Genomic DNA, 57671 nt, shown 5'->3' with positions numbered 1-57671 from the left:
ATTATCGAATTTACAAAAACCTTTCGTATCCATTAGATCAAATAATTGCAGCATTTCTACTACCTCTTGTCTCGTTCCTTTAATTTGTACACACGCCATATTTATTTCCTCCTTCATTTTGACAAATTGTTTTTTAAAAATAGGATTATGATTACGAAATGAAAAATATGAATGTTATTTTTAGACAGCGCTATTTTTGTTATTTTCCCCCTTTTTCAGCAAAAGTCGTTATATATTCCCGGATTTATAAAATCGGACGTCCGTTTATTGAATACAATAGATTCGTATCAATTGATGAAAATCCTTCTTTTAAACAAATATTTTTTTAGGGGAAATTGGTGAAAAAAATTTTTTGATTTTTTGTAAACGTTAACAATGTTGTTAAATCAATATAAGTAAAGAAGTACGTACGATTAAAAATTATAAATTTTCTAAAAATTCACTTGATTTATTTAGAAAGGAGAGTAAACTAGGAAACAATAAAAAATTCATAGAACATAGGAGGCGCTTCTAGTGAATGAGCAATGGATTTTCTTAAATGGAGAATTTGTTCCAAAAGATGAAGCAAAAGTTTCAGTATATGATCATGGCTATTTATATGGCGATGGAGTATTTGAAGGAATTAGAGTTTATAGCGGTAATGTTTTCCGTTTGAGAGAGCATCTTGTCCGGTTGTATGAATCAGCAAAATCAATCCTTTTAGAAATTCCATATTCATTAGATGAAGTAACAAATATTGTTGTTGAGACGATTCGACAAAATAAATTATCTAATGGATACATTCGCCTTGTTGTATCAAGAGGAGCAGGAAATCTTGGATTGGATCCCGATTCATGTAAGAAGCCGAATGTAGTAGTAATTGCAGAACAATTATCTTTATTCCCGCAAGAATATTATGAGAAAGGAATTCCAGTTGTAACAGTTGCAACGCGCCGAAATCGTCCCGATGTTTTATCCCCTCAAGTAAAATCTTTAAATTACTTAAACAATATTTTAGTTCGTATTGAAGCGAAATTAGCTGGAGTACAAGAAGCACTTATGTTAAATGATCAAGGATATGTAGCTGAAGGATCAGGAGATAACGTGTTTATTGTTAAAGGAAATAAATTAATTACACCACCAAGTTCTGCTGGAGCGTTAGAAGGTATTACACGAAACGCCATTTTAGAAATCGGCGAAAAACTTGGGTATGACGTAAGAGAAGAGCTATTTACAAGACATGATGTATATGTAGCTGATGAAGTGTTTTTAACAGGAACAGCTGCTGAAGTTATTGCTGTTACGACAGTAGATGGTAGAACGATTGGTTTAGGGCAAACAGGTCCACATACGAACCGTTTATTAGAAGAGTTTCGTAAGTTAGTTGTAGAAGATGGAGAGAAAATTTACGCAGAAAATAAAGTTGTATAACAATTCTTTTTAACATAAAAAAAGCGTTGATAGGGAGGAGTAGTTGATTGTGAAGCCTCACAGAGAGTCGGTGGTTGCTGAAAACCGATGGTTCACGTCGACGAACATCGCCCTTGAGTGCTAAGCTAAAGCATTTGTCTAGGCTTAGACGGTAGCTCCGTTATTAGCTAGATCCATTTATGGATCACTGAGGCAAGAGTATTCTTGCAAAGAAGGGTGGTACCGCGAAATCTTTCGTCCCTTCAGCACATAGCTGGAGTGTGGACGTAGGATTTTTTTATTGTATAAAAGTTTGAAAAAGGGGGCTTATAAGAACAATGTCTTCAAAAACGGAAGAGAAACTGGCAACTGGTGCACAGCTATTGTTAGAAGCGCTAGAAAAGGAAGGCGTAGAAGTAATTTTCGGATATCCGGGTGGTGCCGTTTTACCTCTCTATGATGCACTGTATGATTGTGAAATTCCGCATATTTTAACAAGGCATGAGCAAGGGGCAATTCACGCTGCTGAAGGGTATGCCAGAATTACAGGGAATCCAGGGGTTGTAATTGCAACGAGTGGACCAGGTGCTACAAATGTAATTACGGGTCTAGCGGACGCGATGATCGATTCATTGCCACTTGTAGTATTTACAGGCCAAGTAGCAACAACGTTAATTGGGAGCGATGCTTTTCAAGAGGCGGATATTATGGGACTTACGATGCCAGTGACAAAACATAACTATCAAGTGCGAAAGGCCTCAGATTTACCTCGAATTATTAAAGAAGCATTTCATATTGCTAAAACAGGAAGACCAGGACCAGTCGTTATTGACCTTCCGAAAGATATGGTAGTCGAGAAAGGTGAGCGATGTAGCAATGTACAAATGGATTTACCAGGATATAACCCTAATTATGAACCGAATCTACTTCAAATAAACAAATTACTACAAGCAATTGAAACCGCAAAAAAACCGTTAATTTTAGCTGGAGCAGGTATACTGCATGCGAAAGCTTCGAAAGAATTGACAAGTTTTGCCCGTAAATATGAAATCCCTGTTGTGCATACGTTACTTGGACTTGGTGGTTTTCCGCCAGATGATGGGCTATTTCTAAGGATGGGGGGAATGCACGGTTCTTACACAGCCAATATGGCGTTATATGAATGCGACTTACTCATTAATATAGGTGCAAGATTTGACGATCGTCTTACTGGGAATTTAGCTTATTTTGCTAAAGGGGCGACTGTCGCACATATCGATATTGATCCAGCAGAAATCGGGAAAAATGTGCCGACTGAAATTCCTATTGTTGCAAGTGCTAAGCAGGCGTTAGAAGTATTGCTTCAATCAGAAGGAAAGAAAGAAAATCATCATGAATGGCTCTCTTTATTAAAGAGTAGAAAAGAAAAGTATCCATTCTCTTATAAACGAAATTCTGAAAGTATTAAACCTCAATACGCGATTGATATGCTATATGAAATCACGAAAGGAGAAGCGATTGTAACAACAGACGTTGGGCAACATCAAATGTGGGCAGCACAATACTATCCGCTGAAAAATCCAGATAAATGGGTAACTTCTGGAGGATTAGGGACGATGGGATTTGGATTTCCGGCAGCAATTGGTGCACAAATTGCAAAACCAGATGAACTAGTCATTGCAATTGTCGGTGACGCTGGGTTTCAAATGACTCTGCAAGAATTAAGTGTATTAAAAGAACATTCTTTACCTGTTAAAGTATTTATTTTAAATAATGAAGCTTTAGGGATGGTAAGGCAATGGCAAGACGAATTTTATAATCAAAGATATTCACATTCTTTATTGTCGTGTCAACCAGATTTCGTCGCTCTTGCGAATGCGTATGGTATAAAAGGTGTTCGTATTGATGACCCACTTCTTGCAAAGAAGCAATTGAAGCATGCGATCGAATTAAAAGAACCAGTCTTAATTGATTGCCGTGTACTTCAATCTGAGAAAGTTATGCCGATGGTTGCGCCCGGGAAAGGTGTTCACCAAATGGAAGGAGTGGAAAAAAGGTGAAGAGAATTGTTACAGCGACAGTTCGTAATCAGAGCGGTGTGTTAAATAGAATTACAGGTGTTATGACCCGAAGGCATTTTAATATTGAAAGTATTTCAGTGGGGCATACGGAATCATCGGATATTTCACGGATGACGATAGTTGTGCATGTGGAAAGTGAACAGCAAGTTGAGCAGTTAATTAAACAACTGCATAAGCAAATCGATGTTCTGAAAGTATCAGATATTACAGAAGAAGCAATGATTGCTAGAGAGCTTGCTCTTATTAAAGTAGCAACTTCTGTAGCAAGGGCGGAATTATATAGTTTAATTGAACCGTTTCGAGCCGCTGTAATAGATGTTGGGAAGGATTCCATAGTTGTGCAAGTAACAGGTACACAAGATAAAGTGGAAGCGTTAATTGAATTACTTAGACCATACGGTTTGAAAGAAATTGCGAGAACAGGTGTAACAGCATTTACACGTAGTATGAAAAAACAAGATAAGCAAGTTATGTTAATTCAATAATCATTTAAATATAGGGGGAAATGAAAATGGCAAAAGTTTATTATGAGAAAGATGTAACGGTAAATGTATTAAAGGAAAAGAAAGTAGCAATCATCGGATATGGTTCGCAAGGTCATGCGCATGCGCAAAATTTACGTGATAACGGATTTGATGTAGTAGTAGGTTTAAGAAAAGGTAAGTCTTGGGATAAGGCGAAAGAAGATGGATTTTCTGTATATACAGTAGCAGAAGCGGCGGAAAAAGCTGATGTAGTAATGATTCTATTACCTGATGAATTACAACCAGAAGTATATGAAGCTGAAATTGCACCAAACTTACAGGCCGGAAACTCTCTCGTGTTCGCACATGGATTTAATGTTCATTTTGATCAAGTAAAACCACCAGCTAATGTAGATGTATTTCTAGTAGCTCCAAAAGGACCGGGGCATCTCGTACGCCGTACGTTCGCCGAGGGCGGGGCTGTTCCTGCATTATTTGCAGTATATCAAGATGCAACAGGAGTTGCGACTGAAAAAGCACTTTCTTATGCTGACGGAATTGGAGCAACGAGAGCTGGTGTATTAGAAACGACGTTTAAAGAAGAAACAGAAACAGATTTATTTGGAGAGCAAGCTGTACTCTGCGGCGGAGTGACTGCACTTGTAAAAGCAGGGTTTGAAACGTTAGTTGATGCGGGATACCAGCCTGAACTTGCATATTTTGAATGTTTACATGAACTGAAGCTTATCGTTGACCTTATGTATGAAGGTGGACTTGAAAATATGAGATATTCAGTTTCAGATACAGCGCAGTGGGGAGACTTCGTATCAGGACCACGCGTTGTTACTGAAGATACGAAGAAAGCGATGGGGGCAGTACTAGCAGAAATTCAAGATGGTACATTTGCAAAAGGCTGGATTGCAGAGCATAAAGCAGGAAGACCAAATTTCCACGCGACAAATGAGAAAGAGAATGAACATGAAATCGAAGTAGTTGGACGTAAATTACGTGAAATGATGCCTTTCGTACAGCCGCGAGTAAAGGTAGGGATTAAATAATATGAAGCAGATTTTGTTCATGGATACAACGCTTCGTGATGGCGAACAATCACCAGGAGTAAATTTAAATGAACAAGAGAAATTACAAATTGCTAGGCAATTAGAGAGGCTTGGTATTCATGTAATGGAAGCTGGATTCGCGGCAGCTTCCGAAGGTGATTTCCAATCAGTAAAACGCATCGCGAATACAATTCAAAATGCTACGGTTATGAGTTTAGCTAGAGCGAAAGAAAGTGACATTCGAAGAGCATATGAAGCTTTGAAAGGTGCTGTATCTCCTCGTCTACACGTATTTCTAGCTACAAGTGATATTCATATGAAATATAAACTTTGTATGTCAAAAGAAGACGTGTTAAATAGTATTCATCGTTCGGTTACGCTTGGAAAATCATTATTTCCGACAGTACAATTTTCTGCAGAAGATGCGACAAGAACATCGAGAGCATTTTTAGCTGAAGCAGTAGAAACTGCGATTCGCGCAGGAGCGAATGTAATTAATATTCCGGATACAGTTGGATATACGAATCCGGAAGAATATTATTCTCTTTTTAAATACTTACAAGAATCCGTTCCATCATATGAAAAAGCGATTTTTTCTTGTCATTGTCACGATGATCTTGGTATGGCAGTAGCAAATTCGTTAGCTGCGGTTGAAGGCGGAGCATTGCAAGTAGAAGGAACGATTAATGGCATTGGAGAAAGAGCAGGGAATGCAGCGTTAGAAGAAGTTGCGGTTGCTCTTCATATTAGAAAAGATTTTTATAAAGCAGAACCTTCGATGACGTTAAAAGAGATTAAGGCAACGAGTACATTAGTAAGCAGGTTAACGGGTATGGTTGTACCGAAAAATAAAGCAATCGTTGGAGCGAATGCTTTTGCTCATGAATCAGGCATCCACCAAGATGGGGTTCTAAAAGAAGTAACAACTTATGAAATTATCGAACCGGCGCTTATAGGGGAATCTCAAAATCTCTTTGTACTTGGGAAACATTCTGGCCGTCATGCGTTTACGGAAAAGATGAAAGAGCTTGGTTATGAATTTACAAATGAAGAGCGAGATGCGGTATTCGAAGCGTTTAAAAAATTGGCTGATCGTAAAAAGGAAATTACTGAGGAAGATTTACGCGCACTTATGCTTGGTGAAGCAGCATTTGCAGCCCAGCAATATAACATTACGCAATTACAAGTGCATTTCGTATCAAATAGTACACAATGCGCAACAGTTGTGCTGAAGGATGAGGAAGGAAATGTGTATGAAGATGCAGCCACTGGTTCTGGTAGTATTGAAGCGATATACAATGCGATTCAAAGAATTTTAGGACTAGAATGTGAATTGGCAGATTATCGCATACAATCTATTACACAAGGTCAAGATGCACTTGCTCACGTTCACGTTGAATTAAAAGAAGGTAGTCACCAAATATCAGGTTTCGGAGTTGCGCAAGACGTATTGGAAGCGTCGGCGAGAGCTTATGTCCATGCAGCAGGGAAATTAAAATCTCTTATAGCGCTTGTGAAATAAATATTTGATAGGTGAGAGAAGTTTTCCTCACCTATCAAATTAAAGTTCTGAAAATTCAGTTAAAGGAGTGTTGAAAATGGAAAAACGTATCGTTTGTTTAACTGGTGATGGTGTCGGTCCAGAAGTTATGGAAAGTGCGAAGGAAGTATTGCATATGGTAGAAAGGCTATATGGACATCATTTTCATTTGCAAGATGAGTACTTTGGTGGTGTTGCTATCGATTTAACTGGGAAACCATTACCACAGCGAACACTTGCCGCCTGTTTAGCGAGTGATGCGGTTTTACTTGGAGCAGTAGGTGGACCAAGGTGGGATAGTGCGAAAGAAAGGCCTGAGAAAGGATTATTAGCATTAAGAAAAGGACTCGGTGTATTTGCGAATGTTCGCCCTGTAACGGTAGAAAGTGCAACTGCACATTTATCACCATTAAAAAATGCTGATGAAATTGATTTTGTTGTCGTTCGTGAATTAACAGGCGGAATTTATTTTTCTTATCCGAAAGAGCGAACGGAAGAAGTGGCGACAGATACACTTACGTATCATCGCCATGAAATTGAACGTATCGTTTCGTATGCTTTTCAATTAGCGAATAAGCGGAAGAAAAAAGTAACATCTATTGATAAAGCGAATGTTTTAGAGTCTAGTAAACTATGGAGAACTGTGACAGAAGAAGTAGCACTTCGCTATCCAAATGTGGAAGTAGAACACATTTTAGTAGATGCAGCGGCTATGGAATTAATTCGAAATCCAGGAAGATTTGACGTTATTGTAACGGAAAATTTATTTGGTGATATTTTAAGTGATGAGGCTTCAGTATTAGCTGGATCATTAGGAATGCTGCCATCAGCAAGTCACGCTGAAAAGGGGCCTTCATTATACGAGCCTATTCACGGATCAGCACCGGATATTGCGGGGAAAAATAAGGCAAATCCAATTGCGATGATGCGTTCTGTTGCAATGATGCTTGGGCAATCGTTCGGATTAACGAGAGAAGGATATGCAATTGAAGAAGCAGTTTCTGCAGTCCTTAAATCAGGAAAATGTACAGCAGATATCGGAGGGACTGAAACGACAACTTCATTTACAAAGGCAGTCATTCAAGAAATGGAAGAGCAAGCGTTAGTAGGGAGAGGAAAATAATGGGGAAAAGGTTACTAGATAAGCTTTGGGAAAGACATGTAGTTGCGACAAATGAAAATGGATTGGATTTATTATATATCGATCTACATCTTGTTCATGAAGTAACGTCACCGCAAGCCTTTGAAGGCTTGCGGCTTACAAATCGAACAGTCCGCAGACCAGATTTAACATTTGCAACGATGGATCATAATATTCCAACGAAAGATGTTTGGAATATTACCGATCGCATTGCGAAGCAGCAACTAGATACACTTCGGGAAAACTGTAAACAATTTCAGGTGCCATTAGCGGATATCGGAGATGAAGAGCAAGGGATCGTTCATGTTATAGGACCAGAACTTGGGCTCACACAGCCAGGAAAAACGATTGTTTGTGGTGATAGTCATACAGCGACACACGGTGCTTTTGGCGCACTAGCGTTTGGGATTGGTACGAGTGAAGTGGAACATGTATTGGCAACGCAAACGTTATGGCAACGAAAGCCGAAAGCGATGGGCATTGAGTTAAAAGGAAGGTTACCGCAAGGTGTTTATGCGAAAGATATTATTTTACATCTCCTTTCAAAGTACGGAGTAGCAGTTGGAACAGGTTACGTAATGGAATTTTACGGAGAGGCCATTCATGCTCTGGATATGGAAGAGAGGATGACGCTTTGTAATATGGCAATTGAAGGGGGAGCGAAGGCTGGCATTATTGCACCAGATGAAAAAACGGTTGCTTACGTAAAAGGACGTAAATATGCACCGAAAGACTATGAATCTATTAAGAAAAAATGGTCGGAACTTTATACAGATTTAGATGCAGTTTATGATTTACATATTATAGTAGATGTTACGGATTTAGCGCCGTACGTTACGTGGGGAACAAATCCTAGTATGGGTGTTCGGATTGATGAGAAATTGCCAGAAAAGCATGATGCAAATGACGAAAGGGCGTTTTCTTATATGGGGTTGAGTCCCGGCCAAAGTACGTATGACATTCCAGTTCAACATGTTTTCATTGGATCTTGTACAAATTCCAGGCTTTCTGATTTAGAAATTGCTGCATCTGTCGTGAAAGGTAAAAAAGTAAAAGAAGGTGTGCGAGCACTTGTTGTACCTGGATCTCAAAGGGTAAGAGAAGCAGCGATGCATAAAGGATTACATCGCATATTTGAAGAAGCTGGATTTGAATGGAGAGAGCCCGGATGTTCAATGTGTCTAGGTATGAATCCAGATCAAGTGCCTGAAGGAGAACATTGTGCCTCTACGTCAAATCGCAATTTTGAAGGAAGACAAGGAAAGGGAGCACGAACGCACTTAGTTAGTCCGGCAATGGCGGCAGCGGCTGCGTTATATGGTCATTTTGTTGATATTAGAAAGGAGAGTTATGATGGAGCCATTTCGTATTCATAAAGGTACTGCCGCAGTACTGATGAATGATAACATTGATACAGATCAAATTATTCCGAAGCAATATTTAAAGAGAATTGAAAGAACCGGGTTTGGAAAGTTTTTATTTGATGAGTGGCGATATGATAATAATCGCCAAGAAAACCCTAATTTCCCACTTAATGCACAAGAAAGAAAAGGAGCCAATATATTAATTACAGGTGATAATTTTGGATGTGGCTCGTCAAGAGAACATGCTCCGTGGTCACTTGCTGATTATGGTTTCCGCGTTATTATCGCTGGAGGATTTGCCGATATCTTTTATATGAATTGTATGAAGAATGGCATGTTACCGATTGTAATGGATAAAGATATACGTGAACAACTTGCTAAAACAGATGCGAGGGAACAAATCAAAGTAGATTTAGAAAATGAAGTAATTACAACGAATACGCACAGATTCCATTTTACAATTGAGAAAATGTGGAAAGAGAAGTTATTAAATGGTTTAGATGAAATTAGTATTACAATGCAATATGAAAAAGAAATAAAAGAGTATGAAAGAAAAGTAGCTTTACATTAAAAAAGTGACGGAATATTAAAAATGTATTTACATTCAAAATTAACTGTTATATACTATGTGAAAATCAGAGGAGAAAGGGAGTAAGTATTATGAATATCGTGCGATCTATTACAATGCTTACACAACTACATCATCATACATGAAACCCTTGAACCTAGCGTGAAAACGTGTAGGTACAAGGGTTATTCCCGTTGTACCTACACTCTACTGAAGAGCCTTGTAGGTATTTTGTCTACAAGGCTCTTTTTATTTTCGGCTTAGGTGAATGAAATAGGCATACATTAGAAGAGGAAAGGTGTGAAAATTCAGATGACAAAATGGAGACGGGCAAACCCGAATGGAACGAGAGATTATTTATTCGAAGAATGTACGTTAATTGAAGAAGTGGAGCAAAAATTAAGGCTTACTTTTTTAGAGAGAGGTTATGAGGAAATAAGAACACCTACAATTGAATTTTATGATGTTTTTGCATTTCAAAATAGACCGATAGATGAAGAGAAGATGTATAAATTTTTTGATGAAAAGGGAAGGATTATCGTTTTACGTCCAGATATGACAATTCCTTTAGCGAGAGTTATTGGAACACAGAGATGGGATACGCCACTTAAATTGACGTATAGCGGGAATGTATTTCGAGCGAATGAATCCCATTCTGGAAAATATAATGAAATCGTACAAAGTGGTATTGAAGTTATCGGGATTGATAATGTAAGAGCTGAAATTGAATGTGTAATAAGTGTCATTCAAGCACTTCAAAAGTTGAAGGTGCAATCTTTTACAATTGAGATTGGGCAAGTACAGTTATATAAATGTATTGTAAAAAAACTCTCCATCCATGATGAAGAAGAAAGAGTACTTAGAACGTATATAGAAAGTAAAAATTATGCTGCCCTCTCAAATTTTATCGGAGAAAAGAAATTAGATCGATGCGATGAGACAGTAAGATTACTTGAGAAATTGCCAAGGCTATTTGGAAATTTAGAAGTTATTGAGGAAGCAGAAAAGCTTGCTTCAAGTAATGAAATGAAAATGGCAATTGCAAGAGTAAAAGAAATGTATGAAACAATTGAAACGTTAGGATATGGTTCTTACATATCAATTGATTTAGGTATGATTCAACACTTAGATTACTATACGGGTGTTATTTTCAAAGGATATATATATGAAATTGGGGAAGAAATCGTTAGTGGCGGAAGATACGATGAGCTAATTGGGAATTTTGGAGAAATGCTGCCGGCTGTTGGACTCGCGGTGCAAGTAAATCAAATTGTGAAGGCGCTGCAAGAGCAGCAAGAACCATATGAACGAAATCAAATTGATATTGTGATTCATTATGAGTTAAATAGATTAGCAGAAGCAGAAAGGTTACGAAATTTACTTCGAAAGGACGGTAAGAATGCCTGGTTATCTTTATTTTCTAATTTAAATGATACCTTTCAATTTGCAAGAAAAAATAAAATAGGAACAGTCGTTGAGGCAAAGAATGAATACTTAGTGGAATATGTATGGAATGAAAAATGGGTAGTCCAGAAAGAAGGAGAGACTTCATGCGTAACATTCAAATTGCGTTAACGAAAGGAAGATTAGAAAAACATGTAATTCCACTTTTTGAGCAGATTGGAATTGATTGTTCCGAGCTCAAAAATAAAGGTCGGAAGCTTGTATTTCAAAGTAAAAATACAAATGTTTCATTTATTTTAGTAAAGGCGGTTGATGTTGCCACTTATGTAGAACATGGGGTAGCTGATATTGGGATCGTTGGAAAAGATATTTTAATGGAAAACGAGAAAGATATTTATGAAATGCTGGATTTAGGAGTGGGGATTTGTAAGTTTTGTGTTGCTTCTATTCCTACGTATAACCCGAAGAGTTATCGGAAGAAAAGGATTGCTACGAAATACCCACATATTACTTCTACTTATTTTCATGATAAGGGAGAGGATGTAGAAATTATTAAAATAGAAGGTTCTGTAGAAATCGCTCCTCTTCTTGGATTGGCAGATGCGATTGTAGATATTGTTGAAACAGGAAAAACATTACAAGAGAACGGACTTATTGTATTTGAGGAAATGCACTTTATATCGGCTCGGATGATTGTAAATAAGGCAGCCTTAAAAACTAAAAAAGACGAAATATTCAGTATTATAAATATGATGGAGCAAGAAATCTTATCAGGGAAATAGGAGGACTTAAAATGGAAATCATTTATGAAGACTTTAAGGAGGCATTATCTAAAATAAAAGTGCTAAGAGAAAACGCTAATATAATAGAAGAAACTGTTCAAAGAAGTGTAAGAGAAATCATTAGAAATGTAAGGGAAGGGAAAGATGAGGTTTTATCTTTCTATACAAAAAAGTTTGATGGTGTAGAGATGAAAGATTTTCGTGTAAGTGAAGAAGAAATACAGCAAGCGAGTATGTTTGTAGAGAATTCATTTTTAGAAGCTTTAAAAGAGGCGAAGAAAAACATTGTTTCGTATCACGAAAAGCAAAAGAAGCACTCAATATTCGATTGTGAAAGTAAAGGCATAATTAGAGGGCAGCTCATTCGGCCATTAGAAAATGTAGGTGTATATGTACCAGGCGGGACAGCCTCATATCCTTCTTCAGTATTAATGAATGTATTGCCAGCGAAACTCGCAGGTGTGAAAAAGATTGTAATGGTAACACCACCGAGGAAAGGAGGAATTGATCCTCATATATTAGCTGCTGCAAATCTTGCGGGAGTAGATGAAATTTATACGATAGGTGGCGCGCAAGCAATTGCTGCTTTAGCATACGGGACGGAATCGATTCCGAAAGTGGATAAAATAGTTGGACCGGGAAATTTGTACGTCGCTCTAGCGAAACGAGAAGTATACGGAATAGTAAACATCGATATGATTGCTGGCCCATCAGAAATTGTAGTTGTCGCGGATGAAACGGGTAATGCAAAGTATATCGCAGCGGATTTATTATCGCAAGCAGAGCATGACGAGAGAGCAACGGCGATTTGTATTACAACGAATATGGAACTAGCTAAAGAAGTAGAAAAAGAGGTAGAAAGACAGTTAGAAATGTTACCAAGAAGTGAAATTGCACGTGAATCGATAAAGAGAAATGGAGCTATCTTTATCATTCCTTCCTTAGATGAGGCACTAAAATTATCAAATGAAATTGCTCCAGAACATTTAGAGTTACATATAAAAGAACCGATGAATGCTCTAGATTATGTGAAACATGCAGGCTCTATTTTCCTTGGGGCATATGCACCTGAACCGCTCGGGGATTATTTGGCGGGACCGAATCATGTATTACCAACGAGCGGAACGGCAAGATTTTTTTCTCCGTTATCAGTCGATGATTTTGTGAAAAAATCAAGTTTTATTTCTTATACGGAGGAAGCATTAAAAAATGTACAGCATCATATTGTAGAGCTTGCAAATAAAGAAGGGTTACATGCACATGCGAGAGCAATCCAAATAAGGTTTGAGGAGGGAAAATAATGCGTCAGTCCAGTCAAGTACGTGAGACGACAGAAACAAAAATTAAATTAAGTTTGCAGCTTGATGAAAGTACGAATGTATCTATTCAAACGGGGGTTGGTTTTTTCGATCATATGCTGACTTTATTTGCTAGGCATGGAAGATTTGGATTGCAAGTTGAGGCAGAAGGTGATGTATTTGTCGATGCACATCACACCGTTGAAGATATTGGAATTGTACTCGGAAATTGCTTGAAAGAAGCATTGCAAAATAAAGAGAGAATTAATCGTTACGGTTCAGCGTATGTACCGATGGATGAATCTTTAGGATTTGTCGCAATTGATATAAGTGGACGCTCATATTGTGTATTTCAAGGGGAATTAACAAATCCGAAGCTCGGGGATTTTGATACAGAATTGACGGAAGAATTTTTTAGAGCAGTTGCACATGCTGCCAATATTACATTACATGCGCGCGTTCTATACGGAAGTAATACACATCACAAAATTGAAGCATTATTTAAAGCTTTTGGTAGAGCGCTTAGAGAAGCTGTCGAAAAAAATGCCAACATTACTGGTGTAAATTCAACGAAAGGGATGTTGTAATTGATTGCCATTATAGATTATGGAATGGGGAATATTCGTAGTGTAGAGCAAGCATTAACATATATTGGGGCAGAGCACATTGTAACGAGTGACAAAGAAGAGATATTGAGAAGCGATGGCGTGATTTTACCAGGAGTAGGTGCATTTCCGAAAGCGATGGAAGTATTAGAAGAAAGAGATTTAGTGTGTGTACTAAAAGAAGTTTGTGATATAGGAAAACCACTCCTCGGTATATGTTTGGGCATGCAGCTTTTATTTGACCGAAGTGAGGAACTAAAAGATTGTAGTGGGTTAGGTTTACTACCAGGGGAAATTCGTAAGTTAAAAGTTTCTTATAAAATTCCTCATATGGGATGGAATGAATTAAGGAAGGAAAGAGAATTTCCGCTTTGGAATGGATTAGTGGATGGTTCTTTCGTGTATTATGTTCACTCATATTACGCGGATTGTCCAGATGAAATTGTATGCGGAGTAAGTGATTATGGAATACAAGTACCAGGGTTTGTAGCGAAAGGAAATGTATTTGGTGCACAGTTTCATCCAGAAAAAAGTGGTGAAATTGGCATGCAAATATTAAAAAATTTTCAAGGGGTGGTAGAAACATGGAAGTCTTCCCAGCTATCGATTTAAAAGAAGGAAGATGCGTTAGACTTTATCAAGGAGAGTTTAGTAAAGAAACGGTGATGAATGAAGATCCGGTAGCGCAGGCAATCATATTTGAAAAGCTTGGAGCGGAAATACTACACATTGTTGATTTAGACGGTGCAATTGCTGGTGAGTCGTTAAATTTGCCTGTCATTGAAAAAATCTGTAAGGCGGTACGCATTCCTGTGCAAGTTGGAGGAGGAATTCGTTCACTTGTAGCGGTGGAGAAGTTATTGTCAGTAGGTGTAGAAAAAGTGATTTTAGGAACAGCAGCTCTTTATGATAAGTCATTTTTAGAGGAAGCAGTTCGTCTATATAAAGAGAAAATCATTGTTGGAATTGATGCGAAAAATGGTTTCGTAGCAACGAGAGGTTGGCTTGATCTGTCTGAAATTTCTTATATTAATTTAGCGAAACAAATGGAAAGTTTAGGTGTTCAAACGATTGTGTTTACAGACATTTCGAAAGACGGGACGCTTGCAGGGCCAAATTTTGAACAATTGGCGTTACTTCAAAAAAGTGTGGGTATTCGTCTCATTGCCTCTGGAGGAGTGGCATCTATTCAAGATGTGAAAAAGTTAAATGATATGAATATATATGGTGTCATAATTGGAAAGGCGCTTTACGAGAAAACGATTGATTTAGAAGAAGTGTTACAGGTAACGAAGTTATGTTAGCGAAACGAATTATTCCATGTTTAGATGTGAAAGAAGGGCGAGTCGTAAAGGGTGTAAATTTTATGGGATTACAAGATGTCGGTGATCCGGTTGAAATAGCTGAAGCATATAACGAGGCAGGGGCAGATGAAATCGTATTTTTAGATATTACGGCGACCCATGAAGGAAGAAAAACGATTATAGATGTTGTAGAAAAAACAGCAGCAAAAGTATTTATTCCTCTTACGGTTGGCGGGGGGATTTCAAGTGTGAAAGATATGTACAATTTACTAAGAGTTGGAGCAGACAAAGTTTCAATAAACTCAGCGGCAGTGCGAAACCCGAAGCTAATCGAAGAAGGGGTAGAACACTTTGGATCACAATGTATTGTCGTGGCAATTGACGCTAGAAAAGTAGCAGAAGATAAATGGAACGTATACGTCAACGGCGGAAGAGTTGATACAGGAATGGATGCCATAGAATGGGCGAAGCGTGTTGTTAAGCTCGGGGCGGGTGAAATTTTGTTAACGAGTATGGATGCAGATGGAACGAAAAGTGGATATGACCTTCGTTTAACAGAAGAAATTTCAAAAAGTGTTTCCATTCCAGTCATCGCATCAGGGGGCTGTGGTCATACGGATCACATTGTAGAAGTTTTTCAAAAGACAACAGTTGATGCAGCGTTAGCGGCATCCATATTTCATTATGGTGAGGCGACAGTGCAGAGTGTAAAGCGAAAATTAAGAGATGCAAATGTTGAGGTGCGGTTATGAAACCTAATTTTTCAAAAGGATTAATACCAGCAATTGTCATCGAAGAAGGTACGAAAGAAGTTTTAATGCTAGCTTATATGAATGAAGAAGCATATGAAAAAACGTTGGAGACGAAAAGAACATGGTTTTATTCTCGTTCGAGGCAGTCGTTATGGAATAAGGGAGAAACATCAGGGAATGTCCAATATGTGCAATCTCTATACTTAGATTGTGATCACGATTCAATTGTTGTGAATGTGAAACAAGTAGGACCTGCTTGTCATACGGGGGAGAAGACATGCTTTCACTATCAAATTATATAGGGGGATACATATGGAAAATGCCTTTAAGTTGCTGTATAAAACAATTGAAGAACGAAAGGAAAGCCCACTTCCTGAATCATATACAAATTATTTATTTTCAAAAGGAGAAGATAAAATTTTAAAGAAAATTGGTGAAGAGTGCGCTGAAGTAATTATCGCATGTAAAAATAATGATAAAGAAGAAGTAGTGAAAGAAATGGTTGATGTATTTTATCACTGTTTCGTTTTATTAGCTGAAAAAAATATTGCATTGGAAGATGTCATGCGAGAGGTGAAAGAACGAAATGGAAAGCTTTCGAGAGTTGGGGATAGAAGGGAAATAGATACATTATAAGGAGGAATGTATATGAAAGTAGATTATCATCTTCACTTAGAAGAAGGACCGTATTCAATAAGATGGCTTGCTAAAATAAATGAAGCATTGGAATATTATGAACCGCTTCAAGAAAGGCATTCTATTGATTGGCTTATGAAAACACAAGAGCGTTTGCAAAAGCGTGTGAAGGAGGGGCCATTTACAAGAGAATGGATGGATCTCTATTTAGAAGAAGCTGTGCGAAAAGGAATAAAAGAAGTGGGAATTGTTGATCATCTATATCGTTTTCATGAAGCGAAAGGATATTATGAAAAATATGTAGATATTAGTGATTCTAGGCTTGGTCGTATACAGAAGGAATGGTTAGATCAAGTAAGGGTAGTTTCACTGTATGATTTTACAAAGGCAATTGAAGAGGCGAAAGAACGATGGAGTAAAAGAGGTGTCACGCTTAAACTTGGAATTGAAGCGGATTATTTTACCGGTTGTGAAGGAGAGTTAAAAGAATTATTAGGGCTAGGAGACTTTGATTATGTAATTGGTTCCGTTCATTTTCTAAATGGCTGGGGATTTGATAATCCAGATACGAAAGAATATTTTGAAGAGCATGACCTACGAGCATTATATGATACGTTTTTTAAAACGGTTGAGAGTGCGATTCGTACCGAGTTATTTGATATTATCGCTCATCTTGATAATATAAAGGTATTTAATTATCGATTGGATGAGAATGAACAGCTTTCTTATTATGAGGAAATTGCCTCTGCGTTAGTAGAAACGAATACGGCAACAGAAATAAATGCAGGATTGTATTATCGTTATCCTGTTCGTGAAATGTGCCCAAGTCCACTATATTTACAAGTATTAGCTAAGTATGGTGTTCCAATTACGATTTCTTCGGATGCCCATTATCCAAATGATTTAGGAAACTATGTACAAGAAAATGTACAAACATTACGAGCTCACGGTGTTACTCAGGTTGCAACATTTACGAAGCGAGCAAGAGTAATGAGGTCGATTGGAGAAGAAGTAACAAATTCAAAATGAAACGCGATTTTTTGATGAAAACCGTCCTTTTTGTTCAAAATAAGAAAGAATGAAAAGGAGGGTAAGAAATGGCGAAACAACAAAATAAACAAAATGTACAAGGTGCACAGCAACAAGCTTATACTTCTGAAACGAATGCTGCATCTCAATCGGTTATTGAGGAGCAAATTAGCGATACGGTTGCAGAAGGAACTATTGATGTGAAGCTCGGAAAAGAATCGCAGGAAAAAGCGTAAGAAGAGGGGAGAGTTGCATCTCCTCTTTTTTTATGGAAAAGTGTCGATTTTCAAAACTATAATCAAATTCCTTGGTTTTTATATGTGGATTTCTTACAATGAAATATAAGAGATATCTTATTTTCTATAGAAGAGGTGTTAGTAGTGGCAAAAATATTAGTAGCGGGAAAAATTCCGGAAATTGGATTAGAACTATTAAGAGATCATGATGTAGAAATGTACGATAAAGAGGAGTTAATTTCTATAGATGAATTAACAGAGCGTGTAAAAGATAAAGATGCATTGTTAAGTTTACTTTCGACAAAAGTGCCAAAAGAAGTTATTGATGCGGCACCTCATTTAAAGATTGTTGCAAACTATGGTGCTGGTTACGACAATATTGATTACACGTATGCGGGCGAAAAAGGAATTGCAGTAACGAATACACCGAAAGTATCAACGGAAGCGACTGCAGAATTAACATTTGCACTTCTTTTAGCAGCGGCGCGTAGAATTCCTGAAGGGGATACGTTATGTCGTACGACTGGATTTAACGGGTGGGCACCGTTATTTTTCTTAGGAAGAGAAGTCCACGGTAAGACAATTGGAATTATTGGTCTTGGAGAAATCGGGAAGGCTGTTGCAAAACGTGCGAAAGCATTTGGAATGGATGTTTTATATACAGGGCCAAATCGTAAACTTGAAGCTGAAAGTGAACTGGGAGCAACGTATGTGACGTTGGAAGAATTATTACAAACAGCAGACTTTATTACAATTAACTGTGCTTATAATCCAAAATTACATCATATGATTGATGAAAAGCAGTTTAAAATGATGAAGAACACAGCGTATATTGTAAATGCTTCACGTGGACCAATTATGAATGAAGCAGCACTTGCTCATGCATTAAAAACGAATGAAATTGAAGGGGCAGCTCTTGATGTGTTTGAATTTGAACCGAAAATTACAGAAGAGTTAAAAGGATTAAAGAATGTAGTACTTGCTCCACACGTAGGGAATGCAACATTTGAAACTCGTGATGCGATGGCTGAAATGGCTGTCAGAAATATTATAGCTGTATTAAATGGCGAAGAGCCAGTAACACCTGTAAATCAAAAGGTATTAGTTACAAAATAAAAAGAAACCTTCCGGACTCGGAAGGTTTCTTATTTTTCTTTATTCGTTTTTTTAGAAGGTCTTTGTCTAATGAATTGAGATAACATGTACAAAATATATAGTGGAATGGCAATGAATAAGAAAACAGAAAAATTGCCAAATCCTGTTTGATACATTGTAATAATGATTCCAACTAAAAATAGTGTAATAATGATGCTATATCGTGGAATTGGTACATCTTTTAAACTTGGGATACGAATGCGGCTCACCATTAAAAATGCGAACGTTACAAATACGGTAATAAGAACGATTTTTGGAATGGTATGTGAAAATAATGTTAAGAAAGCAACAAGCCCTCCCGCTGCTGTAATCGGTACTCCAGTGAAATATTTCATTGAAGTAGAAGATGGTGTTACATTAAATCGTGCTAAACGATATGCTCCGAAAAGAGGGAATAATCCCGCTATGTATAATCCGATGATTCCGTAGTTTGAGAAAGATGTGTAATACATTAGAACAGCAGGTGCTGCACCAAATGTTACGACATCTGCAAGCGAGTCGAGCTCTTTTCCCATTTGTGAATCAACACGTAATAAACGAGCAACACGACCATCAAGACTATCTAACATCATCCCGATAAGTACTAAAATAGCAGCTGATTTATAATATCCTAAAGATGCATAGCCGATTGATAAAAATCCGCTATATAAATTTCCGAGCGTAAATAAGTTTGGAATAGCTGCTCTATACAAAATCTGATCCCTTGCTTTCTGTAATGAATTCTTAATTAGTGTATGAAAGTTTACTTATTTTATCATACCATAAATTTATTCCTCATACGAAAGAAATTACCAATTTGTGAAAGATTTCATAGAAGGATGGTTTGAAAATTAAGTGGAAATAAAAAGAGGAAGCAACTTGTATAAAGTTGCTTCCTTTACTATTCAAATTTTGTTGTCATCGTTCCAGTTTTATATCGATTATTAGGGTCGAAGCGTAATAAATCTCCATAAATTAATTTGTCGGAGAATTTTAATTCCGTTTTTGCTTTTTCAATGTACGGCTGACATAGTGTTATATCAGTTTCTTCACCCGTACCTCTTTTGTAGCACATATTTTTTGTATAAATATATTCGTCAGAAACAAAGCTACCATCACGCATTACCATAAGTGGGTCTTTTTCTTTAATAAATAAGTCAGTTCCAAATTCAACTGATTTATTTGTTTTAATACCAAGTAAGTGAAGGAGCGTTGGCTTAATATCAATTTGACCGGAAACTTTAGAAACAACTTTTCCTTCTTGACCAGGCACATGAATAATGAGAGGGACTCGTTGTAATTGCATAGAATCGAATGGTGTAATAGTATCTTTCCCTAGGAACTGTGCCATAGCTGCGTTATGATTTTCAGAAATACCATAATGATCACCATAAATGACAATAACGGAATTATCATACAGTCCTTCTTCTTTTAATTGTTTAATAAATAATTTAAGAGCTTCATCTGTGTAACGAACAGTTGGGAAGTAGCGGTTTACGACACCACTTTCCGAGTTGAATTCATCAACATATTGATCTTCCGGATTTAGAAGAAATGGAAAATGATTTGTTAATGTAATAAATTTTGTATAGAACGGTTGCGGTAAAGATTTTAGCTTTGGAATAGATTGTTCAAAGAACTCTTTATCTTTTAATCCCCAACCGACAGACATTTGTTCCGTTCCTGCGTAATCATTTAAATTAAAGTAACGATCATATCCAAGCGCAGGATACATTACATCCCGATTCCAAAACGTTTTATCGTTTGAATGGAAGACGGCAGAAGAATATCCGTATTTCTTTAATTGTTCTGGTGTAGCTGTGTATTCATTTGTTGCATGCGTAAAGAATACAGAACCACGATCTAGCGGATAAAGTGAGTTTTCAACGATAAATTCAGCATCAGAAGTTTTACCTTGTCCAGTTTGGTGATAGAAGTTATCGAAATAGAAACTATCCTTAATAAATTCATTTAAAAATGGTGTAATTTCTTTTCCATTTATTTTTTTATTAATAACAAAGCTTTGTGTAGATTCCATTGAAATTAAAATTACATTTTTACCTTTTGCAGCTCCAAATAAGTTTTTATCAACTTGCTTGTCTTTTGAATCTGTATAGTTTTTAATTTCAGAAAATCCATCACCACTTGCAAATACACGCTCAGCTGAAGACTTGGATTGAAGTGTAATATCAAATAGATGATATGTGTATAAACCTAAATTTTTCACGACAGTTTGACGGTCAAATGAGCGTGAGAACATTTGTGGTTTATAAATAACTGATACAACAATTTGTAGTGCTAATAAAGCTGTTACACCGCTAAAGAAAGTTCGCTTCTCTGAGCGGGAAAGTGGTGTTTTGTCGCCAAATGATGGGAATTTACGCGAAATAAACATTAAAATAATTGCATCTGCAAATAAAAGTAATGTTTTGTACGTAAAGAGTTCTTTTATACTTGTCCCTAAATCAGCCATATTGTTTGTTTGGAATAAAACCGGGAAAGTAACGAAATCGTTATAGAACCCATAAAACATTGCGTTTCCAAATAAAATAAATGACAGTATAAAACTGATTCCAATTATAATTCGGTTTCGGTGCTTAGATGCAAGTAAAGCTAAGCCGAAAAATAAAAGTAACGCAGCTAGTGGATTAATAAAAAGCATGAATTCTTCAAAGAAATTATCAATTTTAATATCAAATGCTAGCTTGTACACAATATATGTTTTAATCCATAGTAAAACGACTGCAACGAGTGCAAATCGCAGTTTTGGAAACAGATGTTGTAGCATAATATACTCCTCTCCTAAAAAGCATGACAGTTCGTGAGTCAGTTTGCTTAACGACTCATTTTATATATACGAACAGTCCTTTGTTATTATGATTATTATACTATGAGTATCATTATACGAAAATAAAAGAGAGTTGTGGGCTTTTTTATAATAATCGAGTAGAAAAAGAGTGGTGGGAGACAATAAAACAGAATTTCTATGTATGATAATTATCGTACGCAGAAAGAAGCGCGTGATAATACGGAGGTTATAATGCGAAAATTATTATATTTTATAGCATGCAGTAGTGTTATACTTTTTACTTTACCGAGTGTGTCAATAGCTCAATATGATGCACCTCTTATGGAAGATGCACTTTATTCTGTTTTATTTCCAAAAATAAATAAAGCAATTGAAAAACAATATGGAAGTTTGAAACCGTATCAATGTCCTAAAATTATTAGTTTAAAAAAAGTGTATAGCGGTACATATTTATTTCAAGCAAGTATTGAAGTGACAAAGTATGAACGTGTTGCTGGGAAAATTGCTCCCCCATTTGAGAAGGTAACGATTACATTTAATAACGAAGAAGGCGAATGGGAAGTGAAAAAGATTTCAGTAAAGCGCTTACCAAATGATACAAAATTAAACTGTAAAAAAACAATATAAAAAATTGTTTGACAAATAAAATGGTCCTTTGGTATTGTTAATAGCAACAATTAGATGTTTGAAAATTAAATAGACTTACCTCATCTACTCTCAAAGGTAGAGGCCGCGATAGGAAAGAGTAAGCTATGGGAGATTTCATGGAATCTGTGATCATAGGCTGAAAGGGACTATTGCCGAAATATAAGAATAACCATCTTATTCATATATTGGGACTACATTGAATAAATGTAGTACTGTCATAAGATTTATTTTATGGAGAGCTATTTGGAGATGTTGATGCGGTTTCTTATTTTGAGGAGATAACAACTCGTTTATTTTTTCAATATATATTTTTCCTAATAAGAAACGCGTGTGAACATTGTTCCGCGCGTTTTTTGTCTATCTAAAAGCGTGCTGCAATGAATAGAAGATTGGGGTTATGAGTTTTAGAGGAAATAAGGGAGGAATTTAAATGTATTTACACGGCACAAGCCGAATTAATGGGCAAGGACACTTAGAAATTGGAGGGTGCGATACGACGCAGCTAGCAAAGCAATACGGAACACCACTTTATGTATACGATGAAGAGTCTATTCGAGGAAAATGCCGAGCATTTCATCGTGCTTTTAAAGAAAGTGGTTTCTCTTATCAAGTAGCATATGCAAGCAAGGCGTTCTTGTGCATGGAGATGTGCCGAGTAGCTCGTGAAGAGAATATGTCATTAGACGTTGTTTCTGGAGGAGAATTATATACTGCGCTCCAAGCAGGATTTCCAGCATCACGTATTCATTTTCATGGAAATAATAAAACAGAAGAAGAGATAGTGATGGCTCTTCAGGCGAATATCGGTTGTTTTGTCGTAGATAATTTCTTTGAATTAGAAGTTTTACACGATTTAGCGATGCAACATGGAAAGTTTGTGAACATATTAATTCGTGTAACGCCTGGAGTAGAGGCGCACACACATGAATATATTACAACAGGCCAAGATGATTCGAAATTTGGATTTGGCGTTTCAAACGGTCAAGCGATGCAGGCAATTGGATTTGCTTTACAAAAATCCAATTATAATGTGCTAGGGATTCATTCACATATCGGATCGCAAATATTTGAAACAGCTGGCTTTGTTCGAGCGATTGAAGTTCTTCGCCAATTTTTAGAAGAAGTGAGAGAGCAAACAAACTATGTAGTAAAAGTGTTAAATGTAGGCGGGGGATTTGGAATACGCTACACAGAGTCGGATACACCGTTAACTCTTGAGACATATGTGCGAGCTGTAACAAGTGCAGTGAGAGAACAATTTACTGTATGTGAATATCCATTGCCAGAAATATGGATTGAACCAGGCCGTAGCATTGTAGGTGATGCTGGGACAACAATTTATACAGTTGGATCTGTGAAAGATATTCCTGGTATTCGGAAATATGTATCAGTCGATGGTGGAATGACAGATAATTTAAGACCTGCTTTATATAGTGCGCGTTATGAAGCAATGTTAGCGAATCGAGGGAATGATGAGAATGAGGAACTCGTTTCGATTGCGGGGAAATGTTGTGAGAGCGGAGATATGTTGATTTGGGATATTCATTTACCGAAAGTCGCTGCTGCTGATTTACTAGCAGTTTCCTGTACAGGAGCCTACGGGTACTCGATGGCGAATAATTACAATCGGATTCGAAGACCAGCCGTTGTCTTTGCAAAAGGCGGAACATCGCAAGTAGTTGTGGAACGCGAAACATATGAAAATATTATTGGGAACGATCGCATACGTATTAAAGAGCTTGTTTAAATAGAAAAAGGAGTTGTTCGGATGGGCAATTCCTTTTTTGTAAAATAAAATAATTAAAATATATCGGAAAACTAGGATTGAAAAAAATCAGAATTGTGATAAAATACAAATACAAAGCTTATCAAGAGAAGCGGAGGGAACTGGCCCGAAGAAGCTCGGCAACCTGCTTATAGAAAGCAAGGTGCTAAATCCAGCAAAATGGAATCCATTTTGAAAGATAAGGTAAAATATATTACCGAACAGTCTTTTCGAAATGGGAAAGATTTTTTTTATGAATAAAAAGGGGGGCTGTTCGCGTGAGTGTACGGGAACATTTTGATGAAGTATCCGAGAAGATTGAAGCGATGCTTGCTGATATGAAATATGGCTCAATTACAATTGTTGTGCAAGATGGAAAAGTAATTCAGTTAGAGAAAAGTGAAAAAGTACGTTTAAAGTGAAAAGCGCTGACTAGAAAAACTAGAGGCGATTTTAACCTATTTTCATTAGGTTAAAATCGTCTTTTTGCTTTTACAGGGGGAAAAAACATGTTGACGTATGAAACGTGGGAAGAAAATGTTGTTTCGTTTTCGGAAGAAGATGAAACGAAAGGTGCGCTATCAGTATTAAATTGGGCTTATGAAGAGTATAAAGATGAAATCGTCTACGCATGTAGCTTTGGGGTGGAAGGTATGGTATTGCTGCACCTTATAAACCAAGTAAATCCATCTGCTAAAGTTGTATTTTTGGATACAAATGTTCATTTTCAAGAAACATATGAATTAATTCAAAGAGTGAGGGAACGATTTCCTTCATTGAATATTATAGAAAAGCAGCCAGAACTTACACTTGATGAACAGGCGAAGTTGCATGGTGAAAAACTGTGGGAGAGCAATCCGAATCTTTGTTGTAAGATTAGAAAAATTTTACCTTTAGAAAAATCATTAGTCGTGGAAAAAGCATGGATATCGGGCTTAAGAAGGGAACAATCAGAAACACGTAAGCATACAAAGTTTATAAATCAAGATCATCGTTTTCAATCTATTAAAGTTTGTCCACTCATTCATTGGACGTGGAAAGAAGTTTGGCGATATGTATACAAACATAGCTTGCCGTATAACCCGTTGCATGATGTTGGCTATCCAAGTATTGGGTGTGAGAAATGTACTTTACCTGTAGGGGATGGTGGCGATTCAAGAGATGGTAGATGGGCTGGGAAAGTGAAAACCGAATGTGGTCTTCATTATCAATAAGATGAATCTTGAAATAAAGCTAAGAGGGGATATAGAAAATGAGCACAGTAAACGAATTAGTAAACCGTATAGATGAGACATATGACGTATCACAAATTGAAAAAGAAATTAAATTAGACAACATTGCTTTAAGTGATTTAGAACTATTGGCGACAGGTGGATATAGCCCGCTTACTGGTTTTTTGGGGAAGGAAGATTATGATTCAGTCGTAGAAACGCTTCGTTTAGCAAATGGTAGTGTGTGGAGTATACCAATTACATTACCGGTAACAGAAGAAGTCGCAGAAAGCCTGAAGACCGGAGAGGAAGTAAAGCTTGTCAACAATGGAAATATATATGGTGCTATTCAAATAGAAGATATTTTCGTACCAGATAAAGAAAAAGAAGCGTTACTTGTATATAAAACAACGGATGAGGCTCATCCAGGAGTGAAAAAATTATATGAACGACCAAACGTTTACGTTGGAGGAACTATTATTCTAACAAAACGCTTTGAAAATAATCAATTTCCTTCTTATCATTTAGACCCAATTGAAACGAGAGAAGAATTTAAAAAACGTGGGTGGAAAACAGTAGTCGGATTTCAAACGAGAAACCCGGTACATCGTGCCCATGAGTATATTCAAAAATCTGCTCTTGAAATTGTAGATGGTCTCTTTTTAAATCCACTCGTTGGAGAAACGAAATCGGATGATATTCCTGCTGATGTAAGAATGGAAAGCTATGAAGTACTCCTTCAAAACTATTATCCGAAAAATCGTGTCTTTTTAAGTGTATTTCCTGCTGCAATGCGTTACGCAGGACCAAGAGAAGCGATATTTCATGCGTTAGTAAGAAAGAATTTTGGATGTACCCACTTTATTGTAGGACGTGATCATGCCGGAGTAGGAGATTATTACGGAACATACGAAGCGCAAGAAATCTTCACGAATTTTACGATAGAAGAGTTAGGCATTACACCACTATTCTTTGAACATAGTTTTTATTGCACGAAATGTGAAGCGATGGCTTCAACAAAAACATGTCCGCACGGAAAAGAAGATCATGTTATTTTATCGGGTACGAAAGTAAGAGAACTATTAAGAAACGGTGAGATTCCGCCAAGTACATTTAGTCGTAAAGAAGTAGTAGAAGTGCTAATTAAAGGTTTAAAAAAAGAAGTAGTAACAGAATAGGGAGAGAACGAGATGGATACGAATATTACTTGGCATACAGCTTCGGTTTCAAAAGATGAGAGAAGAGTGAAGAATGGACATCACAGTTTTGTAATTTGGTTTACTGGTTTATCAGCTTCGGGTAAATCTACAGTAGCGAATGCGGTCGCTCGTAAACTGTTTGAAAAGAATATTGGAAATTATGTGCTGGATGGGGATAACATTCGCCACGGTTTAAATAAAGACTTAGGATTTTCTGAAAGTGATCGCATGGAAAATATAAGACGTATTGGCGAAGTGGCAAAGTTATTTGTAGATCAAGGAACAGTTGTCCTTACAGCATTTATTTCACCATTTCGAGTAGACCGCAAACAAGTAAGAGATTTATTAGCGGCAGATGAATTTATTGAAATTTTTGTGAAGTGTCCGATTGAAGAGTGTGAGAAACGTGATCCGAAAGGACTTTATAAAAAGGCAAGAAAAGGTGATATTAAGGATTTCACAGGTATTGATTCGCCTTATGAAGAGCCAGAGCAAGCGGAATTAATTGTAGAAACGCACAAATATTCTATAGAAGAATGTGCAGAACAAATCGTGAAGTACTTACAAGAGCGTAGTTTTATCCCGCTATTTGCCGGGAAGTAAAATTCTTACCTCAAATTTCGATTGGGGCAAGGAAGTTAGGTGGGGGTCGGGCTGCCCGTAAATACCCGATTGGTTAAGGCTAATAATCAGCGTGGGATGAACAAAACTCTACTGATTAAAGTTTCACTTTATATAGGGGGATTTAAAAATGAGTTATGAAAAAGTATGGGCTAACAATGAAAAACTAAATCAGACGGAGAAAAATAAATTAGAAAAAGATGGCTTAGAAATTTTTAATGATATTCCTTACTATGCGGAAAATGGATTCGAATCTATTCCGAAAGAAGAGTGGGATGCTTTTAAATGGGCGGGATTGTATTTACAACGTCCAAAAGAAGCTGGTTATTTTATGATGCGGGTAAATATTCCGTCAGGGATTATTACAAATGCACAGGCAGAAGTACTTGCTTCTATCGCTGAGGATTATGGACGTGATGTAATAGATATTACTACGAGACAGGCGATTCAGTTTCACTGGTTAGAAATTCAGCAAATACCAGATATTTTTAAAAGATTAGCAAGAGTTGGGTTATCTTCAGCGGGGGCTTGTGGTGATATAACGCGGAATATTACAGGTAATCCGCTTGCTGGAATTGATGCAAATGAACTATTTGATACAACACATATTGTGAAAGAGGTATATGACTATTTCCAACATAATGAAGAGTTTTCTAACTTGCCACGTAAATTTAAAATGTCTATTAGTTCTAATATTTATAACTCAGCAAATGCAGAGATTAACTGTGTTGCATTTACACCTGCTACGAAAGAAATAGATGGTGAGAAAAAAGTTGGTTTTCATATAAAAGTAGGCGGAGGGTTGTCAGCCCGTCCATATTTAGCTGATGAATTAGATGTTTTCGTTTTACCAGAAGAAGTGAAGGCGGTGGCGATTGCGATTGCTACTATATTCCGTGATTTTGGATATCGTGAGAAACGTCATTTAGCACGTTTGAAATTTCTTGTTGCGGACTGGGGAGCAGAAAAATTTAAAGAGAAACTAATAGAGTATACAGGGCCTTTACAAAGTAAAGGAGAAAGTGCACTCAAAGGATGGAATGCAGGCTATTTTTATGGTGTTCAAGACCAAAAACAAGAGGGATTAAAATATGTAGGTTTTAATGTACCGGTAGGTCGTTTACATGCGGAAGAAATGTTTGAGATTGCAAGAATCGCAAAGCAATATGGAAATGGACAAATTCGTACATGTAATTCACAAAATTTCATTATTCCGAACGTTCCTCCGAAAAATGTAAAAGGATTACTTAGTGAACCGTTGTTTGAAGCGATATCTGCAAGCCCAAAATCATTTATTGGTCATGCGGTTTCATGTACCGGTATTGAATATTGTAATCTTGCACTAGTAGAAACGAAAGAAAGATTACGAAAAATTGCAGAATACTTAGATACACAAATTGCACTCGATGTTCCAGTTCGAATTCATATGGTAGGCTGCCCGAATTCATGTGGTCAACGTCAAATTGCTGACATTGGGTTACAAGGGGTGAAAATGAAAACGAAGGAAAAGGGAATTGTTGAAGCATTTGAGATATACGTTGGTGGAACGTTGTTAGATGGCGGTGCCTACAATCAAAAGTTAAAAGGAAAAATAGATGGCGAGGATTTACCTGATGTACTCGCATCATTTATAAGTTATTTCAAAGAGAATAAATTACCAGCCGAAACATTTTATGATTTTGTAGGTCGTGTTGGTGTAGACACATTACAAATAGCGTTAAATACCGTGTTAGAAGAAGTCATAGCGTCTTAGGGGGGCAATATGGATTTATATCGATTTGAAGCTGTATTAGTGAGTGATATTGTTCCGATTGTTGTTGTTGCTCAAAGTGAAGAACAGGCATTTAAGCTTGCGGAGATTGAGCTTGAAAAACATTTTTTACCGTTGCCAGAGGTAAAAGAGATTTCTTTGTTTGAAAAAAAGAAAATTCGAAAAGGTGCGGCATTTGTTATTCATGAGTAGAGAGCAGTAATACGAAAAAATAAAAGCTTCCATTCGTATATAAGAATGGAAGTTTCATTTTAATAGTAGAAATGAGGAGAGATGATGGGGAAGGTTTATATTGTTGGAGCTGGTCCTGGCGATCCAGATTTAATTACTGTTAAAGGATTGAAATGTATTGAGAAGGCAGATGTTATTTTATACGATCGTCTTGTGAATAAAGAGCTGCTTTCACACGCAAAGCCTGACGCGGATTTAATTTATTGCGGGAAACTCCCGAATTATCACACGATGAAGCAAGAAACAATTAATACATTTCTTATTAAGTATGCGAAAAAAGGAAAAGTTGTAACAAGGCTTAAGGGCGGCGATCCATTTGTATTTGGTAGAGGGGGAGAAGAAGCGGAAGCATTAGCAAAGCAAGGTGTACCATTTGAAATCGTCCCAGGTATTTCGTCTGGAATAGCTGCACCTGCTTATGCTGGTATTCCAGTGACGCACCGTGATGCAAGTGCAAGTTTTGCTATTGTGACTGGGCATAGGAAAGAAGGTGCTGAAGAAGAAGTGAAATGGGAAAGTTTAGCGAAAGGTGTAGAGACTTTAGCCGTATATATGGGGGTTAGTAATTTGCCCTACATATGTGAGCAACTTATGAAGCATGGAAAAGATAAAAGTACGCCAGCTGCTATTATTGAACAGGGGACGACGTCTATGCAGCGCACAGTTGTTGGGACATTAGGAACAATTGTAGATGTTGCGAAAAAAGAGAAAATTCAAAATCCGAGCATGATTGTAATTGGAGAAGTTGTCCGTTTTAGAGAAAAAATCCATTGGTTTGAGAAGCAAACAGAAAATGCTTATCAAGTAAGTGGAGTGTTGTAAAATGAAAGCCGTCTTATATATATGTCATGGAAGTCGTTTGAAGACAGCGAAAGAAGAGGCGATTCAATTTATTACATCGTGCATGAGCCGTATAGAAGCGACTATTCAAGAAGTTTGTTTTTTAGAGTTAGCGAATCCTTCTATTGAAGAGGGTTTTCATACATGTGTGAAGCGTGGGGCCACGGAGATTATTGCTATCCCTGTTTTTTTATTAGCGGCAGGTCATGTGAAGAAAGATATTCCATTTGAATTGGTAAAGCTCAAGAATCAATATCCGAATGTTAAAGTGACTTATGGTAATCCGTTTGGTGTATCAGAAACACTTATAAAATCAGTATATAACGGAAATGGTATTGAACAGGAAGATAAGGCTGAAGTGACCCTTCTGCTCGTTGCAAGAGGGAGTAGTGATCCTGAAGTATTACAAGATGTAAAATGGATCGCTTCTTTATTTCAAGCTGAGGAGAAAATTAAAAAAGTTGAGGTTTGTTATTTAGCGGCTGCGGAGCCAAAATTTGAGAAGAAATTGCAGGAAGTTGTAGAACGGAAAGTGGAGAATATCATTGTGCTACCTTATTTGCTATTTACAGGTTTACTTATGAAACATATTGAGAAAGAAGTGCGCCAATATAAATTGGAAAAGATAAAAATAAGTCCATATTTAGGGAAGAATGAAGCGTTTCAAGATATGTTAATTCAGAAAACGACGGAGTTATTGAAAGGAGATCAGTATGTATCCACTTACAGTGCGAGTTAATGAGAAACGCGTTGTTGTTATTGGCGGGGGGAAAGTTGCAGGGTTTAAAATTATTCCTTTACTCAAACAAGGTGCGGATATAGTTGTGATAAGTCCAGAATTGGATGCGAATTTAGTAAAACTTGTGGAAGAAAAGAAAATTCGTTGGTATCAAAGAGAATATGAAAAAAGTGATATTAAAGGTGCTTTTTTAGTTGTTGCAGCGAGTAGTGATTCAATATTAAATGAACAAGTTGCTGAAGATGCCGCAGAGAATCAATTAGTAAATGTTATTACAAATCCGGAAAGTGGTAATGTTCACTTTCCAGCAGCGATTCATCGTGGTTTGCTTAATATAGCAGTTTCTACTGGGGGAGCGAGCCCGAAGCTCGCAAAAAAAATTCGAGATGAGATTGCAAATAAATATGATGAGGCATATGAATCATATTTAGATTTTTTATATGAAGTAAGGGTGAAGTTAAAAGATTTACAGTTAGAAAAGAGGGAACGAAATATATTACTCCAAGAAGTGTTGAAATCAGTATATGTGCAAAACGAGGGGAAAAGAGAAAGTTTTTTACAAGAATTAGAAGAGAAAGTTTTAAAATAATAAAAAGTAAATTGCGCTTTACAAATATGGAAATATAATTTATAATCACAATTAACTTCAATAGATGAAATCGATGAGCAAGAAGAGTACGTATATTTGATGCGGTCAGAGAGCTGGGGTTAGGTGTGAGCCCAGTACGATAAAATATACAGAATGGGCTTGCGAGAGGTATGTTGAACATTGTAGTAGGCAACCCGGGTTCCGCCGTTAAAAGGATAGAGTATCGGAATTATTCCTGTACTTGAACAAGTGGGATTTATCAATCCAATTGAGGTGGTACCACGGTATTTACATTACATATATCGTCCTCTACATGCATATTTGCGTGTAGGGGACTTTTTTATTTTCTAAAGGAGGTGTGCGAGTATGAAATGAAAGTGTATAATTAACAGAAATTTTAATATTCAGAAAAGGAGAGTTTATGATGAAAGAAACACAGCAATGGACGTCGAAAATAGGCTTTGTACTCGCAGCAGCCGGAGCCGCAGTAGGTCTTGGTGCAATATGGAAATTTCCGTATGTTGCAGGTAATGGAGGAGGAGGCGCATTCTTCCTTGTATTTTTACTATTAACTTTATTTATAGGTATGCCTCTTCTAATAGCGGAGTTTGTTATTGGACGTAGCACGCAAAAAGAGGCGGTTACAGCTTATAAAGTACTAGTGCCAAATAGCAAATTATATCCTTGGATTGGTCGTATGGGAGTTGTTACTTGTTTTAGTGTACTATCTTTTTATAGTGTTGTAGGTGGATGGATTTTACTTTATTTATATTATAGTGTGACAGGAAGTTTCTGGAATGGAGTAGCTGATTATGGACAATTGTTCGGTGAAACGATTTCAAATCCGTTAAGTGCGATTGGAGCACAATTTATCTTTATGCTTTGTACGATTTTTGTTGTAAGTAAAGGTGTAGAGAAAGGTATAGAAAAGGCAAGTAAGTACATGATGCCGCTATTATTTATTTTATTTATTGCAATTATTGTTCGTGCGTTAACACTCGATGGTGCTTTGGCTGGAGTAGAGTTCTTCTTAAAACCAGATTTTTCAAAGCTTACAGCAGATACGGTTTTATATGCGATGGGACAATCTTTCTTCTCTCTAACAGTAGGTGCATCCGTAATGGTAACGTATAGTTCTTATTTAAAGAAAGAAGAACATTTAGCGAAATCAGCAACATCGATTGTAAGTTTAACTGTTTTTGTTACAGTACTTGCAGGATTAGCAATCTTCCCAGCGATTTTCGCATTAGGAGTTAAACCGACTGAAGGACCGGGATTACTGTTTATCGTCCTTCCAGCAGTATTTGCAAAAATACCATTTGGTCAATTTTTCTTTATTATGTTTTTAATTTTATTCTTCTTTGCGACTTTAACTTCTGCCATTTCAATGCTTGAAATTGTAGTAGCATCTGTTGCGAAAGGTAACGAGAAGAAGCGTCCGTCAGCATCATTATTAATTGGTATTCTTATTTTTGCGGTCGGTATTCCATCAGCGTTATCATTTGGGATTATGAGTGACGTGAAAATATTTGGAAAAACATTCTTTGATTTAGTCGACTTTTCGGTAAGTAACGTATTGTTACCGTTAGGAGTACTAGCTATTTCATTATTTGTACCAAATAAAATGAGTAAAGAGTTGTTGATGAAAGAATTAGAAGTGACGGAAACGAAGGGGAAAACGTTATTTAACATTTGGTTCTTCTTACTTCGTTATGTTATTCCGGTAACTGTAATAATTGTATTTTTAAATGCTATAGGCATATTTAAAATGTTTGCATAATAAAAAGACGGAGAAATCTCCGTCTTTTTATTATGTTGTAGAAGTATTTAATAAACGATTATATGCTTTATAAGCTGTGACGACTGCGATGAATGAACCGATTAAAAATAACGCTGAGCCGCCAAATGTAAATATTCGGCCAATAAACGTTTCCCTAGCTTCTTCTATTTCTTGTTGTAATTGTGTATTCATATTAATCACCCCGTAAACTATAGGCATTTAGTTATAGTCTATGTAGAATGCCTATAGTGTGTGAAGTGTAAATAAAAAACCTCGGTAGGCACCGAGGTTTTTTATAATCCGATATAAGGAGATGGATCAACTGCGTTTGTCTTGCCGACATTCCATTCTCCAAGATGAAGTTCGAAGTGTAAATGTTGTCCGTATGATTGGCCCGTGTTCCCCATAAATCCAAGCTGATCGCCTTGTTTTACAGTTTGTCCATTCGATACAGAACGGCTATTCATATGAGCATATACTGTCGTATATGTTTTTCCGTTTATACGGTGAGATAAATACACTACGTTTCCGTAACTAGATGATAATTCTGAACGGATAACAACGCCATCTGCAGCGGCGATAATTGGAACCGTTCCCGAAGCAGCGATGTCAATTCCTTTATGGTTATCTAAAGAACGTACACCAAATCCGGAAGTTTTTGATCCAGCTGCTGGTTTGATAAAGCCACCGATATTTGTATCATGTGGTGTTGGGGCTGCTTGAGTTGCTTGAGCAGATTTAGTAGCTTGTTGTTTGCGAGCCTCCTCTGCCTGGCGAGCTTCTTCCGCTTTACGAGCTTCTTCGGCCCGTTTTTCTTCTTCAATTGCTTTTTGAACAGCTTGACGCTGATTTTCTAAAATGCCTTTGGATTCTTCTAATCCTTCAATCTCTGAATCTACTTTTGCTACTTTCGTATGTAGATCGTTAATAAGAGTTTGTTGCTGTTGTTGGTTATTTTGTAATTCTTGCTGTTTTTGTTCTAGTTTTTGCTCAGATTCTTTCAGTTGTTGTTCTTTTTTCTCAACAGCCTCTTTTTCTGTAGTTACAGCATTTTGATCAGATGTTTGTTTTTTTACAATATCTGTATCATTGTTTAATATTAAACTTACGGAGTACATATTATCAACAAGATCGGCAATATTTGAAGAATTTGTTAGTACCTCTGTAATGATATTTGTACGAGGTTTTTCTTGCATAGATTGTAATCGTTGTTTAATAACTTCCTGACGTGTATCTATGTTTGTTTGTAATTGTTCAATATGTTTCTTTTTGTCAGTAATTACTTGTTGAGTTTTGCTAATTTCTTTTTTTGTATCGTTTAATTCAGCCTCGTTTTTATTAATAGAAGTAGTTAATTCATCGATTTTCTTCTGTAATTCTTGAATTTCTTTTTCTATTTGTTCTTTCTCGACTGATTTATTTTGTAAGTCACTTTGTTTGCCTTCTAATTCAGATTGAATGTTAGATAATTTATCTTGATTTGTTTCAGCGTATACGGGTGAAAGTAACGGGGAAGCAAAAATCGTTCCTGCTGCTAAAACACTAAACGCTGCAAATTTCTTTTTCATAGTTGTCTGACTCCTTTCCCTATGAATGTTATATATCATAAGAAGAAGAGTGTCTATCGTTGTAATCATAATGTAAAGAAAACTTTATAAAATTGCTAAGTTTTGTCGGAATTTATCATTTTTCAACTTTAATTGTCATAGTACTTACATGTTATTTACTTGTGTAACAAAGGTATATTTTGGGATTTATCTGTGAAATTAAGGAGAAAACTAAGAGTTTTTATGAGGTGAAATATTACTTGAAAAGCTAATAAAACACTAGTGAGGAATCGTTCTCATGTGAGGTTTTCTGACATGAGTCTACTTTTTGTCAAGAAAATTATTTGCGTTCGGGCAAACTTATTTTGTTGTCAGATTTTAATTTTTGATTTATGATTTTTAACAGGGACAAAATGTAGTGAATTGTCGAATAATATGTAATACTCTTAATTTCAAGTTTTATAGAGATAGAATGAGAGATAGAGTGAAACATCGAAGAGGGGGTTACAACAAATATGAAAAGAATAGGACTTGCATGGCAAATATTAATAGGACTTGCGCTTGGTATTGCAGTTGGGGCGATTTTCTTTGGCAATCCGGCGGTAGTGAGTTATTTACAACCAATTGGTGATATTTTCATCCGATTAATTAAAATGATCGTTGTACCGATTGTTGTAGCAAGTATTGTTGTTGGGGTTGCTGGTGTTGGCGATGTAAAAAAATTGGGCCGACTAGGCGGAAAAACAATTATTTACTTTGAAATTATTACAACAATTGCAATTATTGTCGGTCTATTAATTGCGAATATTTTCCAACCAGGAAAAGGCGTAAATATGGAGCAGTTAACAAAGACAGATATTTCGAAATATACACATACGACAGAGCAAGTACAAAGTCATTCATTTGCAGATACATTTGTAAATATTGTTCCAACGAACATTATGAAGTCATTAGCTGACGGAGATATGCTTGCTATTATCTTCTTCTCTGTATTATTTGGTTTAGGTGTAGCAGCAATTGGTGAAAGAGGAAGACCGGTTCTTCAATTTTTCCAAGGTGTAGCTGATGCGATGTTTTACGTAACAAACCAAGTTATGAAATTTGCACCATTTGGTGTGTTTGCGCTAATTGGAGTTACAGTTTCTACATTTGGTCTTGCTTCATTAATTCCATTAGGAAAATTACTAATTGTTGTATATGGAGCAATGATCTTCTTCGTTGTAGTTGTCTTAGGACTTACAGCGAAAATATTTGGAATTAACATTTTCCAATTCTTTAAGATTTTAAAAGACGAGCTGATTTTAGCATATTCTACAGCAAGTTCAGAAACAGTTTTACCAAAAATCATGGAGAAAATGGAGAAATTCGGTTGCCCGAAAGCAATTACATCTTTCGTTATTCCGACAGGTTATTCATTTAACTTAGATGGATCAACTTTATATCAAGCAATTGCGGCTATTTTCTTGGCGCAAATGTACGGTATTGAGTTATCTATTACGCAACAAATTACATTATTACTTGTATTAATGGTTACATCAAAAGGTATTGCAGGTGTACCGGGCGTATCATTCGTTGTATTATTAGCGACACTTGGTACAGTAGGTATTCCACCTGAAGGTTTAGCGTTCATTGCTGGTATTGACCGTATTTTAGATATGGCTCGTACAGCAGTTAACGTTGTAGGAAACTCTTTAGCAGCTGTAGTTATGTCTAAGTGGGAAGGTCAATATGACGCTGAAAAAGGACAAGCTTATTTGAAAGAGATTTCTGAAAAAGGTCAAGCAGCTTAATTATAATATGAACAAGCTCTCACATAATATGTGGGAGCTTTTCTGTATATAGAAGAGGAGCAGACATAATGAAACGTAAATATGGTGATGGTTCTTCGTGGAAGAGACTAATAGAAAAGGGTTATACGGTTAAGCAAGTAGAAGAGGGAATGCTCGGAATACTGGATATAAAAAAGGTGAGAGAGCCTAGTTGTAAAGAATATGATGGTAAAGAAATTTGTATTGCAGGTAATGGGTATACATGGGTTCAATATTTTATTAATGGAAAGAACTTTACGATTACAGCTATGTTAGATGATAGGCACAATTTAGTGCAATATTATATTGATGTGACGAAAGAATATGAAATAGATGACCGTGGTTTACCGTATTTTGATGATTTATATTTAGATGTAGTATTATTACCTAGCGGTAAGGTGTATGTATTAGATGAAGAGGAGCTAGAGGACGCTTATAAAAGTGGCGATGTCACGAAGGAAGATTATGAGCTAGCTTGGTACACGACGAAATGGATATTAGCAACAATAAAAAATAGTGAATTTTATTGGATTTCAATATTGGAAGAAGAAATCGAAAAGTTAAAATGATTATTGTATTCAAATTTTTGCATAATTACCAAAAAAATCTATACAAAAAATAATTGACTTTTGTTTTGTAAGCGAGTAAAGTTAGGGAAGAAATTATTATTAAAAAATAAATATGAAACCTTCTTATAAAGAGAGGCGGAGGGACTGGCCCTACGATGCCTCGGCAGCGGACTCGATTTCAGAGTGCTGTGCCAAATCCAGCAAGCGTGTGCTTGAAAGATGAGAAGAGTGTTTCTTATAGATGTATAAGACCTCTTCTCGTCGGAAGAGGTCTTTTGTTATTCATTAGAAAAAAGGTTGAAACTAGGGAGAGATGGTACTTTGAAAGAAACGAGAGGAAATGGTTTAGCTTTATTACCACTTGGGATATTTTTGGCGCTATTTATTGGTTCTGGAATTATTACAGGTGATTTCTATAAATTGCCGATACTTGTAGCGATTTCAATTGCTGTAGGAGTCGCTTTAGTGATGAATCGTAAAGAAAGTTTTAATGTGAAAGTCGAGCGGTTCGCTAAAGGTGCAGGAAATCCGGATATTATGATTATGGTATTAATTTTTGTGCTTGCAGGTGCATTTTCTGAAACTGCTAAAGGAATGGGTGGAGTAGACTCAACTGTTAATTTAGCGTTAACTATTTTGCCACCAGGATTTATCGTAGCTGGAATCTTTGTTATTGGTGCATTTATTTCATTAGCGATGGGAACATCAATGGGAACAATTGCAGCATTAGCACCGATTGCTGTAGGTATTAGTGGTCAAACTGATATCTCAATTGCACTTGCGATGGCTACTGTTGTTGGCGGAGCGATGTTTGGTGATAATTTATCATTTATTTCAGATACAACAATCGCAGCTGTTCGTTCACAAGGAACAGAAATGAAAGATAAGTTTAAAACGAACTTTTTAATTGTATTACCAGCGGCTATTATTACAATTGTACTATTAGTAATAGTTACTTCAGGAAGTGATACGCAGATTAAAGCGCATAGCTTTGAGTGGATAAAGATTTTACCGTACGCAGGAGTACTTATTACAGCGCTACTTGGCTGGAATGTACTTATTGTATTAGCTGGTGGAACTGTACTATCTGGTGTTATCGGTCTTATAGATGGAAGTTACACGTTAGAAAGTTTCTTTAAAAGTGTAACGACTGGAATGGGCGGTATGATGGAGTTAGTGTTACTTGCTATATTAATTGGCGGTATGGTTGAATTAATCCAATATAATGGTGGTATTCAATATTTAATGAATGTATTAACTCGTAATATTCGTTCGAAAAAAGGAGCAGAATTTGGTATTGCTGGTTTAGTGAGTATGACGAATATGTGTACAGCGAATAATACAATTTCAATTATCTTTACAGGCCCGCTTGCAAAAAATATTGCAGATCAATATGAAATAGACCCTCGTAAATCAGCGAGTGTATTAGATCTTTTCTCATGTTGTGTGCAAGGGTTAATTCCATACGGTGCCCAAATGTTAACGGCAGCAGGATTTGCAGCGTTATCTCCGGTTGAATTGTTACCATATGCATTTTATCCAATTTTAGTTGGAGTATGTGGGATTGTTTCTATTTTAATTGGGTTTCCAAGGTTTTCGAAAGTAGCTGAGAAAAAAGAGTATCATAAAACAGCTTAATTTAATATGAACGTTAGTAATTAAAAAACGTGCAGAGAATAGACTCTGCACGTTTTTTTTTGCGTAAAGGGCTGAATATGACTCGGTCTTAAGTCTGAGTTAAAAACGGTTCTTAAGCTCGTTATGGAAAGATGAAAAAATAGTTAAGATAAGAGTATCAAATCGAAGGGAGGCAAGCACAAGATGAAACAATTTCTAGCGTTTATCGCAGCCGGTATTTTGGCTTTAATTGCTCTTGGTAGTCTTGCTGGTATTGTAGGATTCGCAATCGGAGCAGGAGTTGTATATTGGAGCTATAAATCATTTGTGCGAGCTAAGTCATTTTTTGGAAAGTTAGCTTGGGGTATTGTTGGTTTAATCGGTTTATCCATTGCACTTTCTCATTCACCAGCATTAATCGGTATCGCTGCTTTAGTGGTTTTATACTACGGATACCGTGAGTGGAAAAAAGAAAAAGATGTAGTTGTTGAGTCTGCTCCAGAAAGTTCTAAACCATATAGCAACTTTGAAGATGAGTGGAACAAATTAATGAAAAACTAAAACAATAAATCAAATTATAAATAAAGTAGAAGAGAGGAAGATTTATAATGAAACAATCTTTATTCGGACGTGTACGCGATGCAATTTTAGCTGATTTTCATAATGTGTTAGATGAGAAGGAAAGAAAAAATCCAATTGCGATGTTAAACCAATATTTACGTGATAGTGAGCGTGAAATAACAAAAATTGAGAAGTTAATTGAACGTCATAAAACATTAAAATCTAACTTTGCTCGTGAGCTTGAGCAAGCACGCTATTTCGTTAACAAAAGATCAAAGCAAGCTATCATTGCTCAAGAAGCAGGCGAATTACAATTGCACGAACGTGCTTTAGAAGAGGTAGCTTATTATGAAGGGCAAGTAACTCGATTAGAAGAAATGTATGCAGGTGTTGTAGAGCAAATTGATGAGTTAGAGCGTCGTCTTTCTGAAATGAAAAATAAATTAAAAGAAATGCACGCAAAGCGTATGGAACTAATGGCACGTGAAAATATGGCACATGCAAATCGTCGTATGAATACTGCGATGCATAAAATGGATGAAAATAATCCGTTCTTACGATTTGAAGAAATTGAAGATCACATTCGTGACTTAGAAACTCGTATGAATGAAGAGCATGAGCGTGACACATTTGATATGAAAATTGCAAAACTTGAGCGTGAAATGAAGGAAAAGAATGATGTATCGTTAACGAAAGAGTTAACAAAATAATAGTAGTATATTATAAAACAGGCTTATGATATAGTGATAGGAGAAAAGGTGTTGGAAAGCAATGCCTTTTCTTCTATGTATATGTGACAAGAAGGGGGGGAGCTGAAATGAAGAAACATTTTTCAAAGACACAATTAATGGGGATGCTCCTCATCATATTTGGATTCGGTCTTTTTCTTGATATGATACTTGGACATTTTGAACCAGGTGGTCTCATTTTTGCATTTATTATGCTTATGTTTGGAAGGCATTATCGTAAAAAGAATCGTTATGTACGGGGAAATGTATTTTTATTTGTTGGTGGTATCGTATTTTTATTCTTCTTATTTTCATCAGCAGCATTTGTTCTTGTCGTATTTGCTTGTTTAGCTTTAATTGGTTATCAATTGATTCAACAAGGACATCAGCAAAAAGCAATGAAGGTTGAAATTAAAGAAAAAGGGATTATAGACGAAGAGAAGCAAATATATCGTACAGAACCATATTTGAAAAATATGTTTGTAGGCAATGTACGAATGATGGATCATATTTATGAACTTGAGGATATTAATGTTCAATATGGTGCTTGTGATGTGGAAATGGATTTAACAACTGCTATGATTCCAGAAGGAGAAACAGTAATTGTTATTCGAGGTGTCGTTGGTAATATTCGTTTATATGTGCCATATGATATTGAACTTTCTTTAAATCATTCTGTTCTTGTCGGCCGTGTGCTCTTGCCAGGTCATGAAGAGACAGGGTTTAACCGCAATGTTACATTTAGAACAGAGCAGTATAAAGAGGCTCCTCGTCGTATTAAAATTATTTCTTCGCTTGTCGTAGGCGACACGGAAGTGAGGAAAGTATAATGAAGAAACAAAAAAATATTTCGTGGATGTATATTCGTTATTCTATGTTGTCCTCTGTTAGTATCGCACTCATTTGTACAATTGTATATGTATGGAAAAGCGAGCAACAAGTGTATGATTTATTATGGAAGGAATCCATCGCTTCTGTTCCAATTGGCTTGTTTATTATGACTACAAGTTTACTTATCGGGGGAATTGTAGGATATGCAATCGGTTACTATATAGAGCAGCGTATACAAGGATTAAATACTTTTCTATTTGAAGTAGAGCGAGGGAATTTTCCGAGCGATGTTTCGTTTACTGCAGATGATGAATTTCATGAAGTGGAACGAAAAGTAATCGCTCTGGCTCGTCGATTAGAGGAGCAAGCGGGACTCTTTCAAAAAGTAACGAATGAACGAGCTCATTGGAATGAAGAGATGAGACAAGAAGCGATATCTCAAGAAAGGCATCGTTTAGCAAGGGAGTTGCATGATTCAGTAAGTCAGCAGCTTTTCGCAATGTCGATGATGATGTCAGCGATTAATGAACAAATAACTGAATTTCCAGATGTGACAAAAAAACAATTACAACTTGTTGAAAATATGGTTGTAAATGCTCAATCAGAAATGAGAGCATTGCTCCTTCATTTACGTCCTGTACAATTGGAAGGAAAGAAACTGACAGAAGGTATAGAGGAATTATTAACGGAATTATCGCGAAAACAACATATGAAAATTGAATGGCTTATTGAGCCAATAGAATTAAAAAAAGGTGTAGAAGATCATTTATTCCGTATTGTGCAAGAAGCGCTATCAAACACGTTGCGACACGCGAAGGCAAAGAAAACAGAAGTGCGCCTTCGAAAAATTGATCAATATGCGATTTTAAAAATCATTGATGACGGTGTTGGGTTTGAAGTAGGCGTTAATAAAGCCGGTTCCTATGGCTTAAGATCGATGCAAGAGCGTGTTCATGAAATTGGTGGGACACTCAAGGTACTTAGTTTCCCGGCCAAAGGTACACAAATAGAAGTGAAAGTACCGATTATGCTTGAGAGAGGGGGAGAAGTATGATAAAAGTATTGCTTGTCGATGATCATGAAATGGTTCGTATGGGTGTATCGGCATATTTATCTACACAGCCAGATATTGAAGTAGTAGGGGAAGCTGAAAATGGAAAAAAAGGATCAGAATTAGCACTGCAATTAAGACCGGATATTATTTTAATGGATCTTGTTATGGATGAGATGGATGGTGTCGAAGCAACACGTGCTATTATTCAAGAATGGCCAGAAGCAAAAATTGTAGTTGTAACAAGCTTTTTAGATGACGAAAAATTGTATCCTGTTATTGAGGCTGGGGCGACTAGTTATTTATTAAAAACATCAAGAGCAAGTGATATTGCAGATGCTGTACGAGCTACTTATGATGGAGAAACAGTATTAGAGCCGAAAGTTACCGGGAAAATGATGTCCCGTATGCGTCAAAAGAAAGAGCAACCTTTGCATGATGATTTAACGGAAAGAGAGTTTGAGATTTTGTTATTAATTGCAGAGGGAAAAAGTAATCAAGAGATTGCGGATGAGTTATTTATTGCACTGAAAACGGTAAAGACACATGTGAGTAATATATTAAATAAATTGAATGTAAGTGATCGTACTCAGGCAGTTATTTATGCATTTAGACATCAATTAACGAAGTGATAAAGTGAAACTTTAATTGGCGGGGGGATTCCTCGCTAATTATTGGATCGCTACAATATAGATTTGGCGTTAAAACCATTGAATGTTTTTATTGACGATAAATATTGTAAGCGTTATCATTGAGGTGTTAACAGTACATATAAAGGGGAGAATGTATATGTTAGTTCAAACTATATTCGGAATGGATAAGTCTAAAAAATTAGGGGATTATGTGAACGCATTACAAGCACTTTGTGAACAATATAATGTTGAAACAGATAAAATTGCGATTATTGAGGCAACAGAGGAATACTATTTATTTTTAGTAAAGCAAGAAGAGCACTATGATGTTGTCAAGGTAGAAACAGTTGATACGAATATTGAATATTATACGAAAGCTTATAAAATAAGCAGTTTTAATCATAATGCTTATCAAATGTAAAAAAACTCCCTTTTGGGAGTTTTTTTAGGAGGCTTTTACTTCGTTAGATTCGGTTAGTAATGGAACTTTTTTCGTACCGCTTAACTTAGCGATTGCAAGGCCAATAAGAGCTCCTGCTAATGCTGGTATTAGCCAGCCGATTCCTTCATTATATAAAGGGATAAATTCAAAATATGGTGTGATGAATGAAACTGAAATACCACCTTGTTTTAATCCATCAAATACGCTCACTACAGCTGCTCCGATTAAAGCACCTACATAAACAGAGCGATATCCACCGAAGTATTTATGAAGTAACGATAGTAGTACGAGTACAATCGCAATTGGATACACAACAAGTAGAATTGGAACAGAGATTGCGATAATGTTCGTTAAACCTAAGTTGGCAACTAATAATCCTAATGCGCAAATGATACTCGCGAACGTTTTGTATGAGAATGTAGTCAATAATGTTGAAAAATATTGGCTGCACGCAGATACGAGTCCAACGCATGTCGTTAAACAAGCGAGTGTAACGATAAGAGATAATAGGAGCAAACCGTACGGACCGAATAATTGTTGTACGATAACAGTAAGTAGCTGTCCACCATTTTTTGCATATCCGAGAGAGACACTAGTTGCCCCAAGCCAGCCGAGTGCACCATATACAAGTACGAGTCCTGTAGCGGCAATAAGCCCTGCTTTTGCTGTGGCGATGGCAATGGACTTACGATCATTCACACCTTTAGAGCGAATTGCATTTACAACGATAATTCCAAATGCAAGTGCTGAAATGGTGTCCATTGTTAAGTACCCTTCCATAAAGCCTTTGAAGATTGGAGAAGTTTGATACTCTTGCATAGCTGGTCCTGATTGCCCAAGTGGTGTAAAGACACTTTTAACAAACAATAAGAAAATTGAGAGTAATAAAATAGGTGTTAATATATTTCCAATACGATCGACAAGTTTAGATGGATTTAAACTCAGCCAAAATACGAAAGTAAAGAATATGATTGTATATACAAATAGCACTAGGCTGCTAGAGCGGATTGTTTCTGGTAAGAAAGAACTAACACCCATTTCATAAGCGACATTTGCAACACGTGGGATGCCCATGGATGGACCGATGGCAATGTATACAACTACTGTAAAGAAAATTCCGAATAATGGATGGACATGACTCGCGAGTTGCTGCATCCCATTTCCTGATAGAGAAATTGCGATAACAGTTAGTAGTGGTAAGCCAACTCCTGTTAGTAAAAATCCAATCATTGCTGGCCAAAAGTTTTCACCTGCGTTTTGTCCAAGCATGGGAGGGAAAATTAAATTACCTGCCCCAAAAAATAAAGAAAATAGCATAAGACCCGTGAAAAAAATATGTTTTTTTGATACAGTGTTCATTGTTTTTCCTCCTTTTTTAAATTCATTTGTAAGAACACAAAAAACTCGTCCCTAAAGAAAGGGACGAGTTATATTTACCCGCGATACCACCCTAATTTATACATGTAGAAATAAATCTATATGTATACGGCTTTGCAACGTACAACATGATACGTGTTCCTTGTAACGGGGGACGGCCGGTAAGAACTTACTGTAACATTCGGTTCTACTTCTCGGAGATGATTTTCGGTTACACACTGAACGTTGGCTTTCAGCAAATTGCCAACTCTCTGGGGAACAGTTCTATAACGTACTCGTTCTCGTCAATGAATTTTTATTCAAGTATTCTGACAGTATTGTTGCATGTTTTTTTTAGAAAGTCAATATGTTTTTTGAAAGATATATTTATATACGGAAATATCGAAAGTAAAATTCGTTGTTGCAAAAGGAATAATGAATTGTAAAATGGGAGTAAAAATTTGCGGAGAATTGTAAAATTTATAGAGAAAGTTGATATTTATAGGAGTAAAGAAGGGATTATTTGAATTTACAGAGAATATTACAACAATCCACTTGCTGGAAAGAACAAACCAAAAGAGGTGACTGAAATGCTTGCGATGGGAGTATTATTTGGCATTATTGCTATAATTGGTTTTATGTGGTTATATTATTCGCGTTCGTTTAAACAAGCAGAAGTTTTACTCTTTCAAAAAGGTAGTTTGTTGACAAATCAGTCTAGATATTTAGTATGTCCGAAGTGTGGAAGTGCACAGGCCAGAAGTGGAGGATATCAAGAGTGTTGCAAAATTAGATTATGAAAGAAAGGAAGCCTCACATTATTTTGTGAGGCTTCCTTTCTTACAACTTCATGGCGCTCCAAATTGTCCATCGATCTCTTTCAATAATAGGAGAGACGTTTTGTAATGCGGTCTGTATATGTTGTAGAAGTTGAGAAATTTCATCATCTGTTAACTCATATAGAATGGATCGACCTGTTCGAGGAGATAAATCTTGTAGCAATGCTTCTACAGAATCATGTATTTTTCGTACTTCCCATTGTGTTTGTGTGGGAAGTACGTGAAGAGAATGTTTTTGTAATTCTTTCTGTATCGTGTTAGTTTTTGGACGTCTTTTTGACTCTATTTCAATGAGTTTTGGAAATATAGAGAAAAAATATCCACGAATGTGTTCGGGACTTCCTGGAACTGTACAATCTTCAATCGTTCGATCTTGTAAAATAAGTACACCGTTTTTATTTAATATACGAGAAGCTTCACATAAAAATGTAGGAATGTCTTGTAAATGATGAATAACTGCGCGCGAAATAACTATGTCGAATGTTTCATTAGGGTATGGGATATTATGTGCATCACCGTGGATGAATGAAATATTTGGAAAGTTGTTGCAATTTTCTTTTGCAGCTTGTAATATTTCTTTTGAAAAATCAAGTCCCACAACATTTTTAGCTCCCATAAGAGCAAGTTCTTTCGTATAAATCCCGCCACCGCAGCCAATATCAATTATTTGCTTGTTTTGTATGTCTGTAATGTTTGTTACCATTTCAGCCCAAGAAATATGAGCGTTTCTTGTTGCGTATGTGTATTTATTATTTGCATCATGAAAATTAATGGACATGATAAAGACCTCCTTTCAATGATTAGTATAACTTATTTAATAGGATGTCACGTTTTTGTTTTATGTATGAAGATTATAAGAATTTCTTATCGTAAAAGGAGGATTAATTTGAAAGGGAAATATGTATTGTTGTTATTTGTTATGTTACTAGCAGCTTGTGGTCAAGCTGAGCAAAAAAAAGAAACAAAAAAAGTAGAAAAGACGGTGAATGAAGTGAAAGAAACAATAGGGGTAACCGTTATACAAAAAAAACATAAAGAGAAAAAGTTGCAGGAATCAGAAGCGAAGTTAGTAATAGACATTTTGGATAAAGCTGAGAAACAAGAAATAACCGGAAGCTTCGGTGAACCTGAATATGAAATACAAATTAGTAGAGATGGGAAAAAAGAAACTTATTATGCATGGTTAAGGGGAGAAGATAGACGAGGATGGGTGCAATATAAGAAAGCTATGTATATGTTGAATGAAAAAGATACGGAAAAGCTTCTGGCTATATTTCCAAATGTTTCAGAACAAAAAGAAGATGAGATGCAGGTAGGTCCTTTAACGGAAGTAACAAAAAAAGATTTGCAGATTACTGCGTTTCATATTAAAGTAGGCGATCAAAATGTGAATTATATGGTACGGTATACGATTTCACAATCACTATACAACAAGTTAGTGAAGGAACAAGAATATTATTTGCAACTCACTTTCCCAGAAAAAGTTCAAAAATTAATTGGAGCAAAAGAGAGTGAAATGATTTTAGGTGAAAAAGTAAAGGAAGGGTATAAGCAATATGAATTGCATGCTACCGTTTCGATAAAAGGTGCTTCAGAATCACAATTAAAATCATTAGAAACATATTACGAAAAGTATGATTTAAAAATATTAAACAGTGAAAAAGAAAAAATAGGCGTGTTTCAAAATATAATTCAAATCGTTAAAGAGTATGGTGAAAAAATGAATTTTCAAAGATAAAGTGAGACTTTAATCGGAGGAGGATACTCATTTTTCATTGATTAATAGTCTTTGCCAATTCGGCGTTGACTCCCGCTTAACTTCTTTGTTCCAACTGAATTTTGAGGTAAGATCCTTATTGGCTGTAACTGAATTGAAATTCTATGTAGCCTTTCCTAGGAAATGATAATAGAGAGGGGGAAGAACCCCTCTCTATTATTTTGCTTTTGCAGATGGCTCATTCATTGATTTTCGTGTAATAAGAAATGAAATCATAAGAGCGGAAAGAATGATAAGAGTGATAAGTAAGTGATTTGGCAACCAATCTAATAATAATACATAGCTCACTGTATAAAAAATAAGAGTTGAAGCTAAAAATGATAAAACACCTATTATGAGAGATTGTAAATTCATTCGTATGCACCTCCTTTATTTGTATTTTTGGCTAAAAATGGATTAAATAAACATTATTTCTAACAATAGAAAAAAATATGTCATAATAGAGGCAAGAATAATTTTTGATGGGCTTTTATGACTCGTCACAGGGGGTTAAAGGAGAGAGAGATGAAAAATAATAAAAAAGGATTATGGGGAATTATTGTTGCCATAGGATTATTTTTGCTGTCTAAGTTAAAGTGGATATTTGCAATTTTTAAATTAGCAAAGTTTTCAACGGTATTTAGTATGTTTCTATCGCTTGGCGCATACGCAGTTATATATGGTTGGAAATTTGGAGTGGCGCTCATTTATTTGTTGTTTGTTCATGAAATGGGCCATTTATGGGCTGCGAAAAGAAAAGGGATCCCAACATCGCCAGCGATCTTTATTCCATTTATGGGGGCTCTTATTGGAATGAAAGAGATGCCGAAAAATGCAAAAGATGAAGCTTACATTGCCTATATGGGTCCGCTTTTCGGACTTCTGTCATTTTTGCCAGCGATACCGCTTTATATAATGACGAAAGAGCCATTTTGGGCGCTTGTTATTTTGCTTGGAAGTATGATTAATTTCTTTAATTTAATTCCCGTTTCGCCGCTAGATGGTGGGCGAATTATTTCAGTTGTCAGTACTAAAATTTGGGGAGCGGGCCTTATTTTATTACTTGGCTATTCAATTTACTTTAAAAGTATTTTGGGAGGATTTATTGTTATTATCGGTTGTATGGAATTATATAGAGTGATAAAGAGAGATGAGCCGATTAAGGAATTAGGGCATAAAATTGATGGGATGAAAGAATATGTTGCTAGGCTTGAAGAGGAATTAAAAGAAACGGGTGCTGTACATCGGACTATATACATGATGCATCATGAGATGAATGCATTAGGACAAAGAGAACGGGAAAAAGAGTTACAAATAGGTGAACTTCAAAAAATGGAAGTGTTAGAGTATCTTTTACCGAAGTTCGAACCATTAGATTATGTTCCATATGAAGATGAAAAAGATGAGTATACTATTCACATAAGAGAAGCATTTGAAGCGTCAGAAAGAAAATTAAATGAATGGAAAACAGAAAAGGAACAACAAGAAAACTATTATAAAGTGGATACGAAAACGAAATGGACAGTATTTGCTTGTTATATCGGATTAATAGCTATACTTGGTTATACAGCTTATGAAGGTTATATTGTTTTACAGGAGCATTTGCCAAGACGAAATGTGTAGAAAAATATTGTCGAAATGATAGGAAGAATTAATACAGGAATTATATTTCTACGAGAGAATGTTACAAGTATAGTCATACATTGTAATATCTTTAGTAGAGAAGGAGTTCTGTATATGAAGAAATTGTTAAGTGTATTCGGGATTATTATCGTAATGATCATTGCGAGTTATAGTCTTATGAAAGTGCTGTTACATTATGCGAATAAGCCTGCTGAGGTAAATACAATAGCTCAAGTAGAAGATGTGCAAGAAGAGACAAAAGTGCTAGATTTTATTCGAATGACACATGAAAGCTATAATAATTTCTTAAATTACGGTAAAGCAGAGAATTATACAGACGGGGATTGGAATCAATTTAAGCAATGGTTTCAACAACAAGAACCATCTTTAAAAAATATACATACGGAAATAAAGAATGAAAAAATAAAACGCGATGTAAATAGAAGCTATGAAATTGTAAAAAAAGGTGTGGAACTTCAAAATATTGAGTATGTAGTGTATGCCCACCGTGTATATCATGACTTGGATATTATCGTAAATAAATATAGAGGTGAAACGAATATCTGGGGGTATACGGAGTTTGGTGATGGGAAAGATAGAAAGGTAATTGAACAAGCTATACAAACAAAATAATAAGCTAGCTAGAATTCTAGTTAGCTTATTTTCTTTTGTAAATGCAATGTTCATATATTATTCACAAAAACAACGTGTTAATAGTGATTAAAATCACAATCTGCATTATAAGATTCAGTTAAACTAAAAACAGTTAAGGAAATAGAGGAGTGGGATACAATGTTAAGTGCAAAAACAATTGAAATCGTAAAGTCAACAGTACCATTATTACAAGAAAAAGGCGTTGAAATTACAACGAGATTTTATCAAATTTTATTTTCGGAACATCGGGAGTTATTGAATATTTTCAACCATACGAATCAGAAAAAGGGAAGACAACAACAAGCGTTAGCGAATGCTGTTTATGCTGCTGCAATGTACATTGATAATTTAGAAGCTATTATTCCAGTTGTAAAACAAATTGGTCATAAGCATAGAAGTTTAGGTATTAAAGCTGAGCATTATCCGATTGTAGGCACATGTTTACTACGTGCCATTAAAGAGGTCGCAGGTGCACCTGATGAAGTTTTAAATGCATGGGGAGAAGCATATGGTGTCATTGCTGATGCATTTATTAGCATTGAAGCAGAGATGTATGAAGAAGCTGCACATAAAGAAGGTGGATGGAAAGACTTCCGCAACTTTGTGATTGTTAAAAAAGTGAAGGAAAGCGATGTTATTACGTCATTTTATTTGAAACCTGAAGATGGAGGGAAAGTTTCTTCATTCATCCCAGGTCAATATGTAACGGTTCAAATCAATATTGAAGGTGAGACATATACACATAATCGTCAATACAGTTTATCCGATGCTCCTGGGAAAGAATATTATCGTATTAGTGTAAAGAAAGAAAAAGGTGTAGATACACCAGACGGTAAAGTGTCTAATTACTTACATGAACATGTAAAAGAAGGAGATATTTTGCCAGTAAGTGCACCAGCGGGAGATTTCGTATTAAAAATGGATTCAACGTTACCAGTTGTACTAATTAGTGGTGGAGTAGGGATTACACCGATGATGAGTATGTTAAATACGTTAATTGAACAAGATTCAAAACGAAATGTATATTTTGTTCATGCAGCAATAAATAGTAATACACATGCAATGAAAGAACATGTTAAGGCAGTAGACAATGAATATGAACAAGTTAAAGCATACACTTGTTATTCTGCACCAACTGAAAAAGATTTGGAAACGAAGAACTTTGATAAAGAAGGATTTATTGAAGCAGAATGGTTACAAACTATTATTCCGACAACTGAAGCAGAATTTTATTTCTGTGGTCCAGTAGCATTTATGAAGCATATAAATGCTGCACTAACTGATTTAGGTGTGAAACAAGAGCATATTCATTATGAATTTTTCGGCCCAGCAACAAGCTTACAATAAGACGGATGAGAATAAACAAAAAAACGAGGTATTTATTTTACCTCGTTTTTTATTTGTTCTCGTAATAAACGGTTAACTGTTTCACGGCGTATGCCTATCAGTTGACCAATTTCAGTTTGTGTTAATATTTCATATATAGGAATGTCATCTAAATATAATGTGAACCATTCTTGTAAACGATGAAGACGTTCTTTTGGTGAGACGGTTGTCAATTGATCAATTCGTTGTTGCATCATTCTTAATTTCGATTGCAATTGCATAGCGATGTTGGCATATGATTCAGGATTTGCTTGAAGTCTCTCATACCATTCACTACTAGTAATTGGTTCCACTTCTGTTTTTATTAAAGCGATAGCTGTACCGTGATATTCTTTCGGTGAAATTAAAGAATGATGAGGTATCGTTTCACCTGGAACGATAATGTTGAATAAAAATGGTGTTCCGTCTTCTTCTAACCGAACTACTTTTAATAAGCCAGTTTTTATAAAGTATAAAGGACCGTCCTCGCCTTGACGGAATAGTACATCTCCTTTGTGTAGAATCAATGTTAGCCCCCCATTAATATGTTTCTATTTCTTCTATTTTAGCGTATATGTATATAGACAATATGCTATTTCAACAGCAATTTCATTGACGAAATGTATGCTATTACAGTAGTATACTATTTAGTGTGTAATAGTACTAGCAATGAATACGCTGTAGGGGGTTTAGTATATTGTTAGATGCGATGAGAATGACGGATATGAGAATTCCGGCGAATGCTATCATTCATGTAGAAGAGATGAAAGGTGGAGTCGTTTTATCCGTTGAAGTAGACGGCCAAATTATTTATACGATGGCTTATGATGAAGAAACAGATAGTTATGCTGAATTATATGATCGAAATGATAAGAGGGCGTGCCAAGTACATGAAGACTTTATGGGATGGTCACTTCTTCACTAAAAAAGATGTCAATATGACATCTTTTTTTATTAAATCGATAGAATATACAAAGAAATGAAATATAAGGATAAAATTTGTAATAATTGATTTTGCATTGTTAGCACTCTGTAACTGCAAGTGAACTATTTTTTCGCTATCATAAATATAACAGTCGCAGTTATAGGAGTGGTCAACTTGAAGAAAGTACATATTTCAAATTATATGTTATTATGTGTTTGTTTAATTTTATTTGTTCTCCTCGGAGGATTTTTATATTCATGTGTATAAGAAAAACGCATTCTAAAAAGAATACGTTATAAAAGGGAAATAATGATTAATCTAGTTCCAAGAATAATTAACGTAATACGTAATAAATTAATTACGGCGTTACCACTCAGTTTTGTATTAATGTAAGCCCCGATTTTTCCGCCGATCCATGCACCAGGAATAAGGATTAATGCATAAATCCAGCTGACATTTCCAAGTGAGATGTGAGTTGCAGAACTTACAATTGCTGATAGAAATACGATGAACATTGAAGTTGCTACTGCAATATGTGCTGGGAATGCAAAAAGAAGCATCATTGCTGGAACAAGTAAGGCACCGCCACCAATTCCAAATAACCCAGATATAAACCCAACTATAAAGGCAATAAAGATAGCAAGAAACGGTGGGAATTGATAGTGTACAGTATTTCCATCATTATCTGTAAAAGAACGCTTAATTACAGACGTATTTGAGAGGGAAAGAGGTTTTAATTTGTCTCGAAGCATAAGTAGAATTGAGACGAATATAAGGAAAATCCCAAAGTATAAAGAAAATGTGTCTTGGTTTAAAAATTTATTTGCCCATGATCCGATAATACCACCAGGGCCGCTTCCGATAAATAAAATAAGTCCACTTTTATAATCTACTCGTTTATGCTTCATGTAAGTAAGGGTGGAAGATAGCCCTGTAAAAACGACTGTTACCATAGAAGTCCCTACTGCAAGTTGTGGTGATAAACTGTGTAATCCAATTAATAACGGAACAATAATAATTCCGCCTCCAAGCCCAACTAGGCTGCCGACTGTCCCGGCGATTAGTCCGATGAAAAGTAACATGATGTATTCCAAAATTGCCAACTCCTCTAAATAACTTATCCACCAATTATTATACACGCTTTTTAATGAGAAATAGGCTTGTTCACAAAAAAGTCGTCTTCCTAGAAAAATAAGGAAGACGACTTTTGATTAGAAAACAAAATGTAATAGGTAGTAAAACAGAGCAGCTAAAGAAGCTGAAATAGGAAGTGTAATAACCCATGTAATTAACATACGTTTTGCAGTTCCCCATTTTACCCCTTTCACACGGTGAGAAGCACCAACCCCTAAAATAGAAGAAGAGATAACGTGCGTCGTACTAACCGGTAAGTGAATGAATGTTGCACCGAAAATAACAAGTGATGATGATAAATCGGCAGCTACACCATTTACAGGACGAATTTTCATAATTTGTCCACCGACAGTTTTAATAATTTTCCATCCACCGACAGAAGTACCAAGCCCCATTGCGATAGCACAAGATAATTGTACCCAGAACGGAATATCGCTAGAAGTATGATAGTTATTAGCCATAAGAGCCATCGTAATGATACCCATTGCTTTTTGTGCATCATTCGTACCGTGTGTATAGGCTTGTAATGCTGCAGTGAAAATCTGGAATATACGGAAGTTTTTGTTCGTTTTCGTTAAGTTAAAGTTTTTAAAGACCACTTTAAAAATACTGTATACGATATAACCAATAACGAAAGCGATAATTGGTGAAATGATTAAAGCTTCAAGAATTTTAATGAATCCTTTAAGGTTTAATGAGCTAATACCAGCAGCAGCAATGGCTGCACCTGCGATTGAGCCAATAATTGCATGCGAAGAACTACTTGGGATACCGTAGTACCAAGTAATTAAGTTCCATGCTATCGCCGCAAGTAAAGCAGCTAAAATTACAAGAGAACCATTTTGTAAAGCAAATGGGTCAACGATATCTTTTGTAATCGTTTTTGCTACACCTGTAAATGTCATTGCACCTAAAAAGTTCATAATAGCTGCCATAATAATTGCATGTCTAGGCTTTAGAGCTTTCGTTGAAACAGCCGTTGCAATAGCGTTTGCTGTATCGTGAAATCCATTGATAAAGTCAAAAGCTAAAGCGCAAATGACTACTAAAACGGTCAGTATCAAGAGTGTATCCATGATCAAACTCCTTACGCGTTCTTCATAATAATTGTTTCTAATACGTTTGCAACGCTTTGACAGCTATCAGCTACTTCTTCAAGCTCTTCGTAAATCTCTTTAAATTGAATAATCTTAATCGGATCTTTCTCACGAGAGAATAAGTGCTTAATCGCATGACGACGAATATCATCGCATTGTGATTCGTAATCCTTAATCTTGATCGCGTTCGTACGAATGTCGACTAACTTCTTTTTAGACAGTAGTTCAACAGAATTTGCAATTTCAATTGCACATTGATTAATTGCTTCTACGAATTTAATCATGTATTCATCAGCTTCTGTAATAGAATACATTTCGAACAGACCAGCACTGTGATCTAATCCGTCTAATACATCATCCATACTCATTGCAAGTTGTAGGATGTCCTCACGTTCAATCGGAGTAATAAACGCTTTGTTTAGCTCCATAATGATTTCGTGAATAAATGAGTCACCTTTTGACTCATACTCTTTCATGCGCATAGAAAACTCTTTTAAATCGCTAGCATTTTTAATTTTATACTCCACGAAAAATTGCGCGCCTTCTTTTAAATTTTCGGAAACATTCATTAACATTTCAGAAAATTTATCTTTTTTTGATTTAAAGACCATTATTGTTACCCCCACAAAAGTAATATATGTAAAATATATTGGCTAATCAATTCTAACAAAAAACTGTCGTTTTTTAAAACATTTTATCGAAAAGTTTACAAAAACTTAACATAACTCTCGTTGTTCTATTAATAATATTAATATCCAATAGTGAATATCTTACTTGTAGAATGTCCTTTTCTTGCAAAAAGTATGAATGTAAAAGAAAAGCTTTACACTATAGGAATGACTACGTTATTATAATAAATTTAAAAGGCGGTATATTCTTCCTTTTAAAAAGAAGAGTGTAAATAAATGAAGGAAGTGAACGAATGAAATTGAAGAACACTCATTTTAAAAAAATGCTTGAGTGGTTCAATAAGAGGAAGAAACTTCGTAATTCATTAATTGTATTGGGAAGTGTACTCGTTACTATATTTATTGCTGTAAATATAATAATTTCCATTCAAGACATATCTGAATTAAAACAAGCTGTTCCACAACCGACTTTAATTTATGATGCAAATAATGAGGTCGCAACTAAATTAGCTTCTTCGAAAACAGAAGGCGTTAAAAGAAAAGATATTCCTGATATTATGGTTCAGGCAATTGTTGCAGTAGAAGATAAGGAATTTTTTAACCATCATGGTATTTATTATAGTGGAATTATAAGTGCAGTTTTTAAAAATATTACAGCAGGAGAAGTTGTAGCAGGGGGAAGTACAATTACACAGCAGCTCGCGAAGAATGTATTTCTGACACAAGATCGTACATTTTCTCGTAAAATAAAGGAATACTTTTTAACGAAAAAAATAGAACGTACTTATACAAAAGATGAAATTATTGAAATGTATATGAATCAAATCTATTTTGGAGAAGGTGCTTGGGGGATAAAAAGGGCAGCTAAATCGTATTTTGATAAAGATGTAAAAGATTTATCAATTTCAGAAGCTGCAACGATCGCGGGCTTAATTAAAGCGCCGTCTGCGTATTCGCCTTATAAAAACTTTAATAAATCAATTGAACGACGTAATGTCGTATTAAGTTTAATGAAGGAACAAGGATATATTTCTGAAGAACAATACAATAAAGAAAAAGAGTCAGGCCTTGTATTAAAACGTGGGGTTGATGATAAATATAAAGGTAAATACTCCCAATATGTAGACTATATAGTTAGGGAAGCGATGGATAAGTATGAATTAACACAAAATGAAATTTTAGCAGGTGGTTATCGTATTTATACAGAGCTTGATCCGAAAAAACAACAAGCTGTAGAAGATGTTGTGAATAATGATAGTTATTTTAAAGATAGTGGCTCAGATCAACTTATGCAAACGGGTGTAGTCCTTATAAATCCCAAAACAGGCGGTGTTCCAGCTTTAGTTGGGGGGAGAGGACCATATCAGTTTTTACAATTTAATCATGCTACGCAATTAAAAAGACAGCCAGGTTCAACATTAAAGCCTCTAGCTGTATATGTACCTGCTTTAGAACAAGGGTATGAAGTATACGATATATTAAAGGATGAACCATTTCATATTAAAGAATATGAACCGAAAAATAGTGATCAGGCTTTTCATGGTAATGTGACAATGTATGAAGCGGTAGCAAAGTCGTATAATGTTTCTGCTGTGTGGTTATTAGAGCAAATAGGATTAGATAAAGGATTGAAATCTTTAGAGCGATTTGGTATTCCATTAGTACCAGAAGACCGTACGTATCCAATTGCTTTAGGTGGGATGCATGTAGGGACATCTCCATTTGTAATGGCCCAAGCATATAGTACATTCGCTAATGATGGGGTTCAAGTAGAGGCTCATGCAATTAGAGAAGTTCAAAATGCTGAAGGGGAAATAATAGGAAAATGGTATAAAAAAGAGACACGAGTGACGAGTGAAAAAATTGCTCAAAAGATGACGTATTTATTAAAAGGTGTAGTCGAAAAGGGAACAGGTGAAAAAGCAAAAGTTAATAATGTTGATACAGCAGGAAAGACAGGGACTACTCAACTTGTAAATGGTCCGAGCGTAGGAGCGAAGGACTCGTGGTTTGTAGGATACACACCAGATTTAGTAGGTGCGATTTGGGTGGGATATGACAAAACAGATAGCGAGCATTATGTGCCAGGTGGTAGTCAAATTACGACGACGATGTTCCGAGACATCATGAAAAAAGCAAATGCAAACCCAGCCCAAAAAGCGTTCCAATTGTCGTTAATATCTGAGGCGGACTATAAAAAACAATTGCAAACAATTGAAGAAGAAAAGAGAAGAAAAGAAGAAGAAAAGAAGAAGAAAAGAGAAGGCAAGAAGAGGAACAACAAAGGAAAAAAGAACAGCAAGAGTGGTTTGATAAAGTGAAAGAGTGGATTCCATCATTATGGTGAAAAAAGAGGCGAATTTCATTATTCGCCTCTTTCTCATGTGAAAAATAAAGTGAGCTCATAATGAGTGAGATAAATGCTACTATTCATTAAGAGTAATGTTCGTACTGCCAAAGGATTGAGAATCGTATGTGACGATTATTTTTCCTTTACTAATCGGTTCGTAAGGTAATTCTTCTTCATAACTACCATTATTTTCATTATGGATAGACAGCGTGATTTCATCAATTCCTTTATTTGTATACTGATCTTTAATCGATTCAGCAATTTGAAGTAGAGTTTCGTAATTAGAAGCTTTCGTAATAAGCATTCCTTTTATAACTTTTTTTTCATTATTTGCGTAATTGGAATAAAGGATGTCGTTTTGTTTCGTATACAAAAGTTTGTATGGAACTGTTTTTCTCTCTGCTTTTGAAATAGTGGAATATTTTAGAGTTAAAAAAAATCCTACACATAAAATAATGCATATCATAAGTGCAATCCAAATGCGTATCGGTGACATAACTCTCATTTTTCATCCCTCTTTCATATCTTTGACTTCATTATTTATCATACAAAATGAGGATTAAGATAGAGTAAATTTGAGGTAAAGAAACGTAAAGAAGGAGCACTTATCCTCCCAAATAAGTGCTCCTTTTTATTAAAAGAGAGATTTAATACACAGTCAATTAAACATATAACTATAAATATGATTATTTGACGAAAATTAGTAAATTCGGAAGACGGTTAGTACTGCAGTTGTTTCACCTGTATTTGGAATAGAGATAGTATTTGCTGTAGGTTGTACAGAGATTGTTGTACCAGCTGTTAAAGTAATAATCGTTGAGAAAGAAACCGCACTACCGATAACGTTAGTTGAAAAATTACGACTAGGTGGTTGGCCATTAAATGAAAGACCGAAACCAAATGGTGAAGAGCCTGGGAATGTTGTAGATGCGGAGAAGTTAATATCGTATACACCAGTTTCTAAAACAGTTAGAGTATCAGAGCCGTTAAAGGAGAGGTTTGTTAATTCGAATGTTTCATTGAATTGTATATTGCTTCCTGGTGATACTGTTTGTGCATTTGTGTTACCTAAGACAGCTGTAGTTATAGGGATCGGAGTACCTGCTGGTCCTGTTGCGCCAGTAGCACCTTGAGTCCCAGTAGCACCTTGAGCGCCAGCCGGACCTTGAGCCCCAGTAGCACCTTGAGCG

General features: G+C 36.0%; 61 protein-coding genes, 1 pseudogene, 3 riboswitches and 3 other annotated features (1 of these 68 running past the window's edge). Of the genes and pseudogenes, 48 read left to right on the top strand and 14 right to left on the bottom strand.

The window, feature by feature from the left end; translation table 11 throughout:
• Window positions 1–99 carry the beginning of a DUF3911 family protein gene (locus tag ACODS7_RS12815; protein WP_000752514.1) on the bottom strand. The gene continues 141 nt to the left of window position 1, outside the view, so only the first 99 of its 240 coding nucleotides appear in the window; it begins with the start codon at window positions 97–99; its stop codon lies beyond the left edge, outside the window.
• A gap of 414 nt (window positions 100–513) precedes the next feature.
• Between ACODS7_RS12815 and ilvE the strand changes: the two genes are divergently transcribed.
• The 20 genes from ilvE to ACODS7_RS12715 all read left to right on the top strand — a co-directional run bounded on the left by ilvE (window position 514) and on the right by ACODS7_RS12715 (window position 18746).
• Window positions 514–1410, top strand: a complete 897-nt coding sequence (gene ilvE / locus ACODS7_RS12810) for a branched-chain-amino-acid transaminase (RefSeq protein ID WP_016082341.1) — start codon at window positions 514–516, stop codon at window positions 1408–1410.
• A gap of 17 nt (window positions 1411–1427) precedes the next feature.
• Window positions 1428–1655 (top strand) — a binding site (T-box leader).
• 72 nt (window positions 1656–1727) lie between these two features.
• Entirely contained in the window at window positions 1728–3428 is a 1701-nt protein-coding gene (gene ilvB / locus ACODS7_RS12805) for an acetolactate synthase large subunit (RefSeq protein ID WP_243168084.1), read from the top strand.
• A complete protein-coding gene (gene ilvN / locus ACODS7_RS12800; RefSeq protein WP_000822952.1) occupies window positions 3425–3934 on the top strand; it encodes an acetolactate synthase small subunit in 510 nt (169 codons plus the stop codon). The genes ilvB and ilvN overlap by 4 nt, the downstream gene beginning before the upstream one ends.
• A gap of 26 nt (window positions 3935–3960) precedes the next feature.
• Complete coding sequence (gene ilvC, locus ACODS7_RS12795; RefSeq protein WP_016082339.1) at window positions 3961–4971, top strand: ketol-acid reductoisomerase; 1011 nt, start codon at window positions 3961–3963, stop codon at window positions 4969–4971.
• 1 nt (window position 4972) lies between these two features.
• Complete coding sequence (leuA, locus tag ACODS7_RS12790; protein ID WP_016082338.1) at window positions 4973–6493, top strand: 2-isopropylmalate synthase; 1521 nt, start codon at window positions 4973–4975, stop codon at window positions 6491–6493.
• A gap of 76 nt (window positions 6494–6569) precedes the next feature.
• Window positions 6570–7634 (top strand): 3-isopropylmalate dehydrogenase, encoded by a 1065-nt coding sequence (leuB, locus tag ACODS7_RS12785; RefSeq protein ID WP_029441806.1) that lies wholly within the window; start codon window positions 6570–6572, stop codon window positions 7632–7634.
• Entirely contained in the window at window positions 7634–9028 is a 1395-nt protein-coding gene (leuC, locus tag ACODS7_RS12780; protein WP_029441807.1) for a 3-isopropylmalate dehydratase large subunit, read from the top strand. The genes leuB and leuC overlap by 1 nt, the downstream gene beginning before the upstream one ends.
• Window positions 9006–9587, top strand: coding sequence for a 3-isopropylmalate dehydratase small subunit (gene leuD / locus ACODS7_RS12775; RefSeq protein ID WP_243168085.1), 582 nt, complete (start codon window positions 9006–9008; stop codon window positions 9585–9587). The genes leuC and leuD overlap by 23 nt, the downstream gene beginning before the upstream one ends.
• A 309-nt stretch (window positions 9588–9896) precedes the next feature.
• Window positions 9897–11159, top strand: a complete 1263-nt coding sequence (locus tag ACODS7_RS12770) for an ATP phosphoribosyltransferase regulatory subunit (RefSeq protein ID WP_043315679.1) — start codon at window positions 9897–9899, stop codon at window positions 11157–11159.
• Window positions 11135–11770, top strand: a complete 636-nt coding sequence (hisG, locus tag ACODS7_RS12765) for an ATP phosphoribosyltransferase (RefSeq protein WP_001244491.1) — start codon at window positions 11135–11137, stop codon at window positions 11768–11770. Before ACODS7_RS12770 ends, hisG begins: the two co-directional genes overlap by 25 nt.
• Before the next feature lie 11 nt (window positions 11771–11781).
• Window positions 11782–13071, top strand: coding sequence for a histidinol dehydrogenase (gene hisD / locus ACODS7_RS12760; protein ID WP_016082333.1), 1290 nt, complete (start codon window positions 11782–11784; stop codon window positions 13069–13071).
• Window positions 13071–13655, top strand: a complete 585-nt coding sequence (gene hisB, locus ACODS7_RS12755) for an imidazoleglycerol-phosphate dehydratase HisB (protein WP_016082332.1) — start codon at window positions 13071–13073, stop codon at window positions 13653–13655. The genes hisD and hisB overlap by 1 nt, the downstream gene beginning before the upstream one ends.
• Window positions 13656–14285 (top strand): imidazole glycerol phosphate synthase subunit HisH, encoded by a 630-nt coding sequence (gene hisH, locus ACODS7_RS12750; RefSeq protein ID WP_029441810.1) that lies wholly within the window; start codon window positions 13656–13658, stop codon window positions 14283–14285.
• Entirely contained in the window at window positions 14258–14977 is a 720-nt protein-coding gene (hisA, locus tag ACODS7_RS12745) for a 1-(5-phosphoribosyl)-5-[(5-phosphoribosylamino)methylideneamino]imidazole-4-carboxamide isomerase (RefSeq protein ID WP_029441811.1), read from the top strand. The genes hisH and hisA overlap by 28 nt, the downstream gene beginning before the upstream one ends.
• Window positions 14971–15729 carry an imidazole glycerol phosphate synthase subunit HisF gene (hisF, locus tag ACODS7_RS12740; RefSeq protein WP_029441812.1) on the top strand — a complete coding sequence of 253 codons (759 nt, stop codon included), beginning with the start codon at window positions 14971–14973 and terminating at the stop codon, window positions 15727–15729. The genes hisA and hisF overlap by 7 nt, the downstream gene beginning before the upstream one ends.
• On the top strand, window positions 15726–16031 hold the full coding sequence (gene hisI, locus ACODS7_RS12735; protein WP_016082328.1) for a phosphoribosyl-AMP cyclohydrolase: 306 nt from the start codon (window positions 15726–15728) through the stop codon (window positions 16029–16031). The genes hisF and hisI overlap by 4 nt, the downstream gene beginning before the upstream one ends.
• A 10-nt stretch (window positions 16032–16041) precedes the next feature.
• On the top strand, window positions 16042–16365 hold the full coding sequence (gene hisE / locus ACODS7_RS12730) for a phosphoribosyl-ATP diphosphatase (protein ID WP_000426355.1): 324 nt from the start codon (window positions 16042–16044) through the stop codon (window positions 16363–16365).
• 12 nt (window positions 16366–16377) lie between these two features.
• On the top strand, window positions 16378–17394 hold the full coding sequence (locus ACODS7_RS12725; RefSeq protein ID WP_029441813.1) for a histidinol phosphate phosphatase domain-containing protein: 1017 nt from the start codon (window positions 16378–16380) through the stop codon (window positions 17392–17394).
• Between the two features lie 68 nt (window positions 17395–17462).
• Window positions 17463–17630, top strand: a complete 168-nt coding sequence (locus ACODS7_RS12720; protein WP_001118878.1) for a YozQ family protein — start codon at window positions 17463–17465, stop codon at window positions 17628–17630.
• 144 nt (window positions 17631–17774) lie between these two features.
• Complete coding sequence (locus ACODS7_RS12715) at window positions 17775–18746, top strand: NAD(P)-dependent oxidoreductase (RefSeq protein WP_016082326.1); 972 nt, start codon at window positions 17775–17777, stop codon at window positions 18744–18746.
• A 29-nt stretch (window positions 18747–18775) separates the two neighbouring features.
• Here the strand turns inward: ACODS7_RS12715 and pssA are convergent, their stop codons facing one another.
• Both pssA and ACODS7_RS12705 read right to left on the bottom strand, forming a co-directional pair.
• Window positions 18776–19477, bottom strand: a complete 702-nt coding sequence (gene pssA / locus ACODS7_RS12710; RefSeq protein WP_000285418.1) for a CDP-diacylglycerol--serine O-phosphatidyltransferase — start codon at window positions 19475–19477, stop codon at window positions 18776–18778.
• Between the two features lie 188 nt (window positions 19478–19665).
• Entirely contained in the window at window positions 19666–21552 is a 1887-nt protein-coding gene (locus ACODS7_RS12705; RefSeq protein WP_016082325.1) for an LTA synthase family protein, read from the bottom strand.
• 252 nt (window positions 21553–21804) lie between these two features.
• Here ACODS7_RS12705 and ACODS7_RS12700 point away from each other — a divergent pair, with 252 nt between their 5' ends.
• From ACODS7_RS12700 to ACODS7_RS12645, 12 genes are all read left to right on the top strand, one after another.
• Window positions 21805–22200 (top strand): DUF3888 domain-containing protein, encoded by a 396-nt coding sequence (locus ACODS7_RS12700; protein ID WP_029441814.1) that lies wholly within the window; start codon window positions 21805–21807, stop codon window positions 22198–22200.
• 89 nt (window positions 22201–22289) lie between these two features.
• Window positions 22290–22471, top strand: a riboswitch (Lysine riboswitch).
• 180 nt (window positions 22472–22651) lie between these two features.
• Entirely contained in the window at window positions 22652–23968 is a 1317-nt protein-coding gene (gene lysA, locus ACODS7_RS12695) for a diaminopimelate decarboxylase (protein ID WP_029441815.1), read from the top strand.
• A gap of 115 nt (window positions 23969–24083) precedes the next feature.
• Window positions 24084–24192: riboswitch (SAM riboswitch) on the top strand.
• 72 nt (window positions 24193–24264) lie between these two features.
• A complete protein-coding gene (locus tag ACODS7_RS12690) occupies window positions 24265–24408 on the top strand; it encodes a YezD family protein (protein WP_000116158.1) in 144 nt (47 codons plus the stop codon).
• An 87-nt stretch (window positions 24409–24495) separates the two neighbouring features.
• Window positions 24496–25200 carry a phosphoadenylyl-sulfate reductase gene (locus tag ACODS7_RS12685; protein ID WP_000959018.1) on the top strand — a complete coding sequence of 235 codons (705 nt, stop codon included), beginning with the start codon at window positions 24496–24498 and terminating at the stop codon, window positions 25198–25200.
• Between the two features lie 38 nt (window positions 25201–25238).
• On the top strand, window positions 25239–26375 hold the full coding sequence (gene sat, locus ACODS7_RS12680) for a sulfate adenylyltransferase (protein ID WP_029441816.1): 1137 nt from the start codon (window positions 25239–25241) through the stop codon (window positions 26373–26375).
• Between the two features lie 12 nt (window positions 26376–26387).
• Complete coding sequence (cysC, locus tag ACODS7_RS12675) at window positions 26388–26999, top strand: adenylyl-sulfate kinase (protein ID WP_029441817.1); 612 nt, start codon at window positions 26388–26390, stop codon at window positions 26997–26999.
• Window positions 27000–27147: 148 nt separating this feature from the next.
• The gene (locus ACODS7_RS12670) at window positions 27148–28770 is read left to right on the top strand and encodes a nitrite/sulfite reductase (RefSeq protein ID WP_043936110.1); all 1623 of its coding nucleotides are present in this window, start codon (window positions 27148–27150) and stop codon (window positions 28768–28770) included.
• 9 nt (window positions 28771–28779) lie between these two features.
• Window positions 28780–28980 carry a DUF3906 family protein gene (locus ACODS7_RS12665; RefSeq protein WP_000366918.1) on the top strand — a complete coding sequence of 67 codons (201 nt, stop codon included), beginning with the start codon at window positions 28780–28782 and terminating at the stop codon, window positions 28978–28980.
• 84 nt (window positions 28981–29064) lie between these two features.
• Entirely contained in the window at window positions 29065–29841 is a 777-nt protein-coding gene (gene cobA, locus ACODS7_RS12660; protein WP_043936111.1) for a uroporphyrinogen-III C-methyltransferase, read from the top strand.
• Between the two features lies 1 nt (window position 29842).
• Window positions 29843–30598 (top strand): sirohydrochlorin chelatase, encoded by a 756-nt coding sequence (locus tag ACODS7_RS12655; protein WP_098629091.1) that lies wholly within the window; start codon window positions 29843–29845, stop codon window positions 30596–30598.
• Window positions 30573–31187, top strand: a complete 615-nt coding sequence (locus ACODS7_RS12650) for an NAD(P)-binding protein (protein WP_029441820.1) — start codon at window positions 30573–30575, stop codon at window positions 31185–31187. Before ACODS7_RS12655 ends, ACODS7_RS12650 begins: the two co-directional genes overlap by 26 nt.
• Before the next feature lie 64 nt (window positions 31188–31251).
• Window positions 31252–31500 (top strand) — a binding site (T-box leader).
• Between the two features lie 111 nt (window positions 31501–31611).
• Window positions 31612–32967, top strand: a complete 1356-nt coding sequence (locus ACODS7_RS12645; protein WP_043936112.1) for a sodium-dependent transporter — start codon at window positions 31612–31614, stop codon at window positions 32965–32967.
• Window positions 32968–32997: 30 nt separating this feature from the next.
• Here the strand turns inward: ACODS7_RS12645 and ACODS7_RS12640 are convergent, their stop codons facing one another.
• Both ACODS7_RS12640 and ACODS7_RS12635 read right to left on the bottom strand, forming a co-directional pair.
• A complete protein-coding gene (locus ACODS7_RS12640; RefSeq protein ID WP_172452168.1) occupies window positions 32998–33159 on the bottom strand; it encodes a hypothetical protein in 162 nt (53 codons plus the stop codon).
• 101 nt (window positions 33160–33260) lie between these two features.
• Complete coding sequence (locus ACODS7_RS12635) at window positions 33261–34535, bottom strand: murein hydrolase activator EnvC family protein (protein ID WP_029441822.1); 1275 nt, start codon at window positions 34533–34535, stop codon at window positions 33261–33263.
• Window positions 34536–35029: 494 nt separating this feature from the next.
• On the opposite strand from ACODS7_RS12635, the gene gltP reads away from it, so the two are divergent.
• The 9 genes from gltP to ACODS7_RS12590 all read left to right on the top strand — a co-directional run bounded on the left by gltP (window position 35030) and on the right by ACODS7_RS12590 (window position 42732).
• Window positions 35030–36304, top strand: coding sequence for a glutamate/aspartate:proton symporter GltP (gene gltP / locus ACODS7_RS12630; protein ID WP_016082313.1), 1275 nt, complete (start codon window positions 35030–35032; stop codon window positions 36302–36304).
• Between the two features lie 68 nt (window positions 36305–36372).
• Complete coding sequence (locus ACODS7_RS12625) at window positions 36373–36891, top strand: ribonuclease FAU-1 family protein (protein ID WP_043938517.1); 519 nt, start codon at window positions 36373–36375, stop codon at window positions 36889–36891.
• A gap of 120 nt (window positions 36892–37011) precedes the next feature.
• Window positions 37012–37117, top strand: a riboswitch (SAM riboswitch).
• Window positions 37118–37212: 95 nt separating this feature from the next.
• A complete protein-coding gene (locus tag ACODS7_RS12620) occupies window positions 37213–38529 on the top strand; it encodes a Na+/H+ antiporter NhaC family protein (protein WP_243168086.1) in 1317 nt (438 codons plus the stop codon).
• Between the two features lie 183 nt (window positions 38530–38712).
• Entirely contained in the window at window positions 38713–39069 is a 357-nt protein-coding gene (locus ACODS7_RS12615; protein ID WP_000808640.1) for a lmo0954 family membrane protein, read from the top strand.
• Window positions 39070–39116: 47 nt separating this feature from the next.
• Window positions 39117–39779 (top strand): PspA/IM30 family protein, encoded by a 663-nt coding sequence (locus tag ACODS7_RS12610; RefSeq protein ID WP_000814127.1) that lies wholly within the window; start codon window positions 39117–39119, stop codon window positions 39777–39779.
• A gap of 107 nt (window positions 39780–39886) precedes the next feature.
• On the top strand, window positions 39887–40627 hold the full coding sequence (gene liaF, locus ACODS7_RS12605) for a cell wall-active antibiotics response protein LiaF (protein WP_029441825.1): 741 nt from the start codon (window positions 39887–39889) through the stop codon (window positions 40625–40627).
• On the top strand, window positions 40627–41682 hold the full coding sequence (locus ACODS7_RS12600) for a sensor histidine kinase (protein ID WP_016082309.1): 1056 nt from the start codon (window positions 40627–40629) through the stop codon (window positions 41680–41682). The genes liaF and ACODS7_RS12600 overlap by 1 nt, the downstream gene beginning before the upstream one ends.
• Window positions 41679–42311: a response regulator gene (locus ACODS7_RS12595; RefSeq protein WP_016082308.1), complete on the top strand. Its 633-nt coding sequence runs from the start codon at window positions 41679–41681 to the stop codon at window positions 42309–42311. Before ACODS7_RS12600 ends, ACODS7_RS12595 begins: the two co-directional genes overlap by 4 nt.
• A gap of 82 nt (window positions 42312–42393) precedes the next feature.
• Window positions 42394–42732: a DUF3922 domain-containing protein gene (locus tag ACODS7_RS12590; protein WP_141542533.1), complete on the top strand. Its 339-nt coding sequence runs from the start codon at window positions 42394–42396 to the stop codon at window positions 42730–42732.
• A 24-nt stretch (window positions 42733–42756) separates the two neighbouring features.
• Here the strand turns inward: ACODS7_RS12590 and brnQ3 are convergent, their stop codons facing one another.
• On the bottom strand, window positions 42757–44112 hold the full coding sequence (brnQ3, locus tag ACODS7_RS12585; RefSeq protein ID WP_098629092.1) for a branched-chain amino acid transport system II carrier protein BrnQ3: 1356 nt from the start codon (window positions 44110–44112) through the stop codon (window positions 42757–42759).
• A 56-nt stretch (window positions 44113–44168) separates the two neighbouring features.
• Window positions 44169–44427 (bottom strand) — a binding site (T-box leader).
• Window positions 44428–44699: 272 nt separating this feature from the next.
• Here brnQ3 and ACODS7_RS12580 point away from each other — a divergent pair.
• Window positions 44700–44909: a hypothetical protein gene (locus ACODS7_RS12580; protein ID WP_000880630.1), complete on the top strand. Its 210-nt coding sequence runs from the start codon at window positions 44700–44702 to the stop codon at window positions 44907–44909.
• A gap of 40 nt (window positions 44910–44949) precedes the next feature.
• On the opposite strand, the gene ACODS7_RS12575 is transcribed toward ACODS7_RS12580, so the two are convergent.
• Complete coding sequence (locus ACODS7_RS12575; RefSeq protein ID WP_048563671.1) at window positions 44950–45726, bottom strand: class I SAM-dependent methyltransferase; 777 nt, start codon at window positions 45724–45726, stop codon at window positions 44950–44952.
• A 108-nt stretch (window positions 45727–45834) separates the two neighbouring features.
• Here ACODS7_RS12575 and ACODS7_RS12570 point away from each other — a divergent pair, with 108 nt between their 5' ends.
• Window positions 45835–46686, top strand: a complete 852-nt coding sequence (locus tag ACODS7_RS12570) for a YhfM domain-containing protein (protein ID WP_142333781.1) — start codon at window positions 45835–45837, stop codon at window positions 46684–46686.
• Between the two features lie 195 nt (window positions 46687–46881).
• Here ACODS7_RS12570 and ACODS7_RS12565 read toward each other — a convergent pair whose 3' ends face one another.
• A complete protein-coding gene (locus ACODS7_RS12565) occupies window positions 46882–47079 on the bottom strand; it encodes a hypothetical protein (RefSeq protein WP_016082303.1) in 198 nt (65 codons plus the stop codon).
• Between the two features lie 150 nt (window positions 47080–47229).
• Here ACODS7_RS12565 and ACODS7_RS12560 point away from each other — a divergent pair, with 150 nt between their 5' ends.
• The 3 genes from ACODS7_RS12560 (at window position 47230) to hmpA (ending at window position 50328) form a co-directional block, all read left to right on the top strand.
• On the top strand, window positions 47230–48327 hold the full coding sequence (locus tag ACODS7_RS12560) for a site-2 protease family protein (protein WP_029441828.1): 1098 nt from the start codon (window positions 47230–47232) through the stop codon (window positions 48325–48327).
• Between the two features lie 114 nt (window positions 48328–48441).
• Window positions 48442–48960: a hypothetical protein gene (locus tag ACODS7_RS12555; protein ID WP_016082301.1), complete on the top strand. Its 519-nt coding sequence runs from the start codon at window positions 48442–48444 to the stop codon at window positions 48958–48960.
• A 159-nt stretch (window positions 48961–49119) separates the two neighbouring features.
• Window positions 49120–50328 carry an NO-inducible flavohemoprotein gene (gene hmpA / locus ACODS7_RS12550; RefSeq protein ID WP_029441829.1) on the top strand — a complete coding sequence of 403 codons (1209 nt, stop codon included), beginning with the start codon at window positions 49120–49122 and terminating at the stop codon, window positions 50326–50328.
• 32 nt (window positions 50329–50360) lie between these two features.
• Here the strand turns inward: hmpA and ACODS7_RS12545 are convergent, their stop codons facing one another.
• Complete coding sequence (locus ACODS7_RS12545) at window positions 50361–50873, bottom strand: Crp/Fnr family transcriptional regulator (protein WP_016082299.1); 513 nt, start codon at window positions 50871–50873, stop codon at window positions 50361–50363.
• Window positions 50874–51043: 170 nt separating this feature from the next.
• Between ACODS7_RS12545 and ACODS7_RS12540 the strand changes: the two genes are divergently transcribed.
• Window positions 51044–51271, top strand: a complete 228-nt coding sequence (locus tag ACODS7_RS12540; protein ID WP_000883009.1) for a hypothetical protein — start codon at window positions 51044–51046, stop codon at window positions 51269–51271.
• Window positions 51272–51564: 293 nt separating this feature from the next.
• Here the strand turns inward: ACODS7_RS12540 and ACODS7_RS12535 are convergent, their stop codons facing one another.
• The 3 genes from ACODS7_RS12535 to ACODS7_RS12525 form a co-directional block, all read right to left on the bottom strand.
• Window positions 51565–52365, bottom strand: a complete 801-nt coding sequence (locus tag ACODS7_RS12535) for a sulfite exporter TauE/SafE family protein (protein WP_000455762.1) — start codon at window positions 52363–52365, stop codon at window positions 51565–51567.
• Window positions 52366–52482: 117 nt separating this feature from the next.
• A complete protein-coding gene (locus tag ACODS7_RS12530) occupies window positions 52483–53481 on the bottom strand; it encodes an inorganic phosphate transporter (protein ID WP_000380276.1) in 999 nt (332 codons plus the stop codon).
• Window positions 53482–53492: 11 nt separating this feature from the next.
• Entirely contained in the window at window positions 53493–54113 is a 621-nt protein-coding gene (locus tag ACODS7_RS12525; RefSeq protein ID WP_000231445.1) for a DUF47 domain-containing protein, read from the bottom strand.
• Window positions 54114–54424: 311 nt separating this feature from the next.
• Between ACODS7_RS12525 and ACODS7_RS12520 the strand changes: the two are divergent.
• Window positions 54425–56478, top strand: a pseudogene (locus tag ACODS7_RS12520) (transglycosylase domain-containing protein).
• 79 nt (window positions 56479–56557) lie between these two features.
• Here ACODS7_RS12520 and ACODS7_RS12515 read toward each other — a convergent pair.
• Together ACODS7_RS12515 and ACODS7_RS12510 are read right to left on the bottom strand one after the other, a co-directional pair.
• Window positions 56558–56986, bottom strand: coding sequence for a hypothetical protein (locus ACODS7_RS12515; protein WP_029441831.1), 429 nt, complete (start codon window positions 56984–56986; stop codon window positions 56558–56560).
• Window positions 56987–57181: 195 nt separating this feature from the next.
• A partial coding sequence (locus tag ACODS7_RS12510) for a Gly-Xaa-Xaa repeat protein (protein ID WP_488826796.1) occupies window positions 57182–57671 on the bottom strand: 490 nt, incomplete at its 5' end.

The sequence above is a fragment of the Bacillus sp. FG16 genome (assembly GCF_057809515.1).
This window is presented reverse-complemented; position numbering and strand designations above follow the sequence as displayed.

What these genes read in the sequence shown, in the direction of transcription:
- ilvB (WP_243168084.1), top strand. Translation starts at nt 1,728, where the DNA reads ATGTCTTCAAAAACGGAAGAGAAACTGGCAACTGGTGCACAGCTATTG.
- ilvC (WP_016082339.1), top strand. Translation starts at nt 3,961, where the DNA reads ATGGCAAAAGTTTATTATGAGAAAGATGTAACGGTAAATGTATTAAAG.
- leuA (WP_016082338.1), top strand. Translation starts at nt 4,973, where the DNA reads ATGAAGCAGATTTTGTTCATGGATACAACGCTTCGTGATGGCGAACAA.
- leuB (WP_029441806.1), top strand. Translation starts at nt 6,570, where the DNA reads ATGGAAAAACGTATCGTTTGTTTAACTGGTGATGGTGTCGGTCCAGAA.
- leuC (WP_029441807.1), top strand. Translation starts at nt 7,634, where the DNA reads ATGGGGAAAAGGTTACTAGATAAGCTTTGGGAAAGACATGTAGTTGCG.
- leuD (WP_243168085.1), top strand. Translation starts at nt 9,006, where the DNA reads ATGGAGCCATTTCGTATTCATAAAGGTACTGCCGCAGTACTGATGAAT.
- ACODS7_RS12770 (WP_043315679.1), top strand. Translation starts at nt 9,897, where the DNA reads ATGACAAAATGGAGACGGGCAAACCCGAATGGAACGAGAGATTATTTA.
- hisG (WP_001244491.1), top strand. Translation starts at nt 11,135, where the DNA reads ATGCGTAACATTCAAATTGCGTTAACGAAAGGAAGATTAGAAAAACAT.
- hisD (WP_016082333.1), top strand. Translation starts at nt 11,782, where the DNA reads ATGGAAATCATTTATGAAGACTTTAAGGAGGCATTATCTAAAATAAAA.
- hisB (WP_016082332.1), top strand. Translation starts at nt 13,071, where the DNA reads ATGCGTCAGTCCAGTCAAGTACGTGAGACGACAGAAACAAAAATTAAA.
- hisA (WP_029441811.1), top strand. Translation starts at nt 14,258, where the DNA reads ATGGAAGTCTTCCCAGCTATCGATTTAAAAGAAGGAAGATGCGTTAGA.
- hisF (WP_029441812.1), top strand. Translation starts at nt 14,971, where the DNA reads ATGTTAGCGAAACGAATTATTCCATGTTTAGATGTGAAAGAAGGGCGA.
- hisI (WP_016082328.1), top strand. Translation starts at nt 15,726, where the DNA reads ATGAAACCTAATTTTTCAAAAGGATTAATACCAGCAATTGTCATCGAA.
- hisE (WP_000426355.1), top strand. Translation starts at nt 16,042, where the DNA reads ATGGAAAATGCCTTTAAGTTGCTGTATAAAACAATTGAAGAACGAAAG.
- ACODS7_RS12725 (WP_029441813.1), top strand. Translation starts at nt 16,378, where the DNA reads ATGAAAGTAGATTATCATCTTCACTTAGAAGAAGGACCGTATTCAATA.
- ACODS7_RS12720 (WP_001118878.1), top strand. Translation starts at nt 17,463, where the DNA reads ATGGCGAAACAACAAAATAAACAAAATGTACAAGGTGCACAGCAACAA.
- ACODS7_RS12705 (WP_016082325.1), bottom strand. Translation starts at nt 21,552, where the DNA reads ATGCTACAACATCTGTTTCCAAAACTGCGATTTGCACTCGTTGCAGTC.
- ACODS7_RS12700 (WP_029441814.1), top strand. Translation starts at nt 21,805, where the DNA reads ATGCGAAAATTATTATATTTTATAGCATGCAGTAGTGTTATACTTTTT.
- lysA (WP_029441815.1), top strand. Translation starts at nt 22,652, where the DNA reads ATGTATTTACACGGCACAAGCCGAATTAATGGGCAAGGACACTTAGAA.
- ACODS7_RS12685 (WP_000959018.1), top strand. Translation starts at nt 24,496, where the DNA reads ATGTTGACGTATGAAACGTGGGAAGAAAATGTTGTTTCGTTTTCGGAA.
- sat (WP_029441816.1), top strand. Translation starts at nt 25,239, where the DNA reads ATGAGCACAGTAAACGAATTAGTAAACCGTATAGATGAGACATATGAC.
- cysC (WP_029441817.1), top strand. Translation starts at nt 26,388, where the DNA reads ATGGATACGAATATTACTTGGCATACAGCTTCGGTTTCAAAAGATGAG.
- ACODS7_RS12670 (WP_043936110.1), top strand. Translation starts at nt 27,148, where the DNA reads ATGAGTTATGAAAAAGTATGGGCTAACAATGAAAAACTAAATCAGACG.
- ACODS7_RS12665 (WP_000366918.1), top strand. Translation starts at nt 28,780, where the DNA reads ATGGATTTATATCGATTTGAAGCTGTATTAGTGAGTGATATTGTTCCG.
- cobA (WP_043936111.1), top strand. Translation starts at nt 29,065, where the DNA reads ATGGGGAAGGTTTATATTGTTGGAGCTGGTCCTGGCGATCCAGATTTA.
- ACODS7_RS12655 (WP_098629091.1), top strand. Translation starts at nt 29,843, where the DNA reads ATGAAAGCCGTCTTATATATATGTCATGGAAGTCGTTTGAAGACAGCG.
- ACODS7_RS12650 (WP_029441820.1), top strand. Translation starts at nt 30,573, where the DNA reads ATGTATCCACTTACAGTGCGAGTTAATGAGAAACGCGTTGTTGTTATT.
- ACODS7_RS12645 (WP_043936112.1), top strand. Translation starts at nt 31,612, where the DNA reads ATGAAAGAAACACAGCAATGGACGTCGAAAATAGGCTTTGTACTCGCA.
- ACODS7_RS12640 (WP_172452168.1), bottom strand. Translation starts at nt 33,159, where the DNA reads ATGAATACACAATTACAACAAGAAATAGAAGAAGCTAGGGAAACGTTT.
- ACODS7_RS12635 (WP_029441822.1), bottom strand. Translation starts at nt 34,535, where the DNA reads ATGAAAAAGAAATTTGCAGCGTTTAGTGTTTTAGCAGCAGGAACGATT.
- gltP (WP_016082313.1), top strand. Translation starts at nt 35,030, where the DNA reads ATGAAAAGAATAGGACTTGCATGGCAAATATTAATAGGACTTGCGCTT.
- ACODS7_RS12625 (WP_043938517.1), top strand. Translation starts at nt 36,373, where the DNA reads ATGAAACGTAAATATGGTGATGGTTCTTCGTGGAAGAGACTAATAGAA.
- ACODS7_RS12615 (WP_000808640.1), top strand. Translation starts at nt 38,713, where the DNA reads ATGAAACAATTTCTAGCGTTTATCGCAGCCGGTATTTTGGCTTTAATT.
- ACODS7_RS12610 (WP_000814127.1), top strand. Translation starts at nt 39,117, where the DNA reads ATGAAACAATCTTTATTCGGACGTGTACGCGATGCAATTTTAGCTGAT.
- liaF (WP_029441825.1), top strand. Translation starts at nt 39,887, where the DNA reads ATGAAGAAACATTTTTCAAAGACACAATTAATGGGGATGCTCCTCATC.
- ACODS7_RS12600 (WP_016082309.1), top strand. Translation starts at nt 40,627, where the DNA reads ATGAAGAAACAAAAAAATATTTCGTGGATGTATATTCGTTATTCTATG.
- ACODS7_RS12595 (WP_016082308.1), top strand. Translation starts at nt 41,679, where the DNA reads ATGATAAAAGTATTGCTTGTCGATGATCATGAAATGGTTCGTATGGGT.
- ACODS7_RS12590 (WP_141542533.1), top strand. Translation starts at nt 42,394, where the DNA reads ATGTTTTTATTGACGATAAATATTGTAAGCGTTATCATTGAGGTGTTA.
- brnQ3 (WP_098629092.1), bottom strand. Translation starts at nt 44,112, where the DNA reads ATGAACACTGTATCAAAAAAACATATTTTTTTCACGGGTCTTATGCTA.
- ACODS7_RS12580 (WP_000880630.1), top strand. Translation starts at nt 44,700, where the DNA reads ATGCTTGCGATGGGAGTATTATTTGGCATTATTGCTATAATTGGTTTT.
- ACODS7_RS12575 (WP_048563671.1), bottom strand. Translation starts at nt 45,726, where the DNA reads ATGTCCATTAATTTTCATGATGCAAATAATAAATACACATACGCAACA.
- ACODS7_RS12565 (WP_016082303.1), bottom strand. Translation starts at nt 47,079, where the DNA reads ATGAATTTACAATCTCTCATAATAGGTGTTTTATCATTTTTAGCTTCA.
- ACODS7_RS12560 (WP_029441828.1), top strand. Translation starts at nt 47,230, where the DNA reads ATGAAAAATAATAAAAAAGGATTATGGGGAATTATTGTTGCCATAGGA.
- ACODS7_RS12555 (WP_016082301.1), top strand. Translation starts at nt 48,442, where the DNA reads ATGAAGAAATTGTTAAGTGTATTCGGGATTATTATCGTAATGATCATT.
- hmpA (WP_029441829.1), top strand. Translation starts at nt 49,120, where the DNA reads ATGTTAAGTGCAAAAACAATTGAAATCGTAAAGTCAACAGTACCATTA.
- ACODS7_RS12530 (WP_000380276.1), bottom strand. Translation starts at nt 53,481, where the DNA reads ATGGATACACTCTTGATACTGACCGTTTTAGTAGTCATTTGCGCTTTA.
- ACODS7_RS12525 (WP_000231445.1), bottom strand. Translation starts at nt 54,113, where the DNA reads ATGGTCTTTAAATCAAAAAAAGATAAATTTTCTGAAATGTTAATGAAT.
- ACODS7_RS12515 (WP_029441831.1), bottom strand. Translation starts at nt 56,986, where the DNA reads ATGAGAGTTATGTCACCGATACGCATTTGGATTGCACTTATGATATGC.